Annotated in this window: 42 protein-coding genes (1 of these 42 only partly in view); 22 read left to right on the top strand and 20 right to left on the bottom strand. The window is 45.2% G+C overall.

What is annotated here, in order from left to right; all coding sequences use genetic code 11:
* From QT987_RS04300 to QT987_RS04310, 3 genes are all read left to right on the top strand, one after another.
* Positions 1-614: the end of an AAA-like domain-containing protein gene (locus tag QT987_RS04300; RefSeq protein ID WP_333237579.1), read on the top strand. Its footprint begins 1,252 nt before the window's first position; the window shows 614 of its 1,866 coding nt (coding positions 1,253-1,866); the start codon falls outside the window, past its left edge; it ends in the stop codon at positions 612-614.
* 121 nt (positions 615-735) lie between these two features.
* Positions 736-1,686, top strand: coding sequence for a phytanoyl-CoA dioxygenase family protein (locus tag QT987_RS04305; protein ID WP_333237581.1), 951 nt, complete (start codon positions 736-738; stop codon positions 1,684-1,686).
* Between the two features lie 619 nt (positions 1,687-2,305).
* Entirely contained in the window at positions 2,306-2,905 is a 600-nt protein-coding gene (locus tag QT987_RS04310) for a Uma2 family endonuclease (protein ID WP_333237583.1), read from the top strand.
* A gap of 153 nt (positions 2,906-3,058) precedes the next feature.
* Here the strand turns inward: QT987_RS04310 and QT987_RS04315 are convergent, their stop codons facing one another.
* Positions 3,059-3,577: an O-acetyl-ADP-ribose deacetylase gene (locus QT987_RS04315; RefSeq protein ID WP_333237584.1), complete on the bottom strand. Its 519-nt coding sequence runs from the start codon at positions 3,575-3,577 to the stop codon at positions 3,059-3,061.
* 50 nt (positions 3,578-3,627) lie between these two features.
* The gene (locus tag QT987_RS04320) at positions 3,628-4,374 is read right to left on the bottom strand and encodes a 5-formyltetrahydrofolate cyclo-ligase (protein WP_333237586.1); all 747 of its coding nucleotides are present in this window, start codon (positions 4,372-4,374) and stop codon (positions 3,628-3,630) included.
* Positions 4,375-4,522: 148 nt separating this feature from the next.
* On the opposite strand from QT987_RS04320, the gene QT987_RS04325 reads away from it, so the two are divergent.
* Positions 4,523-7,297: an AAA-like domain-containing protein gene (locus QT987_RS04325; protein WP_333237588.1), complete on the top strand. Its 2,775-nt coding sequence runs from the start codon at positions 4,523-4,525 to the stop codon at positions 7,295-7,297.
* Positions 7,298-7,549: 252 nt separating this feature from the next.
* Here the strand turns inward: QT987_RS04325 and QT987_RS04330 are convergent, their stop codons facing one another.
* Positions 7,550-8,014, bottom strand: a complete 465-nt coding sequence (locus tag QT987_RS04330) for a COP23 domain-containing protein (RefSeq protein WP_333237590.1) — start codon at positions 8,012-8,014, stop codon at positions 7,550-7,552.
* Between the two features lie 345 nt (positions 8,015-8,359).
* Between QT987_RS04330 and QT987_RS04335 the strand changes: the two genes are divergently transcribed.
* From QT987_RS04335 to QT987_RS04355, 5 genes are all read left to right on the top strand, one after another.
* Positions 8,360-8,857, top strand: a complete 498-nt coding sequence (locus QT987_RS04335; protein WP_006633674.1) for an HNH endonuclease — start codon at positions 8,360-8,362, stop codon at positions 8,855-8,857.
* Between the two features lie 238 nt (positions 8,858-9,095).
* Entirely contained in the window at positions 9,096-10,370 is a 1,275-nt protein-coding gene (locus QT987_RS04340; protein WP_333237592.1) for a bifunctional oligoribonuclease/PAP phosphatase NrnA, read from the top strand.
* Positions 10,371-11,546: 1,176 nt separating this feature from the next.
* Positions 11,547-15,188: a diguanylate cyclase domain-containing protein gene (locus tag QT987_RS04345; RefSeq protein ID WP_333237595.1), complete on the top strand. Its 3,642-nt coding sequence runs from the start codon at positions 11,547-11,549 to the stop codon at positions 15,186-15,188.
* Positions 15,189-15,255: 67 nt separating this feature from the next.
* Positions 15,256-15,750, top strand: a complete 495-nt coding sequence (gene sixA, locus QT987_RS04350; protein ID WP_333054609.1) for a phosphohistidine phosphatase SixA — start codon at positions 15,256-15,258, stop codon at positions 15,748-15,750.
* A gap of 233 nt (positions 15,751-15,983) precedes the next feature.
* Complete coding sequence (locus tag QT987_RS04355; protein WP_333237597.1) at positions 15,984-17,156, top strand: citrate synthase; 1,173 nt, start codon at positions 15,984-15,986, stop codon at positions 17,154-17,156.
* A 302-nt stretch (positions 17,157-17,458) separates the two neighbouring features.
* On the opposite strand, the gene QT987_RS04360 is transcribed toward QT987_RS04355, so the two are convergent.
* The 4 genes from QT987_RS04360 to QT987_RS04375 all read right to left on the bottom strand — a co-directional run bounded on the left by QT987_RS04360 (position 17,459) and on the right by QT987_RS04375 (position 25,441).
* Positions 17,459-17,965, bottom strand: a complete 507-nt coding sequence (locus QT987_RS04360; protein ID WP_333237599.1) for a DUF29 family protein — start codon at positions 17,963-17,965, stop codon at positions 17,459-17,461.
* Positions 17,966-18,153: 188 nt separating this feature from the next.
* The gene (gene argZ, locus QT987_RS04365; RefSeq protein ID WP_333237601.1) at positions 18,154-20,268 is read right to left on the bottom strand and encodes a bifunctional arginine dihydrolase/ornithine cyclodeaminase; all 2,115 of its coding nucleotides are present in this window, start codon (positions 20,266-20,268) and stop codon (positions 18,154-18,156) included.
* A 497-nt stretch (positions 20,269-20,765) separates the two neighbouring features.
* Positions 20,766-23,921: a PAS domain-containing protein gene (locus tag QT987_RS04370; protein WP_333237603.1), complete on the bottom strand. Its 3,156-nt coding sequence runs from the start codon at positions 23,919-23,921 to the stop codon at positions 20,766-20,768.
* 581 nt (positions 23,922-24,502) lie between these two features.
* Entirely contained in the window at positions 24,503-25,441 is a 939-nt protein-coding gene (locus tag QT987_RS04375) for a glycosyltransferase (RefSeq protein ID WP_333237604.1), read from the bottom strand.
* A gap of 308 nt (positions 25,442-25,749) precedes the next feature.
* Here QT987_RS04375 and QT987_RS04380 point away from each other — a divergent pair, with 308 nt between their 5' ends.
* On the top strand, positions 25,750-26,958 hold the full coding sequence (locus tag QT987_RS04380; RefSeq protein WP_333237607.1) for an argininosuccinate synthase: 1,209 nt from the start codon (positions 25,750-25,752) through the stop codon (positions 26,956-26,958).
* Positions 26,959-27,608: 650 nt separating this feature from the next.
* On the opposite strand, the gene QT987_RS04385 is transcribed toward QT987_RS04380, so the two are convergent.
* Complete coding sequence (locus QT987_RS04385) at positions 27,609-29,078, bottom strand: GTP-binding protein (protein WP_333237609.1); 1,470 nt, start codon at positions 29,076-29,078, stop codon at positions 27,609-27,611.
* 353 nt (positions 29,079-29,431) lie between these two features.
* Between QT987_RS04385 and QT987_RS04390 the strand changes: the two genes are divergently transcribed.
* Positions 29,432-30,262 (top strand): CPBP family intramembrane glutamic endopeptidase, encoded by an 831-nt coding sequence (locus QT987_RS04390; protein ID WP_333237611.1) that lies wholly within the window; start codon positions 29,432-29,434, stop codon positions 30,260-30,262.
* 118 nt (positions 30,263-30,380) lie between these two features.
* Here QT987_RS04390 and QT987_RS04395 read toward each other — a convergent pair whose 3' ends face one another.
* The 3 genes from QT987_RS04395 to QT987_RS04405 all read right to left on the bottom strand — a co-directional run bounded on the left by QT987_RS04395 (position 30,381) and on the right by QT987_RS04405 (position 33,594).
* Positions 30,381-30,758 carry a HEPN domain-containing protein gene (locus QT987_RS04395; protein ID WP_333237615.1) on the bottom strand — a complete coding sequence of 126 codons (378 nt, stop codon included), beginning with the start codon at positions 30,756-30,758 and terminating at the stop codon, positions 30,381-30,383.
* Entirely contained in the window at positions 30,748-31,212 is a 465-nt protein-coding gene (locus QT987_RS04400; protein ID WP_333237617.1) for a hypothetical protein, read from the bottom strand. The genes QT987_RS04395 and QT987_RS04400 overlap by 11 nt, the downstream gene beginning before the upstream one ends.
* Positions 31,213-31,632: 420 nt before the next feature.
* A complete protein-coding gene (locus QT987_RS04405; protein WP_333237619.1) occupies positions 31,633-33,594 on the bottom strand; it encodes a bifunctional serine/threonine-protein kinase/formylglycine-generating enzyme family protein in 1,962 nt (653 codons plus the stop codon).
* Positions 33,595-33,650: 56 nt separating this feature from the next.
* Here QT987_RS04405 and QT987_RS04410 point away from each other — a divergent pair, with 56 nt between their 5' ends.
* The gene (locus QT987_RS04410; protein ID WP_333237621.1) at positions 33,651-34,007 is read left to right on the top strand and encodes an S-layer protein; all 357 of its coding nucleotides are present in this window, start codon (positions 33,651-33,653) and stop codon (positions 34,005-34,007) included.
* Between the two features lie 246 nt (positions 34,008-34,253).
* On the opposite strand, the gene QT987_RS04415 is transcribed toward QT987_RS04410, so the two are convergent.
* From QT987_RS04415 to psbH, 6 genes are all read right to left on the bottom strand, one after another.
* Entirely contained in the window at positions 34,254-34,583 is a 330-nt protein-coding gene (locus QT987_RS04415) for a helix-turn-helix transcriptional regulator (protein WP_333237623.1), read from the bottom strand.
* Between the two features lie 115 nt (positions 34,584-34,698).
* Complete coding sequence (locus QT987_RS04420) at positions 34,699-35,067, bottom strand: type II toxin-antitoxin system RelE/ParE family toxin (protein ID WP_333237625.1); 369 nt, start codon at positions 35,065-35,067, stop codon at positions 34,699-34,701.
* 122 nt (positions 35,068-35,189) lie between these two features.
* Positions 35,190-35,456 (bottom strand): DUF3146 family protein, encoded by a 267-nt coding sequence (locus tag QT987_RS04425; RefSeq protein WP_332958583.1) that lies wholly within the window; start codon positions 35,454-35,456, stop codon positions 35,190-35,192.
* On the bottom strand, positions 35,453-36,115 hold the full coding sequence (pth, locus tag QT987_RS04430) for an aminoacyl-tRNA hydrolase (RefSeq protein ID WP_333237627.1): 663 nt from the start codon (positions 36,113-36,115) through the stop codon (positions 35,453-35,455). The genes QT987_RS04425 and pth overlap by 4 nt, the downstream gene beginning before the upstream one ends.
* Complete coding sequence (locus tag QT987_RS04435; RefSeq protein WP_333237629.1) at positions 36,116-36,379, bottom strand: TatA/E family twin arginine-targeting protein translocase; 264 nt, start codon at positions 36,377-36,379, stop codon at positions 36,116-36,118.
* A gap of 151 nt (positions 36,380-36,530) precedes the next feature.
* Entirely contained in the window at positions 36,531-36,734 is a 204-nt protein-coding gene (psbH, locus tag QT987_RS04440; protein WP_015176007.1) for a photosystem II reaction center phosphoprotein PsbH, read from the bottom strand.
* Between the two features lie 212 nt (positions 36,735-36,946).
* On the opposite strand from psbH, the gene psbN reads away from it, so the two are divergent.
* The 4 genes from psbN to QT987_RS04460 all read left to right on the top strand — a co-directional run bounded on the left by psbN (position 36,947) and on the right by QT987_RS04460 (position 40,893).
* Positions 36,947-37,078 (top strand): photosystem II reaction center protein PsbN, encoded by a 132-nt coding sequence (psbN, locus tag QT987_RS04445; RefSeq protein WP_190742515.1) that lies wholly within the window; start codon positions 36,947-36,949, stop codon positions 37,076-37,078.
* Positions 37,079-37,322: 244 nt separating this feature from the next.
* Positions 37,323-38,423, top strand: coding sequence for a chorismate synthase (gene aroC, locus QT987_RS04450; RefSeq protein ID WP_333054594.1), 1,101 nt, complete (start codon positions 37,323-37,325; stop codon positions 38,421-38,423).
* A 1-nt stretch (position 38,424) separates the two neighbouring features.
* Positions 38,425-39,336 carry an MBL fold metallo-hydrolase gene (locus QT987_RS04455; protein ID WP_333237631.1) on the top strand — a complete coding sequence of 304 codons (912 nt, stop codon included), beginning with the start codon at positions 38,425-38,427 and terminating at the stop codon, positions 39,334-39,336.
* 633 nt (positions 39,337-39,969) lie between these two features.
* A complete protein-coding gene (locus QT987_RS04460; protein ID WP_333054592.1) occupies positions 39,970-40,893 on the top strand; it encodes a hypothetical protein in 924 nt (307 codons plus the stop codon).
* Here the strand turns inward: QT987_RS04460 and QT987_RS04465 are convergent.
* The gene (locus QT987_RS04465; RefSeq protein WP_333237632.1) at positions 40,890-41,021 is read right to left on the bottom strand and encodes a hypothetical protein; all 132 of its coding nucleotides are present in this window, start codon (positions 41,019-41,021) and stop codon (positions 40,890-40,892) included. The genes QT987_RS04460 and QT987_RS04465 overlap by 4 nt on opposite strands.
* A gap of 868 nt (positions 41,022-41,889) precedes the next feature.
* Between QT987_RS04465 and QT987_RS04470 the strand changes: the two genes are divergently transcribed.
* The 3 genes from QT987_RS04470 to QT987_RS04480 all read left to right on the top strand — a co-directional run bounded on the left by QT987_RS04470 (position 41,890) and on the right by QT987_RS04480 (position 44,094).
* A complete protein-coding gene (locus tag QT987_RS04470) occupies positions 41,890-42,489 on the top strand; it encodes a class II aldolase/adducin family protein (RefSeq protein ID WP_333237634.1) in 600 nt (199 codons plus the stop codon).
* 407 nt (positions 42,490-42,896) lie between these two features.
* Positions 42,897-43,451, top strand: coding sequence for an Npun_F5560 family protein (locus QT987_RS04475; RefSeq protein ID WP_333054589.1), 555 nt, complete (start codon positions 42,897-42,899; stop codon positions 43,449-43,451).
* Positions 43,444-44,094, top strand: a complete 651-nt coding sequence (locus tag QT987_RS04480; RefSeq protein ID WP_333237636.1) for a hypothetical protein — start codon at positions 43,444-43,446, stop codon at positions 44,092-44,094. Before QT987_RS04475 ends, QT987_RS04480 begins: the two co-directional genes overlap by 8 nt.
* Before the next feature lie 44 nt (positions 44,095-44,138).
* On the opposite strand, the gene QT987_RS04485 is transcribed toward QT987_RS04480, so the two are convergent.
* Positions 44,139-44,483 (bottom strand): STAS domain-containing protein, encoded by a 345-nt coding sequence (locus tag QT987_RS04485; RefSeq protein ID WP_333237639.1) that lies wholly within the window; start codon positions 44,481-44,483, stop codon positions 44,139-44,141.
* 349 nt (positions 44,484-44,832) lie between these two features.
* Between QT987_RS04485 and QT987_RS04490 the strand changes: the two genes are divergently transcribed.
* The 3 genes from QT987_RS04490 to QT987_RS04500 all read left to right on the top strand — a co-directional run bounded on the left by QT987_RS04490 (position 44,833) and on the right by QT987_RS04500 (position 47,165).
* Complete coding sequence (locus tag QT987_RS04490) at positions 44,833-45,456, top strand: DedA family protein (protein ID WP_333167522.1); 624 nt, start codon at positions 44,833-44,835, stop codon at positions 45,454-45,456.
* 271 nt (positions 45,457-45,727) lie between these two features.
* Positions 45,728-46,462 carry a hypothetical protein gene (locus QT987_RS04495; RefSeq protein ID WP_333237641.1) on the top strand — a complete coding sequence of 245 codons (735 nt, stop codon included), beginning with the start codon at positions 45,728-45,730 and terminating at the stop codon, positions 46,460-46,462.
* Between the two features lie 64 nt (positions 46,463-46,526).
* The gene (locus QT987_RS04500) at positions 46,527-47,165 is read left to right on the top strand and encodes a Uma2 family endonuclease (RefSeq protein WP_333237642.1); all 639 of its coding nucleotides are present in this window, start codon (positions 46,527-46,529) and stop codon (positions 47,163-47,165) included.
* 146 nt (positions 47,166-47,311) lie between these two features.
* Here QT987_RS04500 and QT987_RS04505 read toward each other — a convergent pair whose 3' ends face one another.
* Positions 47,312-48,241, bottom strand: coding sequence for a hypothetical protein (locus QT987_RS04505; protein WP_333237644.1), 930 nt, complete (start codon positions 48,239-48,241; stop codon positions 47,312-47,314).
* Between the last annotated feature and the right edge of the window lie 139 nt (positions 48,242-48,380).

Raw genomic sequence — 48,380 nt, forward strand, 5'->3', positions numbered from 1 at the left:
TAGACGAGATCGATCGCGTTTTCCAATATCCCGACATTGCCGAAGACTTTTTAGGACTGCTGCGGGCGTGGCACGAAGAATCGAAGCGGCGCGACATCTGGAAAAAACTGCGATTAATTGTAGTTCACTCCACCGAAGTTTACATCCCGATGAACATCAATCAATCGCCTTTCAACGTCGGACTTCCCGTAGATTTGCCCGAATTCAACTCTCAGCAAATACAAGATTTAGCAGCGCGCCACAACTTGAATTGGTCGGAGGCAGAAGTTGAGGAATTGATGGCAATTGTCGGCGGTCATCCGTATTTAGTGCGAGTTGCATTATATCACATTTCGCGATCGGATTTGACACTCGATGAATTAAAAGAAAGTGCGATCGCAGATGCGGGAATTTACAGCGACCATTTGCGCCGGCAATTGTGGAATTTGGAAGAATATCCAGAGTTGGCGCAGGGGATGAGAGAGATTGTGGCGGCGGACTCTCCGGTGCAATTAAAGGCGATGCAGGCGTTTAAGTTGGACAGTTTGGGGTTGGTGAAATTGCAGGGGAACGAGTGCGTGCCGAGGTGCGAACTGTACCGACAATACTTTACAACACATTTAGGAGTTAATTAATTGGATATTTTAGCTCGTTAATGACGTAGAATTAGCAGTATGGGGAAAGAGCAGCACAAATATCGCAAAAGAGCGATCGCCCCGGCTTTCCCCTGTGCAGTATCAACGTAAAATAGGATCGATGACTGAAGAAACTGTCACTCTGAGAAAGTCTCTTGACTTAGATAAATTAATTCCACTTTTGCCACAAGCAGAAGATATTAACTACTGGCGCGATATCAACCCCAATTCAACTATTTCTGATCGACCATTTGAAGGCTTTTCAGAAGTTTCGGGAATCCCAAAAGCAGAAATTGACGAGTACAGGCTGCAACTGCGAGAAGAAGGCTATTTCCAAACACCTAGCGTCATACCTGCTGCGACTATTCACCAGATGCGCGACTGTATAGAAAATGTCCGAAAAGCCGGGTTTCCGACAATGTTTGCCCTCGTCTACGATGTCTTCTATCAAGCATTTGGTTACTTTAACTCAACCTTGACAGGAATTTTGGGGAACGGCTACAAGCTAGTTCCCAATTTTTGGGTTTATTACATAGAAACTTCTGACAGCGGCAAAGGATTTGAGCCACACCGCGACGCCGAGTACGAAAATACTATAGACTCCAACGGTATGCCGACAGTGCTTACTCTCTGGGTGACAATTACTGAGGCGAATCCCCTCAATTCATGTATGTACATGATTCCGGCAAACCGCGATCCAGAGTATGCTGAAGCTATCAAAAATCTCAAGACGAAAGCTACTAAATTTGCCTTGGAAGATATCCGGGCTTTACCTACACAAGCTGGTACTCTATCGTGCTGGGATCAATACGTTTTTCACTGGGGAAGCCGCAGCAGCAGTCGGGCTAAATCGCCTCGAATTAGCTATGCCGTATATTGTCAGCGAGGGGATATTCCACCAGTTGATGATGTGATTGTCGATATCCCATCAGTGCTTGATTTCCCAACGCGGTTATCTCTGATTTGCAGAGGTTTGTATCGCTATTCTTACGCCAGTTTACAGCCATCCCCAGAGGCGGAAGCACTGTTAGATTTCTTGACGAAGCATCGGGAAAATCTGAAAAAGACTTAATATAATTTTCCTAAAAAGCCAGTCAATCGATTTTAGATTTTAGATTTTAGATTTTAGATTGAAGCCTTGACCCCACGGATAAATACGTTCGGCAAGTTTCTCGGATACAGGTTTTTTATTTCTCCCCAGATTCATCCGGGGGCTTGTATCCTGGATGCTTTCGGTCTTCTCAATTCCGGTTGCATAGGAATGATTTAACCGCAGAGGACGCAGAGTACGCAGAGTCTCCACAAGAGAGAGATGGGAATAACTAACCTAGATTTGGTATAATTTCTGTAAGTAATAATCAGGTGAATGATACCCATGAACGATATTTTTTTGATAACATCCGATAATTGGCTAGATTGGATAGCCGTATTTGGTTAAGCTGTCACGCATTTAAATTGCATATTCAGGGCGGGCGAGACGCCCACCCCACAAGAATTAGATTGTTTTTTGACATTCTATTTAAATGCACAACAGCTTATCTAGCCTTTACAGCTTTCATTGCATGGCGCGTGTTCACCACAAAGTAGATATATCATCAGCTTATAGTCTTCTTCTTCTGTCTTGCTTCGCGCCTTCGCGGTTCGTTAAAGAAACAGTAAAATAAAACAATAATCAACTAGCCCAGACAGTTATGCCGCCCGTCGAAAGTGTTGCAGCAATTCCGAACGATCTGATTTTGCGCTTGAGCATCGAGCAGTATCATGCGATAATTAAAGCTGGCATTCTCACGGATGATGACTCTGTAGAATTGCTGGAAGGTTGGCTGGTTTTCAAAATGCCAAAAAATCCACCGCATCGAGTCACAACTCGTCTTGTCAGAACAGCTTTAGAGAATATTTTACCCCCTGGTTGGTATGTCGATTCTCAAGAACCGATCACGCTATCCAACAGCGAACCAGAACCTGATATAGTGGTTGTTCGAGGGGATACAAGACAGTATCTCGATCGCCATCCGGGTGCTGAAGATATTGCCCTGATTATTGAAGTATCTGATACGACACTTCAGCGCGATCGCACTGTCAAAAAACGGATTTATGCCCGCGCTGGAATTGCGATTTATTGGATTGTGAATCTTGTTGAAGGACTGGTTGAGGTGTACTCTCAACCTCTTGTTGAAGTTGAGCAGCCAGATTATAGTCAAAGGTTGGATTTCGGGCGATCTGCTGTTATACCGATTATTATTGAAGGAATAGAAATTGGGGCGATCGCTGTGAATTCTCTTTTGCCTTAAGATAAAATGAGTAATATCGTTTACGGTTTTTTTTGAATGATTGAACCGCAGAGGCCGCAGAGAGCGCAGAGGAAGAGAAGAGAGAGATGAATAATTCCGATAGCAACGGATTTGATATAAATCCTAAACTTGTAGGGTGCGTCAGATGAAGTTTTAGAGAGATTTTTTAGGGTTGTATTTAGATAGAATCCTCTCATAAATTTCATAATTCTCTCGATCGAAGCAGCAAAAAATTACTTTTGGAGAACCACCATTATTTTGTATATATTCCGAGCATACCTTCACTGCAATCTCACCTGCTAGAGCTTTAGGATATTTGTAAATCCCGGTGCTAATGCCAGGAAATGCCAAACTCTCTAACTCTTGATCTGCGGCGATTTGCATACACTTGCGGTAACACTCGGCCAGGAGTTCAGGTTCTCCATGATTACCTCCCCGCCATACTGGCCCTACTGTGTGGATGATGAACCGTGCAGGCAAGTTATATCCTTTAGTTAGCTTAGCATCCCCAATCTTACATCCTCCAAGCAATCGGCACTCGTGAACAAGTTCTGAACCTGCTGCTTTGTGTATTGCTCCATCTACTCCACCACCACCCAGTAAGCTGCTATTTGCAGCATTCACGATCGCATCAACTTCGAGTTTTGTGATGTCGCCCAAAATAACTTTCATATTTTTTGGAATAGTAAACTATAGGCAAGTTTAGCAAAGAAACTCGTTATCTAGTCTTGCTCTCTCAACTTTCGCAAAATTGGAATTTTTTCCAACTGTTCCGGCCGTATACTATCCCAGTTTAACCCAATTGGACGCGGATAACTTGTATTAGTCTCAATTACCCCCTCAGCAGTAACAATCCTATTCAGCGCCCAATCGTGAGCTTGCATCGGTAAACGCGAATCTTCGACTATTTGCAAAGGATGCACTGTTGTCACAATTGGCGTATCGCTTTGTACTAACCCGAATTCGGTCAACATCGCCAATTCCAAATCGGCAAAACCGGCACCTTTCCCGGTTCTTCCACCGTTGCGCGTTACTGCTACACAGCCGACTATTACTAAATCAATGGGCTCCATTTCTTCAAAACTTACCAATCTTCCGCAATCGAGTGCTTTGCGGGCGATCGCACTTTCGGCAATTGATATATTTTGTCTCTGCAAATCCTCAGCAGTCAACTCAACAAAACAGCGATCGTCTGTCAATCGCGGTACTGCCATATACAGGCGTTTTCCATCTTGCAAAGCTCGCATCCGCACCGGATTTTGCGCCGCATCTGGATTGCACTTAATCGTTTTTGCTTGTTGCCAAATTGGTAAATTTGCCAATTTTTCGGCCGCCAAGTGGGCCCCAACAAAGTTGGGAATATGACCAAACGGATCGCCAATAGATGCGGCTTGCTGCTTGAGCAAAGACCAAATTTCAGCTCTTAAGTTGTCTTTGTCGTCGTTATATCCAGTCCAATCAGTTTTCATGTTGTATTATGGTACAATATATGATACAAAAGATTCCTTTAATACGCCTCATTTCTTCAGTCTCGCGAGGGCGGACTTTGTTCGTGTAGTAGCGGTTTTAACCGCAGAATGACCCCAATATATTTTTTTGATTTTACCATTTTATCCTATGGATTATACCACAAAGCCTAGTTACTATCAAGTCGGTGGGAGTTTGACAAATAACGCTCCCAATTATGTGAAGCGGCAAGCAGACGACGATTTATATAACGGATTGAAGGCGGGGGAATTTTGCTATGTTTTGAATTCCCGGCAAATGGGCAAATCTAGCTTGCAGGTGCGGACAATTCAGCGGCTGAGAAATGAAGGAATTGCTTGTGCTGCGATCGACATTTCGGAAATTGGCAATCGCGGCGTAACTCCCGAACAGTGGTATGCTGGTTTGCTACGCATTCTCGAAAATAATTTTAACCTGTCGGATATTGTCAACGTGCGGACTTGGTGGCGCGATCGCAATTTTTTAACTCCGGTTCAAAGATTGAGCGAATTCATCGAAACCGTACTGTTACCGAACATTTCCAGCAATATTGTCATTTTTATTGACGAAATCGACAGCATTCTCGCCCTAGATTTTCCCGCCGATGATTTTTTAGCGTTAATTCGATCGTGCTACAACAAGCGCGCCAACAATTCAGAGTTCGATCGCCTAACTTGGGCCCTTTTAGGTGTAGCATCGCCGACGGATTTGTGCCGCGAGCAAAATGCCACCAGCAATACCCCTTTTAATATTGGCAAGGCGATCGAATTAACTGGTTTTGACGAAACAGAAGCTCAACCGCTAGCAGCGGGGTTGGCAGAGCTGACAGACAGCCCTAACCAAGTTTTGAGAGAGGTTTTGTATTGGACTGGCGGGCAACCTTTTTTGACTCAAAAGCTGTGCAAACTTCTGCTAGAAAATGCCGAATTAATCCCGAATTTACCCCCCCCAGCCCCCCCTTGCCAAGGGGGGGAGGATGATCCAGCCCCTGCTTGGCAAGGGGAGGAGAAAGATAACATTCACCCTTCTAAAGAGTGGGTTGAAAAGGTAGTGCACTTGAAAATAGTGGAGAATTGGGAATCTCAGGATGTCCCAGAACATTTGTCCACAATTCGCGATCGGCTTTTCAAAGAAAACCAGCGCATTGTCAGGAGACTAGGATTATATCAGCAAATTTTAGAACAAGCTGAAATTGTCCCCGATGGCAGTGCCGAACAAATGGAATTACGATTAAGCGGATTAATCGTTAAACGCCGGGAAAAATTAACAATTTCTAATCCTATTTATCAAGCTGTATTTAACCAAGACTTAATTGAACACAAATTAGAAAAACTCTCGCCTTACTCCGAAGCCATCAAACTCTGGCTAAATTCTAGCTGTGAAGATGATTCCCAACTGTTGCGAGGAGATGATTTGCAGTCAGCATTAGTTTGGGCGGCCGGAAAAAGTTTGAGAAACGAAGATTTTCAATTTTTGACTGCCAGCCAGAAAGTTATTTTGAGCGACCAAAATCAACTGCTGCATTCAGCTACACTAGAAACTAAAAAAGCTGTCTGCGATGCCGAAAAAGCTTGGAGTGAAGCTGACTCTGCCAAACAAAAAGCCAAACAGTGGATCGGCATCGGTTCTGCGGTACTGGCAGCATCGTTAGTGACAGCGATCGGCTTTTCAACTCTCGCTTACCAGCGGTTTAAACTAGCACAAGCAAGTATTGAAATCGAACAAAATGGCAGCGATGCTTTACTGTTGGCGGTATCTCAAAAAACCGAAAACACCGAAGCTTTATCAGAAGCTTTACTGAGGGCGATCGCCTCCGGGAAAAAATTAAAAACCTTGGTTAAAAACAAACCTAAGCTAGAACAATATCCGGCAACTAGACCGCTGTTAGCATTACAAATAATCCTCGATAGAATTAGCGAAACACACCAGACAAAAGCCTCATCACTTCCGCAAACAAAGATAAATTGGCAAGCTCATAAAGGTGCAGTTACCAGCGTCAGTTTTAGCCCACACAGGCAGATTTTAGCAACCGCAGGAATAGACGATAGAGTTCGGATTTGGAACTTTTCCGGGCAAAAAATTGCTGAATGGAAAGCTTTGCAGCAGTCAGTTAATATGGTAAACTTTAGCCCGAATGGTAAATTTTTAGCGACCGCCGGAAGGGACAGCACAGTTAAAATATGGAATTTATCAGGGAAAAATATTTCTACTTTGAAAGGAATTAAAGGCTCTGTTACCAGCATCACTTTTAGCCCTGAAGGAAAGTTATTAGCGGCGGCAGGGATAGACAGCTATGCTGCAATTTGGGATTTGTCTAAACTGCCACAATTAGTATCGCCTAGCCAGAAACTCCCAGGTCACAACGGCTTAGTGAGAAGCGTAAATTTTAGCCCAAAGGGTGATTTCATAACGACTTTAGATGGCAAATCTACAGTGCGACTTTGGAATTTGTCGGGCAAGCTAAAAAAAACACTGCCTATTCAGGCAATTGGGATCAGTTTCACTCCGGCTCAACACCAGTATCGCTTTGCTACAGTAACATTAAATGGCAAAGTTGGGCTGTGGAATCTGTCAGAAAAAGAATTAGTTAAGGAATTTCAAACCTTGCATTTTGATGCGAAATCAATTAGTTTTAGTCCCGACGGAGAACGGCTTGCTACAGTGGGAATTGACAAGACTGTACGGCTGTGGAATTTAGCGGGGCGGCAGGTTGCTCAATTTGAGTTCGAGGAGAATGTTGTTAGTGTCAGTTGGAGTGGAGACGGAAAACAAATTGCTGTAGCTGGAAGCAACGGCACTGTATGGTTGAGGCAGGTTGAAGGGTTAGAAGAATTGCTGAAGCAAAGCTGCAATTTTTTCGCCACTCAACCGAAGTATTTTACAAGAGTTTCAACTATCTGCAAGTAGGGACACCGCACCGTGCCCTTCTTCGTGTCAACTTAACGTTAAACCGATAGTCCGACAGGGGTTGAAACCCCTGCCTCAAAGCTAAAGTCCTCTCAAGAGGACTAATGAGTTCTTCAGTCCTCTTTGAGAGGACTTTAGCTATTAGACAGGGAATTCATTCCCTGGCGGACTGCCGGGTGAGCGGGAGGACTGGCAGACGAAAAGCTTAAGTTGACACCTATGGGCACGGTGCCATGTCCCTACTAATGACTATCAATTTACTTTAACAGGCGAAACACTTACATTAGGATTTGTGACTCTTCTTAAGAGTTCTTGTCTGGCTTGTTCGGGATTTTGCCCTTTGGGTACTTGATATAATAATCTACAGGAACCGTCTTGAGGATTAGCTGCACAAATAATTAATTGACCGTTGCTAGATGCACCTGCTGTGACAATATTATCCCAGCTTCCTTGCGGTTGCGAGTTGTTGAGAATTCCTGAGACTCTGGTGCACCGAGTAATCGCATCTTCTCCTGATTCATTGAAATAGTTATCAGCTAGCCACAAAATAACGGGAATATTTTTGCCTTGTTGGACAGCAATTGTAGCGGGGCGGCCACCAGTAGCGCCACAGAAGAATGAAGGCGCTTGGGCGAAGGCTGGACTGTTTGCTAAAATCGGAGCAGCAAGGGCAATAATTGACGCGCTAAAAACTGACTTTAAGAGCCGAAATTTCATGAGCAGTAATAAGCTTTTTCATTTAAGGTTACTAATAGTCTAAAAAGTTAAACTGTTTGTTGCCGGGAAGATTAGGCATTTAGAGAAAAAAATAAAATTTATTTGGCAAATTTTTGCGATCGCACACACTGGCCTCATCTGGGCCAAAACTCCGGGAAAAAAGCTCGCTGACAAACACCAAAGGCAGAAAATAGATGCAGCCCTAGGGGGCGCAGGCGCGAAGGTATAGGGTAAAGGATTGGTTTTTCAGCGTTTTTTGCGATCGCCTCGCTCTTCCCGATCCCGCCCCACCTAAAGTGGAACCTGTGTTACCATCGGGAAAAATATTCTCTTTAATAATCAACAATGGGCAATGTTCTGGTGCTGAACGCCTCCTACGAACCCCTTAACATCACCAATTGGCGAAGGGCGGTAGTTTTGTTGCTGAAAGGAAAAGCAGAACAGGTAGAACACAACGGGAAATTTATTGCGCCAAACTTCCCGCTACCAACTGTGATCCGACTGCGGCATTACGTCCGAGTTCCCTATAAGGATATTCCGCTAACCCGCCGGAACATCTTGCACCGGGACGCACACTCTTGTCAATACTGTAGTTATACGGGGGACGATTTAACCCTCGATCATGTAATTCCCCGATCGCGCGGAGGAGGGGACAGTTGGGAAAACCTCGTCACCGCTTGCGTGCGCTGCAATGTCAATAAAGGCAGCCGCACGCCGAAAGAAGCGGGAATGTCGCTGCGCTATCCGCCTAGGAAACCTCACAGCGGTCTTTATTTTGAAGTGACTAAACACGTTAAGAGCGGTATGCACAAAGAATGGCAAAAATATGTAATAGGCCTTTAAAACCCCTGTCAGCGCAAGCGCGGGGGTTTTTTGCGGGAGTTATTAGTTCTGAGATTGCTTCGTTCCTGGCAACACGCACTCTCTCCATGAATTAAAAAAGTAAACAGAGAATTTACCATCTTAAATCAGGTTTCTCGTAAAAAGTATGGGCTTTGACAAACAGGCATCTACAAAGAAACCGGGTTTAAGATCGAATGTCGTGCAAATCTTGAAATAGTTAAATTGTTAATTTTCAACGATGAAAGACCATCCCCCTAACAATTCCGATGAAACATCCGGCAACCGCGAAGGTGAACTTGAGGCCAGCAGCGAGGTTGTAGCCGGAGTGACTGCGCCTGGGAAACGGCGCAGCAAAGCCGAAGTTGCTTCCGAAGAGAATCGCGGCCGTCTCCGCGAGGAATTGCACGATCGCAAAGTCGAGCAATTGCGCCAAATGTTCGATCGGCACAAAGGCACTCGCCAGTTAATCTTGCTGCAAGATTTTCCCGATCCCGACGCACTTTCCAGCGCTTGGACTTACAAATTAATCGCCGAACAATACGATATCCAATGCGAGATTATCTACGCCGGCGCCCTCAGCCACCAAGAAAATATTGCCTTAGTTAAATTGACAGGGTTGCCGTTGCAGCGCTGGACGGTGGAAACACTAAAAACTAAGGATTTGTCGGTGTTTCAGGGCTGCGCTTTCATCGACAATCAAGGGACGACTTGTAACTTAACCCAGTATATTTTAGCCGCTGGAGTTCCGATCGCCGCCGTCATCGATCATCACAATTTGCAGGGGGAAATGAACGCAGAATTTACCGATTTGCGCCCTCAAATCCGTGCTACAGCCACGATTTTTGCCGAGTATTTACAGTCTGGACTCCTAACTCTCGACGCCAGCGTCAGTCTGCACATCAAGTGTGCTACAGCTTTGATGCACGGTTTGCGATCAGATACGATCGCCCTCAGACAAGCTCAGGAAGAGGACTTTTTAGCTGCGGCTTATTTGAGCCGGTTTTACGACCCGCAGTTGCTGAATGCAGTGTTACAGTCGTCTCGTTCTAAGTGGGTGATGGACGCGATCGAGCGATCGCTCAAACACCGCACCGTCCAGAACAATTTTTCGATCGCCGGCATCGGCTACCTCCGCTATGACGATCGGGATTCTATTCCCCAAGCAGCGGATTTTTTAGTAACAGAGGAGAACGTACATACAGCCGTTGTTTACGCAATTGTTCACGACAAAGACGAAGAAATTGAAGTAGTAATTGGCTCGCTGCGAACTAATAAACTTACTCTCGACCCCGACGAATTCATTAAAGAAGCCTTCGGTCAAGATGCTCAAGGACGCTTTTTTGGTGGTGGCAGAAGTCAAGCTGGAGGTTTTGAAATTCCCGTGGGATTTCTTTCTGGCGGGAATGAGAAGAGCGATTATGCAAGGCTAAAATGGGAAGTATTCGACGATCAGATTAAGCAAAAGTTGCTGCATTTAATTAGTCCTAAAGACAATCCTGTTTACGATCATTAATATCATGTCCGATCGATTAGTCATACAGCATATTCGGTGGTTCATGAAGTATAGGATCAGCTATATTATGTGGTGTTAGTCCGTAGTCCGTAGGGTTCGTCGCTCCTTCATATTTGATAAAGATTGCAGATTGACGGGTGGCGACGCACCTTACTCGCGTCTCTCTTCTTGTGTGTACCACATATACATGGAATATGCTGTAATATCCCGGTCGGGGCGAGTTTTTGAGATTGTCAATTATTGGCAGGTATTCTTGGTGAACTCGCCCCTACAAAAATCGCGGTTCCTCGACCGGACACGATATCAATCGGGAGTTTCTAGCTGCGGTATTGATTCCAGCAACAGCCTGGGAATGCGAGCTTTTCGACCTCCGGTTGCTACCAGGTTTGGCCGTGTTTTTTTCTCATTCCGGGCACAATCTCAACTTGACAATCAGTCAGGCCCGCACTCCAACTCTCATCAACCAGGTTTTTTAACTCTTATTCAGGGTTGGAACTCCCGCCCAGTCTACCTCTGCCAGGAACAGGCTTTCCGGCCTGTCCCATAAAAATTAAATTTTATTGTGGGTAGTACGGGTAGGACAGGAGAATCCGCCCATAGAAAATTTATTTAAAATCGTGCAATATGTTCAGTTTTAACGAAGTAAGGAGGTTGAAAAACCCGGTTGAGTTCTCCAGGACTAACAGTAATAAATTTTCTACCAATTTTCCCAAATCATACACTAAAGAAACCGGGTTTTTTAACAATTGTCAAGGGATATCACGAAGTATTTTGATAAAAAAACCAGGTTGAGGGGCAAATTTAGTGTGTTCTAGTTTACTAAACTCCACAAGAATTATTAGGTTTTAACAATTATACAGGGTTAATTTTGGGAAATTTTATTATTTCTTCGCTAAATCAATCACAATTTGTTATAGTTGGTGCAGTAGCTTTGCGATAATAATTAGCCAAAAAACGATTGAGAAGAAGCAAAATAGATACCAAACAACCTAAACTTTTGGCTAAATGACATCAAAAAAGCAATTGTAGCAGTCAGCATAAAATTGGCTAGCCACATAAATATTGATTTTTTCCTAAGCCCAGCCAGCGATTCCTACGAGTTAAAAGAAATTATTATATTTATTTGTGGCGGGTTAGAATAGTAGAAAATAGCTTAAACAAACAAGGAACACGGAGATGTCTACAAAAAAGACTTTCTCTTGGTCGTTAGAGAAAAGCATAGAAAAAGTTTCAGAAATTGCACTTAAAATCAACGAGTTCGTGGATCTGGAGACAATTTTGCAATGTGCGCTACAAGAAACCAGGGTGCTGCTGCAAACAGATCGCGTGATTATTTATCGATTCCTACCGCATAGAGAGAGGGTAGTATTTGCTGAATCTGTTGGCGATCAGTGGCGGCCAATCCAGGGACAACTGATTCATGACTCTTGCCTTGAAGCTACCTGGGTAGATCGCTACAGCCAGGGGGAAACGAGTGCCATTTCTGATATTCACGCTGGTGATATTCAAGCTTGTGATGTCGAATTGCTCGATCGCATCCAAGTTCAGGCAAATTTAGTTGCGCCAATCTTGCTAGATGGCCAACAGCAGCAATCTCCGAAGCTTTGGGGACTGTTGATTGCTCATCAATGCCGAAGTCCGCGTCAGTGGGAACCTCTCGACATTGAGATCCTGCAACAGGTTGCAATGCACATCGGGTTGAGGATGCGGCACTTGGAATCTCACGGCCCGGCGATCGGGCCAAATCAACCGCCGGAACTCGAAACAGAACCAAATCAAACTGATCCAAATACAGAAAGTGCGCCCAGAGTCAATCATCAAAATTGTCTACAACCAGAGTTTGCCTGTTCCCTGAGCGGCGATATTGTCCACCTCAAAGCCTTTGACTTGTTGCAAAACCCGATCTGGATATTTGATATTGAGCATTGGCAAATCCGGTGGGCCAACCAAGCCTCCTTGTACCTGTGGGATGCTTCGACGCGCCAGCAACTGGCGAGCCACAACTTTAGGGATATGTTGTCAGAGTCTACTCGGATTCGCTTGCAGAGCTATTTGGAGCAGTTTGAGCAAGGCCAAACCTTGTCTGAGCAGTGGACGTTTTACCCGGCCGGTGAGCCTGTTTCTGTCGGCTGTCGGTGCTCTGGCATCAGGATTGATGGCGGGCGTTTGGCAATCCTGGTGGAGGGTACGGTCGAAACCGCTCCTCAAATCGAGCCGGAAACCCTGCGATCGATCGAGGCAATCCGACACACCACGCTGATGGTTTCGCTGTACACCCTCGAAGGTGTGCCGCTGCTGCAAAACCCGGCGGCATTGGGCTGTTACGGGGATGCGCTGCACCCTGGCTCTGCGACAGATAATGCTTTTCTGAGCCGCTTTGTTGACTCTCAAGTAGGAGAGCGAGCAATGGCAGTTATTCAGTCCGGTGAGGTATTTAGCACGGAGGCTCAAGTGATTACTCTGGCGGGAATTCGCTGGCATGGGATGGACGTGCGGTGTACCAACGACCCGGTAACGGGCAACCCGATGTTGCTGGTGAACGAAAAGGACATTACCGACCGCCAGCAGACAGAAACAGACCTGCAAAAGAGTCAAATTAGGTTGTCAGAAGCCCAGCGGGTTGCCCACATCGGTAACTGGGAGTGGGACGTGATTACGGGTAAAATTACCTGGTCTCCCGAACTATTCGAGATTTTGGGACGATCCAGGGCCCTAGGCGAACCTACTTATGAAGAAAACCTGCGGCTTTACCATCCCGAAAGTGCCAAACAGCTACACCTGGTAGTTCAACGAGCGCTCAGTCACGGAGAGCCTTATCTATTGCGCCTTAGAATCGTGGGCCCGAATGGTTCTATCCGCCATACCGAAGCCAGAGGACAGGTTCAACTCAATGCAGAGGGAAAAGTCATTCGGTTGTTTGGTACATCCCAAGACATTACGGATCTTGTCCAGGCAGAAACAGAACTCAGAGAATTGAGTACAGCTCTTGCTAATGCCGTTGAGGGCATCTCGCGGCTGGATATTTTCGGACGGTACATCACCGTTAATCAAGCCTACGCGAATATAGCAGGTTATCAGCCTGAAGAAATGGTTGGTAGGAGTTGGCAGAAAACAGTTCATCCCGAAGACTGCGACAGGATGATGGCCGCTTATCAAAAAATGCTAGCCGAGGGCCGAGTGGAGGTTGAGGCCCGGGGTATCCGGAAAGATGGCTCGATCTTTTACAAGCACGTGGTGATGTTGGCGGCCTACGACTCGCAGGAGCGATTGATCGGGCATCACTGCTTTATGAAAAATATCACCGATCGCAAGCAAGCAGAAGCAGCATTACAACAAGAGTTCGATCGTCTGGCGGTGGTGATTGCCACCCAACAGGAAATCGCCACCCCCAATCCTAACCTGGATGCAGTGATGGCGGTGATTACCGATCGAACTCAAAAATCGCTCGGTGCCGATGGGGCCGTGATTGAAATGCTGGAAGGGGATGAGTTGGTGTATCGGGCAGCCAGCGGTATCGCCAGCGCCTATGTGGGATTACGGATCAAAGTAGGGACAAGTTTATCGGGAAAATGTATTGCGACCGGCCAAATCATGCTTTGCGATGATTCACAAGCCGATGCACGGGTGGATCAGGCTGTCTGTCAGCGCATTGGTATCCGGTCACTGGTGGTTGTTCCCTTGTTCTATCAGGACGATCGGGTTGGCGTCTTAAAAGTTGTTTCCGCTACACCCTGTGCCTTTACAGAGTCAGATATTCATACCTTACAACTGATGGCGGGGTTTTTGGCGGGTAGCCTGCATCTGGCTTCAGAGTTTGATGCTAAAAACATTCTCCTGAGTCAATTACAGGAGAGCGAGGAACGGTATCGTTCTGTGATTACAAGCATGACTGAAGGCGTCGTACTTCAGCTAGCAGACGGACAAATTACGACCTGTAATGCTAGTGCCGGAAGGATTCTCGGACTGACCCCCGAACAACTGATGGGGCGTACATCCATAGATTTAGACTGGCGAACCGTTCACGAAGATGGCTCTCCTTTCCCCTGCCAACAGCATCCGGCAATGATTACCCTACGGACGGGAAAACCCCTATCAAATGTGGTGATGGGCATTCACAAATCGGATAAAACGCTGACTTGGATTTCGATTAATTCGCAACCGCTGTTCCAGATGAATCAGTCTCAACCCTATGCAGTAGTAACGACTTTTGCTGATATTACAGAACGCAAGCGGGCCGAGGAGATGCTCAGACACCGGGCAGAACAAGAAAGATTAATTGCTACGACAGATGGGTTAACACAAGTAGCAAACCGCCGCTGTTTTGATGAGCGATTGCCGTCGGAATGGCACCGACTGATGCAGGGGAAACAACAGCTTTCGTTGATTATGTTGGATGTAGATTATTTCAAGCGATATAACGATTGCTACGGACATCAAGCGGGGGATATTTGTTTAGTAAAAGTGGCTTCATCGGCGGCACAAGCGGTTAAACGCTCATCGGATCTGTTTGCACGTTACGGGGGGGAAGAATTCGCTGCTATCCTACCGAATACGGATGCGGATGGCGCGATCGCGGTTGCTGAGTCGATCCGAGAGGCAATCCGAGATTTGGGAATCCCTCACGAGCAATCTAATGTGAGCACGATCGTGACTGTTAGCATGGGAATTGCAACTGTGATTCCCACTGCGGAAACATCACCGGATGAACTTATTGCCCTCGCCGATCGAGCATTATATGATGCGAAACGACAAGGGCGCGATCGCTACACAAGCGCCAACCAGATGACAGCGCCAGATTTCAATACAGTTGTAGAATAGGCAAAAGGTAGGTATATCCTAGACTGCTCCTAGAAAAACGGGACCCCATGCCTGGAAGTATTGATATATGGTTATTTATCTGATCCGGCACGGTATCGCCGCCGCACCCGAAGAATATGATACAGACTCAGAACGCCCGCTGACTAAAGAGGGCGATCGTAAAACCAGGAAAATTGCCCAGCGGCTGTACGAGCTCGAAATTCAGTTTGACTTGATTCTCACCAGTCCCCTACTGCGCGCCCAGCAAACCGCCCAAATCCTGCAAACAGTCGGTTTGAGTTCCCAAATAGAAGAATCCGCCGCCCTCGCACCTTCAGGAGACATCGGGAACTGGCTGGAGTGGTACAAACAATGGCAGGACATCGGTAGTGGCAGCTTGGCCCTAGTGGGCCACCAACCAGACTTAGGCCACTGGGCAGAAACTTTGCTTTGGGCTCGATCGCAAGATGCCCTGATTCTCAAAAAAGCCGGTATCATCGGCTTAATCCTCCCGGAAACCGGCTCCCCAGTGGGCCGCAGCCAAATGTTTTGGCTAACTGCGCCCAAGTTTTTGCTGCGCTAGAAACAGCGAACCGCCCCGACATTAACAGGACGCGCCAGCCCTCTTAAACCCGCATTCTGGGACGGGGAAACCGGGAAAAAGGGGCGACAATACGCAGCGGTGCGATCGGGCTGTGTGTTGAAAAACCCGGTTTCTGAACCGCAATTAAATGATTATTTGTCAAGACTGCGACACTATCTTGCTTTCTGGTAATGTACTTTTAGTAGATTGAACTCACACAAAACGGTATCGCAATGGTCGTCGGCGAATTCAAACCAGGTTTAGAAGGTGTTCCCGCCACCTTGTCCAGCATTAGCTACGTCGATGGACAAAAAGGGTTGCTGGAATATCGCGGGATTAGCATCGAGGAACTGGCACTCAAAAGTTCCTTTCTCGAAACTTCATATTTATTAATCTGGGGGGTACTTCCGACAAAGGAAGAACTAGAAGCTTTCGAGCATGAAATTCGCTATCACCGCCGGATCAAATATCGCATCCGGGACATGATGAAATGCTTTCCTGAAAGAGGACACCCAATGGACGCCCTGCAAGCTTCAGCGGCCGCCCTGGGCTTGTTCTACTCCCGCAGAGCTCTGGCTAACCCAGCATACATTCGAGAAGCTGTAGTGCGGCTGCTAGCTAAGATTCCCACAATGGTAGCAGCGTTCCAGCAAATGCGACGGGGAAATGATCCGGTGCGGCCGAGGGATGACTTGAACTACTCGGCTAACTTTCTTTATATGCTCAACGAGCAAGAACCCGATCCGCTGTTAGCTAGCATTTTTGACACTTGTCTGACTCTCCATGCTGAACATACCATTAATGCCTCTACATTTTCGGCAATGGTAACAGCTTCGACACTGACAGACCCTTACGGAGTGATTGCTTCAGCAGTTGGCACTTTGGCGGGGCCGCTGCACGGGGGAGCTAATGAAGAAGTGATTGATATGTTGCAGCAAATTGGTTCGGTAGAAAATGTGCGGCCTTTTGTCGAGAAGTGTGTTGCAAATAAGGACAAAATCATGGGTTTCGGTCACCGAGTTTACAAGGTGAAAGATCCGAGAGCAACTATTCTTCAGAGGTTAGCGGAACAGTTGTTTGAGAACTTCGGCCGCGATGATTATTACGACATTGCTGTCAAGTTGGAAGAAGTGGTTGAAGAGAAATTGGGCCAGAAAGGAATTTATGCAAATGTAGATTTCTATTCTGGTTTGGTTTACCGAAAAATGGGAATTCCGCTGGACTTATTTACACCAGTTTTTGCGATCGCCCGTGTTGCTGGCTGGTTGGCCCACTGGAAGGAACAACTAGAGGCAAACCGCATTTACCGCCCGACTCAAATATATACGGGGACTCACGGTGCTCCTTATATTGCGATCGAGGAGAGGTCCCCATCCTACAGCACAATTATCAACCCAGATATTTAAATGGCGAGAGGAATTGTTTTGCTTTGGTGAAGTGTTGAATTAAAAATTGCTTTCGCCTTCCGAGTCAGGAAGCAATCTCTGTCTGCCAAAGACTGCCGTGCTGGGTTGCACCCCTCTTGTATGTTGTGGTGTTTGTTGGCGACAATAGTAAGAAGTGACGATTTTCAGGAACTCCGGTCCTCAGACTTGCGGGTCTGAGGCTTTTTATTGCCCTAAGTAATATAAAATCCGCGCTTCATCGCAATTATTCATCTCTCTGGGATCTCCCTCTGCGTTCTCTGCGCCCTCTGCGGTTAAATCTCTTAATTCCACTCTTCACCACCAGGCAAGTCAGCTAAATGCTCATCGATCGCATCCTCGAATTCACCTCTAGAATAAGTGTAGGTCAGGGACAGTAGCCCAGTTGCGATCGCAAGGATTTGCTCTCTGTCCACTCTTTCATTGAGTTGAGCACGGCTTAACTTTCCTTCCAACACTTCCCTGCTAGCCTCACGAATTGCGGCTTCTAGTTCATCTTCTAGAAAAGGCTCCCATTCAGAAGCATTGATGTAATAAGATGTTTTATTATCTTTGAGATTGAGCTTTTTAATACCTCGGACAGAATTAGCAATAGAAGCAGCCCAATAATTAGTTAAACGCTGTTCTACTTGGTTTTTAATGAGGTGGATTAACAGAATTAGTAAAAAAGACCCGATATTCCGTAAAGTTGCTTGTTTGCTCATGCCCTCTAATTCATCGACAATCGCTAGAGCATCTTCATTTCTGCCTGCCAAAATACAATTTCTGAGGTCTATTAATTCCTGTACCATTGATTATGCCCTCAATATTTATAGGGATTTCATAAGGTATTGCCCACCATTAACTAACTGGTTTCTAGGCTCTGTCTGGGCAGCGATGTCCGGAGGCTTTACTTCGCTTTCCGAACCGTAAAATTGGAGGCAGAGCCTCCGGCTATGCGTTACCAGGAAGAGCCTGGTAACGAGTAGACTAGCTAAATCTACACAGATTGAGCTACATGATGGCGGCTGGTCAATTTATCCAATTGATTCACCAACAAACTGAGGAACAATCCCACATCGGTAACAACTCCAATAGACTCGATCGAACCCCGATCGCTCAATTTCGTCACCACCGCCGGATTAATGTCCACACAGACCATCTTCACACCCGCCGGCGTCATATTTCCCACACCAATTGAGTGCAGCATAGACGACAGCATTAACACCATATCTGCACCTCGTAACAGCTCAGTATATTCTTCTTGAGCTTTAACTAAATCCATTTGCGTGTCAGGAAGCGGGCCGTCATCGCGGATCGAACCGGCCAGAGAAAACGGTATATTGTTCTTCACACACTCGTACATGACACCGTTAGTAACCAAGCCTGCTTCTACAGCTTTTGCAATACTCCCGTAACGTCGCACACTGTTAATTATTTTCAAGTGATGTCGGTGTCCGCCACGCACAGCAACACCGCGTTTCATGTCAACCCCTAAAGAGGTTCCCATATTCGATTGTTCCATGTCGTGAACCGCGATCGCATTTCCACCTAACAGCGCTTGCACGTAACCTTCGCGAATCAAATGCGCTAAATGTTCGCCACCGCCGGTGTGGATAACAACAGGCCCCGCCGTAACTACAACTTTGCCACCGCGATCGCGAATTTGGCGCAATTCCCAGGCTACTTGTTCCACTACCAATTCTACGCGACGCTCGCTAGAAACGCTGCCCGACATAAAGCTGAATTCTTGAGAATTGCGCTGTTCCCGCGATTCTGTTTTGCGGATGGTGCGGATACCCACTACATCTACAACGACTTTTTCTCCTACTTTTAAATCGCGCAATAATTTGCATTTAGCCACTGGGCCATCAGCGGTTTCAGTAATAGCAACTGCTCCATCCATCCGCTGATTTTGCGCTTTCACCCACTGACCATTTACCCGCACTTCCGTGGGATAAATTGTACTCACATAAAAGTCGTCCGGGCCGACACCATCTTGGACTACAGGTTCTAAAATAGCGTCGCAAATCTCTTGTGGTGGCGGCACTGCACCCAAGTCAATCAGCATTCCCATCATTTCTTCCATCACATCGTGGGAAGGAGCCGAAACTTTAACGTCGGCAGATGATGTACTTTGCCGCTGCTCTCCCAGATTGAAATTGAGCACTTGGAAACTGCCACCGAGATCGACAATTAAGTCCAAAGCACGACTGATTAAACCAGCATCCAGCAAGTGACCTTCCATGCGAATTGTGCGGCTTTCTACCATCACATTTGCCGATCGATCTTCTTGCACCGGTTCCGTTACCCGCAGCGTCAAACACTTACAGGCGCCGCCCGCTTTCAGAAATTCGCTCATCGGCGTTTCAATTACTTGAAAACCGGCCTTAGTAATGCGTGATTTCAAGGCTTCGCTAACCTTGTTCATTACCACAACTTTGTCAATATTGACGGCATTGCAGGCAAAATTGGCGGCATCGGCTTCTTCAATGGCAATGCGTTTTTCCGGCGCAACTCGCATTTCAATTAAGCGGTTGGAGTAGGAGTCAAATGCTGCTGGATAGTAGAGCAAATAGCCGCCTGTCAAGGGACAAAAGCAGGTGTCTAGGTGATAGAAACGTTCGTCAACTAAACGCAGGGAAAGCACTTCTATGTTGAGCCATTTTGCTAGTAGCGGGTGCGAGTCGAGTTCGGAACGGAAGCCATATCCGGCCCACAACCACCGTCCTTCGCGATCGAGTAAAGCATCGCCAGCGCCCTCAAACGGCAAGTCTTTCGGGAGTTCGTGCACGGTGAAACCTTTGCTTTCAAACCATGCTTTGAAATAGGGTTCTTCGCCTTGGCGTTCTTTGTGATAGAAACGGCTGAGGACGAAGGTATTTCCTAAAAGTAAGCCTGCGTTGGCGGTGAAAACCATATCAGGCCAGCCTTTTGCGGGCGGTACGAGGTCTACCACAGCGTTGTCTTTGAGGACGTGGTAAAGTTTTTCCCACTGTTCGACGGCGCGATCGCGCGATGATTTGTGGACATTTCCCTCCATCCACGGATTAATCACGTAATCCACATCGTAGTGGTCGGGAGCACACATGAGGAAGCGAATTGAGTCAGTCATAATTCAGTTAAAATGTGGTAGACGCTACAGCAGACGTATGTTGACAGAGTTTGTATAATAGCAACTGTAATATTCACTACTAATTTTAGCAGCGCAACGTCTGGAGCCTCAAAAGGCTAACTTTTTATTATATCATGTTTAAGATGAAATTACACTAAATCAAAGACCGTTCGCAGGAAATACTGGATAAAATGTCAGGTTATGACGCACTCTAAAATAGGTTCTGATAGACGATTAATATGATCTCCGTTGCAATTGCCCCCAATCTGACGGTAGGGGCGGGTTTAAGCTCATCTCTAGCTTATATTATAGATTGTTGGTGAACCCGCCCCTACAAGAATTATCGTTAATTTACCGGACATGATATATAGCAACCGCCAAGACGCTTAGGACATTCTTAATCGCTGAAACAATTGCGCTATTACTGCTTCTTCCTTCTTCCTTCTTCCTTCTTCCTTCTTCCTTCTTCCTTCTTCCTTCTGTCATAACAGCTTATCCTAACTTTTAACTTTCAACTTTTTTTGCGAAATCGGCAGTTCGATCGCAAATTCTGTTCCTCGGCCAACTTCTGAATGACACTCCAACTTACCGCCGTGGGTGTCTTTAACTATTTGGTAACTAATCGATAACCCCAAACCAGTGCCGGTGCCCACAGGTTTGGTAGTAAAAAATGGGTCAAACATCCTTGACTGAACTTCGGGATGGATACCGGGCCCGCTGTCAAAAATCCGCACACACACTTGATTTTCGCTGCTGAGTTCAGTAACAATGCGAATCTGGTTAACTTTGCAAGTACAGTTTGCTGATGACTCTTCCACAGCGTCGATCGCATTTACCAGCAAATTCATAAATACCTGGTTTAATTGAGCCGGATAACACTCGACTTTGGGCAGGTTCCCGTAATTTTTAATAACTTGAATCTCCCGATGTTTTGGCTGTGACTGGAATCGGTGCTGCAAAATCACCAAAGTGCTCTCTATCCCTTCATGAATGTCTATTACTTTGCGATCTGTTTCGTCGAGTCTCGAAAAGTTTCTCAAAGACAGCACTATCTGCTTAATTCGGTTAGCACCTTCTTGCATTGAAGCCATTATTTTCGGGAAATCCCCAGCAATAAAATCTACCTCGACTTCTGCCAATTCTTCCTGTATTTCGGGAACTGGTTCAGGATAGTATTGCTGGTAGAGTTCAATCAATTTTACCAAATCGCGAGCATACTGTGCTGCGGGAATAATATTGCCGTATATGAAGCTGATGGGGTTATTAATTTCATGGGCTACTCCCGCTACCATTTGCCCGATACTTGACATTTTTTCGGCTTGAATGAGCTGAGATTGAGCTTTTTTTAAGTCGACCAGAGTTTGTTCTAACTGTTGCGCTTTTTCTCGTTCTCGCTGTTCGCTAAATTGCAACTCTACTTCGGCTTGTTTGCGATCGCTAATATCAATATGCGTACCCGTCATCCGCAAAGGATTTCCCGAAGCGTCGTGTTCCATCACCTTCGCTTGAGCTAAAATCCACTTCCACTCGCCGGATTTTGTCAGCATCCTAAATTCCACTTCGTAAGTAGGATTTTTGCCTTCCAGGTGAGCATTTAGCGCTGCTTTAGCCGGAGACAAATCCTCTGGATGTACCAGTTGCTCCCAGGATGCAAAACTATTTTCTACCTCCTCTACTTCATATCCCAGCATCATTTTCCACCGTGGATTAAAATAGACTTCTCCCGTGGCAAGATTCCAATCCCACAAGCCCATCGCACTGCCTTCAAATGCCAGATAAAAACGTTCTTCGCTAATTTGCAAAGCTGCTTCGGCTTGTTTGCGATCGCTAATATCCATCACTGTTCCCAACAGTTTTATTACTTCCCCGGTTTCGCTAAAAACAGCTTCTCCCCTTCCTTCCACGTATATAATTTGACGGCTAGGATGCAAAAATCGGAACTCTCTTTTGTAGGCAATGCCTTGTGAGATAGTTAGGCTGACTGTTTTTTGAAATAATTCTCTGTCGTCGGGATGACACATCTTTAAAAGTTTGGCAGATGTCGGTTCAGTTGCACTTGAGTCAAGACCAAAAATGCGGAATACTTCTTCTGACCAAGTAATTTTATTGGTGACTAAATCAAATTCCCAACTGCCGATGTGGGCAATTTTCTGGGCGGCTGCTAGACTAGCTTCGCTTTGTTGAAGTTTAAGTCGCTGTTGTTTATCTTGTTCCAGAAGTGTTGCTTGAGCGATCGCAATTCCCATCTGTGCCGCCACAGCGCTCAATAATGTGATCTCCTCCTGCGTCCAGTGGCGGGGGCGATCGTACTGATGCAAGCATATCATTCCGTTGGCTTTTCCCTGGTAGGAAGTGCGGATGGATATCATCGATTTTAAGCCTATTTGACAGCACAAATCTCGGGCGTTTTCTAGCAGCGGGTCGGAAAAAACATCGTCAGAAACTACAGCTTGATCTTGGGATAATAAAAACTGAACGTGAGGATTGCCCTGTACGGGAATTTCTAAATCTAAAAGCGATTTGGATGCGGATTTTCTGTACTCAGCGACATTATAAATTCTGGGAATAGGGTGTTCTGTGTAGGTATGAACCAAGCAGCAATCAGCATTAAAAATTCTACCTATTTGGGCAGTAGCTGTTTGAAAAACTTGATCTTGATTTAAACTGTATCGAATTTCAAGAGTAATTGTTTCTATTAAAAACCTTTGTTTGATTTGCCGTTCTAAAGCAGATAAAGCTGTTTTTAGTTCTAGTTCAGCTTGTTTGCGATCGCTAATTTCAGTAGCCGTCCCCAAAATTTTCCAAGGTTTGTCGTCTGCGGTTCTGGCAAACACGGTATCCACGCTAACAAACCACCGATATTCACCATTTTTGTGCTGAATTCGGTACTCACACTCAAAGCTTTCACCGTCTTTTGCTGCCTCAATCCTGCTGAGGTGTTCTGAGAATCCTGGCAAATCGTCAGGGTGTATTAAGTTAGGAAGAAATCCTCCTGCCATTTGCTGGATTTCTTCAAAAGAATAGCCAATATCGCTATATATTTCGCGGTTGATATACAAAGTTCGCTGTTCTATCAAATCGGAAACGTACAAAATATTAGGATGTGTTTGAATTACAGCAGACAGCCAGCGTTGGCTGTCTCGGAGTTCTGCTTCGATACGCTTGCGTTCTTCTATTTCTGCTTGCAGCCGTGCATTTTGTGCTAAAATTTGTTTATAAAGACGGCTCAGAAGCAGTTGATTTTCGACACGGCTCACCACTTCTTCTGTTTGAAATGGTTTACTAATGTAGTCTACCCCCCCCACCGAAAAAGCTTTGACTTTATCAAAAACTTCATTTAAAGAGCTAATAAAAATCACAGGAATATCTTTGGTTTGCGGACAAGCTTTTAACTTTTCGCAGACTTGATACCCATCCATACCGGGCATCATGATGTCCAGTAAAATCAAGTCTGGTGGACTCGACATAGCAAAGTTAAGAGCCAATTTGCCATCTCGTGTCGGCCGCACTTTATATCCCCGCTTAGACAAAAGCTGGGATAAAAGCCGCAAGCTTTCTGGATGGTCGTCCACCATTAAAATATTTTCTTGTAAGACAGTGTTTTCAAGTCTAACTGTTTCTAGTCTTGGATTTTTATCGTCAGTTGTATTCACAGCAAACCCTCAAACTATTCAAGTTGTATATGTGGGAATATTTTTAAAGTCATTAACCGCTTGTAGCTAACACTCTCAGATAAACCAGCACAACTATTGGCTCTCTAGCACACTCTTAAATTATCTGTCATTATATCAAAAGTAACGATCTTTTGAAAATCTTGGTAGCTCAAATTATCGGAGTCTGGTGATAAAACAGCCTAGATTCCTCAAATCACAGGCTAACCAAGCAATTTTGATTAAATAAAGGTTAAAATTTGATTCTTAGACTTTATACGACCATGTTTGGCAGCCCTTGATCGGGTGCTTTGTGTTGAGATTTTTCATTAGATATCCTCACTAAAAAGGTTAATTTAAACAAGCCGGAACATTGGTGTCAACTTAAGACTAAAAATTATTTTTTTCTGGTTCGTATCCAAGTTGTGAGTTCCCTAAATTTCCCTTATTAAGCAGCCCTAGGGCAGTGTAGGCATAATTGTCAAACAGTTGTTACCGTTACTAATTATGAGCTTAAGTTGACACCAATGGGCCCTAAAAAACTCCTACAATATCTTATATCTTATTTGCGGGATGGGGCTGATTTATGGTATCTTTGTCTCGGCTTGCAATTCTCCGCAAGCGGCGTACACGGCTTTCACGTTATACCAATTCAGAAAAATCCGAGCAATTTCTAAAGCTAGCTGGGGCTTGCCTTGGTCAATCAACCACTGTAAAAAAGGAGTCATCGTTCGCTCGTTCAGCATCCCACCTAATGATAAAACTCCCCACAGTATTTGGTGCAGAAAAGTCATTTGAATCATCATCCGTACTTCCCAACTTGGGTGTTTTTGATAAAACAAAACTCCCATTCTCCCGCGCTCAATTTCTCGGTTAATCATGCCTGGAATTTGCTCCAAACTAAAAGGTGGATGCCAGTGATAGCCGACAGCAGCCGGACATTTAAGGAGTTTTAAACCTAATTTTTTTAACCTAACTCCCAACTCTAAATCTTCCCATCCGTACAGTTGAAAGCGATTGTCAAAAAGTCCAGCAGCCAGCAGCCAGTGGCGGGCGATCGCCACATTTCCCGTAGCAAAATAAGCCGCCGAAAAATCGGTGATTTTGTAAGGTTCTGAGGTAGGATTGTCGAAATTGCAAGTATTAATCACGCTGCCGTAAGTAAAAACAGCATCAGTATCTTTGTAACCCTGTAGTAAAGCATCAGCGTGTGCTTGCAAAAAATGCTCTGTTACCACCAAATCGCTGTCAATAAAAATAATCGTATCGCCCTTAGCATCTTCAACGCCCAAATTCCGGGCAGCCGCCGGGCCCTGGTGAGATTGACAGATCGATCGCACATGAGGCAACAAGTCAGCATTTGCGGCCAACCACTCCAGCGTCCCGTCCGTCGATCCGTCGTCCACGACAATTACTTCATACTCTCTGACAATCTCACCGAACTGCTGATTTTCCAAAGCCAGTAGACATTTGGCCAAAATCGGTTTACGATTATACGTCGGAATTACAACACTAAAAAACACGATTTTTCCCCATCGCCACAGTTACCGTATCCCACGGTAGCAGATTTTCCGCAGCAACTCCTCCGGTAAATAGCCAAGTTTATCAAAAAAAGAATATATAAATCTGTACTATTTCTGACAAGAATCGATCTCAATTAGGTGCATAATGAAAAGTCGGTTAAATATCACATCTTGCACCATTCTCCAGAACAGGCAAGATGCCTGTTCCACAAAAATGATATTTTTTTGTGGGGTGGGCATCTTGCCCGCCCTGAAAAGCTTAGTGACAAGGGTGCAAGATGTCAGTTAAATTCAGGATGTAAAGAGCAATGAGTCGCGCTAAAAAAGTTGTCCTAGCATATTCCGGCGGAGTCGATACCTCCGTCTGCATTCCTTACCTCAAAAACGAGTGGGGTGTTGAAGAAGTAATTACTCTGGCCGCGGATTTGGGACAGGGAGACGAATTAGAACCGATCCGCAAAAAAGCTTTAGCATCCGGTGCTTCGGAATCTTTAGTTATTGATGCTACGGAAGAATTTGTCAAAGACTATGCGTTTCCAGCGATTCAAGCTAACGCACTTTACGAAAACCGTTATCCCCTTTCGACTGCCCTCGCTCGCCCGCTGATTGCTAAATTGTTAGTAGAAGCGGCGGAAAAATACGGTGCAGATGCGATCGCCCACGGTTGCACAGGTAAAGGAAACGATCAGGTACGGTTCGATGTGTCGATCGGCGCACTCAACCCCAAGATTAAAATCTTAGCACCAGCGCGGGAGTGGAAAATGAGCCGCGAGGAAACGATCGCATACGGCGAAAGATGTGGCATTCCGTCGCCCGTGAAAAAGTCTTCGCCTTACAGTATCGATCGCAACTTATTGGGAATGGCAATCGAAGCCGGAATCCTCGAAGATCCTTGGGCGGAACCGCCGGAAGAGGTGTATTTGATGACAAAGGCGATCGAGCAAACTCCCGACACACCCGAATACATAGAAATCGGTTTCGATTGCGGAAATCCTGTCAGTTTGAACGGCAAAGATTTATCACCAGTCGCCTTAATTTCCCAGCTCAACGAAATAGTTGGAAACCACGGAGTCGGCCGGATTGACATGATTGAAAACCGCCTCGTCGGGATTAAATCGCGGGAAATTTACGAAACACCAGCGATTTTAGTTTTGATGCACGCGCACCGAGACTTAGAAAGTTTGACGCTGACAGCAGATGTGACGCGGTACAAGCGAGGCATCGAAGAAACCTACAGCCAAATGATTTATAACGGTCTTTGGTACAATCCTTTGAAAACCGCTTTAGACGCATTTATTCAGGACACGCAAAAGCGAGTAACTGGAACCGTGCGACTCAAACTATTCAAAGGAAATGCGACAATTGTTGGTCGCAAATCTGATAATTCTCTGTACAGTTTCGACTTAGCAACCTACGGCGCAGAGGACGAATTCGATCACAAAGCTGCCGAAGGATTTGTCTATGTTTGGGGACTACCAACCCGCATTTGGTCGGAAAAAAATAGAGGTTACAAATAGGATAGAATTAGGGTTTAAAACCTGATGTTAAGCCAATACGGCTCAGTTAAGCTCGATCCCCCCTTAGCTTGCCCCCTACTCAACCCCTACTCCCCTTAAAAAGGGGAGTAGGGGGTGGGACAAGAAATTACTCTTGCGTCCCCCTTCTTAAGGGGGATTTAGGGGGATCTCCGAGGAATAAATAGTTTTAACTGAACCTTATTGGATGTTAACCCGCCGATTCGCGGAATTCGAGTAGGGTGTACATGGCGCACCTTATTTGCCGCAGTCGCCCAACCTGTGCCAATTACCTAAGTTATGAGTTAGTAAGATACAGTAATAATGGGTAATTGGTAATTGGTTGTTTTCCTAATAATTTATTAAACGGTCTACAGACCAATTTAGCTTTGAGGCAGGGGTTTAAACCCCTGCCCGATTCCGGCAGGATTGCTGGGTCAATGTCAAACAGCCGATCGCTAAGGAATGAGAATTAAATAACTTCCACAAGATTGTGGGATGGGCGGGACGCCCGTCCAAAAAGGACGGGCGGGACGCCCATCCCACAATAACAATTAAATGGGCGGGACGCCCATCCCACAATAACAATTAAATGGGCGGGACGCCCATCCCACAATAACAATTAAAATTGTAAGTTATTTAATTCGCGATCGCTAAGATTTCTGTTTTTCCACACTTCCCAAATCCAACTTAGCCCGCAACTCCTCCTTAATCCGATTTAAAATAGAATCCTCATCCAAAGAAGACAAAATCTTGCTTACCACAGCCTTTGGCCCATCATCTCCCCAAGAAGCACCATTAGCCAAATAAGCCTTAGTAACTTGACCGATACCATAGGAAGAAACCCCCGCGATCGCAGCTTGCGTCACCGCCACAGACAAATAAGGCCCTAAAGCCAAACCCCCCGTCGCCGGCGTCGCCAAACCCAACAATCCTTTCAACGAGCTCAAACCAAAATTAGCCAACAATTCGCCGGCTGTAATCCCGCCCATACTAATCGCAATCTTTTGCAGCAATTCCACAGCGCCCGCTTCCGTCATCGCAATGCCGTAAACTTTAGATAAAGTTAATATCATCACCACATCAATTACCGCACCGCTAAGAATATCAACTACAGTAATTGGATTAAGTGCGATCGCCACCGCTTTAGTCATTACCCCATTCCAGATAATTCGATTAGCCGCGTCATCGCGAATCTCCATTTTTCGCTGTACCAATTGCTCGTTAATATCCCCCGCACAGAGCATCGTATTCAGGGCGACCAAAGATTTGCCTTCTCGGTCTAAAATCTCCAAAATCTTTAATTTTAAATCTTGCACTTGTGGCAAACTGCGAGTCATTTGCACGCCCATACTTCCGTCGGGACGGCGCACCGCCCTCGCCGTCAAAGGGGAAGCCGCCGCCATCACAATTTCATCGGGAGACAACAATTCTCTGACGCGATCGTCTCGAATTTTATGATAAATTGCCAGCCTGTCTGCATCAGGATACTGGTCAATTTTATTAAACACTAATAACATCGGTTTTCCGGCTTCCCGCAACTGCGAAAGTGCTGCGTATTCCACCTTTGTAATGTCGCCAGCAACTACAAACAAAATCAAATCTGCTTGTTGAGCAACGCGGCGGGCTAAAAGTTCGCGAGTTTCGCCGTCAACTTCATCTATTCCGGGAGTATCGACTAATTCAACTTGCGACAAACGGTAAATAACTGGCGAAAGTCGTAGCGTAGCGGGGCGTAAGCCATCGGGCAAATTCTCATCAATTCCCTCTCCGACATCCCACTGCCCGATAGTCGTGGTGCGAGTCACCCCGTGAGTCGGGCCAGTTTCAAACACATTTTGACCTAGCAGCGCGTTCAAAACCGAAGATTTTCCCCTTCCCACCATCCCAAACACAGCTATTTGCACGCAAGCGCGCTCTAGCTTGTCGAGCATTTTCTCCAACCCGCCAATTTCCGGTTCCAGTCCAGTTCGCTCTTGAACTGTCAAGTCGAGATTTTCTACTATATCTCGCAGAGCATCTTTAGCGTGGCGCAGGTTGAGTTCTGCCTGAATGTCTGCGAAGCTTAAAATTGTGTCATCTAATTCGCGATCGACATTTGAAAAATCCGAGGCTTCAGTCATTGTTACCTTATGTTATAGCTTTGCTTCATTTAAAGTTTCAACCGATACGATGCCATTCTAGCTTTTTCCGTCTGCTTTGTACATTCTCTCGGATTTATCCAACTCTAACTCTCGGATTTACTCAAGCCTGACTCAGCCAAAATTTCTCGCATTCACCCGCAACCCCGCCGGGGATTTAAATCCCCGTCTTATAGCAAAAGTCGGTTAAAACCGACTGCCAACCTAAATTAGATTGTGATAAATTTCAGTTTTCTTTGAGAGGACTTTCGCTATGAGACAGGGGTTAAAAACCCCTGTCGGACATGCCGACCGACCAATAAGCCGATTTACCCAATTTCAACTCATTTACAACAATGATTAACCGCCTCCAAATAATAGCCAGTTATCCCTTTCCTTTACGTGTAATAATTTTCCTATTAATCTTGCTAGCAATTTGGCTGCCGCTAGCAGCACCGATTTATCTCTTAGTTAAAGATAGTAACCTAGCAACTATTCTGACAATGGGATTGTTGTTTACTGAGTTTCTGTTCCTAGTGCCGCGCTGGGGAAAACAGGTTTACGGACAAACCCAATTACTCAAAAGTTACGGTTTAATCAATACGCGAAAAAACGGTTTTGAGCTTTTAATCGGATTGGCGATCGGGCTTTTGCTCACTTTCAGCTTATTTGTGGTGCAATGGCTGTTCGGTTTGGTCGCGTGGCAAAATTCTGATAATTTGCCGAGAATCATCGCAGAAGGGCTGTTAAGCGCCCTTGGAGTCGGTTTTGCGGAGGAGTTGGTATTCCGAGGTTGGTTGCTGGACGAGTTGCAGCGGGATTACAATTATAAAATATCTCTGTGGGTGAATAGCCTGGTGTTTGCCCTATCTCATTTTATCAAACCTGTCGCGGCAATGCTGCAGAGTTGGCCGCAGTTTCCGGGTTTGTTGTTGCTGGGTTTGATTCTGGTTTGGGGAAAAAGATCGCGCCAAAATCGCCTCGGTTTGTCGATCGGGCTTCATGCAGGTTTAATCTGGGGATATTACATCATTAAAATCGGGCAGTTAGTGCGATATTCGGGATCTGTTCCCGACTGGGTGACAGGAGTTAACGGCAATCCGCTAGCTGGGGCAGTGGGGCTGTTGTTTTTGAGTGTCTTGGCCTTGGGAATGCGAAAACTGTCTGAACATTCCAAAGGTTTGTAATATATCCATCAGGTGCGTCGCTATGAGATTGTTGGTATTTAGTTAGGAATTTATCGCAGGCGACACACCCTACAACTGCTGCTGTTTTAGCAAAGGCATTATCAGATTAAATTGATATTTAGAGATTATTTAGGTTATAAATTATTTCTTGAGAACGCTTGAGCGCAATAGTAGCAATCGCAGATAATAAGGGAAAATCATCGTCATAATCTGCTTGATTTCGATATCGGCGCAACACTGCTAAATTATCGGCGATTAATTGATATCTTGAGTCAGGATTAATATCAAATTCTTGCCAAACATAGCGGTGAATATCGCTAGTTTTTGGCAGGGAATGACCTTGTTTATCTCGCAAATAGTTCCGCGCTAAGATAAAAGCAGCATAATAGGAACGACTGATAGCATCCCTCAATCGCGCCTCCTGTTCAGCAGGAATAGTTGCTTGACCAGCAAGTTCTTTTGCTAAATTTAGGTATTGCGACCAATCAAAACTCATCAGTATATTCCAAAATCGTATAAAAATGCTCCCGAATTTCATGGGATAATCCCCTAGACCAATTTTTACGCAATTCGTCTTCTCTATCCATTGCTTCATCGGGAGCGAGGTCTGTCAAGATGATTGAGAGAACCAGATGAACATAGTTAGGAATTTCGGGGTCATTGATGACTTGAAGTAATAGTTTTTGTTCGGGGAAATAATTGCTAATCTGAACGGGTGCTTCTAGCACAACGGGAAGTAAAAACGGATATTGGTTGATAAATTCAATAACTTCTGTTTTGTCTCGGAAAATGTATGATTTTTCTATGGTTTCGATGTCTGATTGGGAAATGAGGAAAGGCGCGACTCTTGGTGCTGATATCTTGTCTAAAATTAAGGATGCTATGGCATTTTGTTCTGCTTCGGGTAGTTGAGAGACGGTGGCAAAAGTTTCTGCTAATAGGTTATTCATTTTGTAAATCTCCTATGCGACTATTCGTGAGAAAAATCAATATTTCTAATTATAATCTGTTCGGCGGTGAATCTGAAAAAAAAATTAGTTTACTACGCTGGAACCCATCCTAAATCAGCACCAACTCCTCCGTAAATAAACCAGACTATTTCCGCAGACTTGTCTCTACAGAAAGCATTGACACAATGACAGTGATTTTCCCAAACAAGACTTACGCACAGGTGACCAGAAACCGGTTTTTTTGCGATATCCTTCGCTGTACTCCACAGATTAAGTAAAAAACCCGGTTTCTTTGTCGGGAGTGCATCCACGAGTGCCAAAAAATAAATCGAGTCGCCAGAGACGACGAAAAAAGTGAAAAAGAGAAAAGAGTAAAGAGTAAAAGGGCAAAAGAGCAAAGAAGAGTCCTCACGGGGAAAACTAGGACGACGAAGAAACCGAAGCAACCGCCACGCGAAAACCCCTGGGCCCCGACGCGAGGCCCGCCGAGCCGAAGTGACAATCGGCACTACGGCAAGCGAACGCATCGTAGTTCCAGGAACCGCCACGCTGCACCCGGTAATTACTATCTCCACCACTTTCCCAAGCACTACCATCAGTCGGCGCACCGTTATAATTATTGTGCCTAACATCTTGACACCATTCCCAGACATTCCCGTGCATATCATAAAGTCCAAAGCTATTAGGCGGAAAACTACCTACAGCAGTTGTTTTCTCACGAGAACTTCCCTTCGGTGCTGAACCGTAGGGATAATTGCCGTCATAATTAACTAAATCCGGGGTAATTGTCTCCCCAAAATAAAAAGGTGTAGTGGTTCCTGCACGACAAGCATATTCCCATTCTGCCTCACTAGGCAGTCTATAATTGCGTCCAGTAAGTCGAGATAATCTTGCACAGAATTCTATAGCATCATCCCAATCTGCTTGCTGAACAGGGAAATTACCTCTAAAATTAAAAGGATCAGGATAAACCTTGAGGTCAATCTTGACTTTCAGTAAAGCTGCCACAGCGCGCCATTGAGCCTGAGTCACCTCATATTTTCCCATCAAAAAAGGGGCCACATTAACATTATGCTGCGGCCCTTCATCGTTATATCGTCCTGCTTCCGTATTGGGGGAACCCATGACAAAACTGCCACCAGGAATTGCCATCATGTCTAAAGTTATGCCCTTGGCGATAGTTTCTGTAAAAACCTGTGCTTGACTTTGGCTGCGCTTGGTGATTTCCCCCGTTGAATTCACTGTCACCGTTTCAAATTGAACTGTTTTTAGGGAATTTGACGATACTTTTGGCGATGGAGTTTTTGGTGCTGGTGGTTCTGGTTGTGGGGTTTCTGGAGGTGGTGGCAACTGAGATGGTATATCGTCGTTGGGTAATATCGGTGACGATGGCTCATTCGTTGAAGTTTGAGGCGATTTGTTCCCCAAACTTTGATACACAACTAAACCGATAAGTCCTAATCCAGCCAAACCGACGAATTGTAAAAAACCTCGCCTTGTCGGTGGCGGCGGTGGTGTTGGTGTCGGTGGCGGTGGCGGTGGTGGCGGTGGGAGAGGCGACGACAAAGATAAAATTGCTTGCAATGCTTCCCCTGCATCTTGATAGCGCTGACTGAAATTATCGCGCACCATTTTATCTAAAATATTCGCTAAATTATTGCTAACTTGTGCCTGATTTTGCCAAATAACTTCTCCCGTCTGCGGATCTTCTGGTAAGGTATCAGGAGGTTGACCAGTCAATGCTTGAATCCCAATCATCCCCACTGCATAAATATCGCTACACAGTTTAGGTTTGCCCTTCGCTTGTTCGCTGGGCATATAACCCGAAGTACCAATACCAACGGTGAAGCTAGTTTGTCCTTGAGCATTAACAACCATTGTGCTAATTTCCTTGACCGCCCCGAAATCAATCAAGATAATTTTACCATCTTGGCGACGCATTATATTAGCAGGTTTTAAGTCGCGATGAATCACATTTTGCTGATGAACAATGGCTAAAACTTCTAATATCTCGTGCAATAATTTAATAGTATGGGATTCGCTTGATTTTTTACCGAGAATCAGTTCTTTGGTAAGGTCATGTCCTTCGATAAAATCTTGCACCAAATAAAATTCGCCATTTTCCTCAAAGTGGGCGGAAAGGCTGGGGATTTGGTCGTGTAGCTTACCCAATTTATACAGCGTTTGGGCTTCTTTGTCGAATAAGCCTTTGGCAATTAGTAAAATGGCGGGATTGGGGTCTTTCGGTTTAAGATGTTTGACAACGCACTGGGGCTGTCCGGGTAGGTCTAAATCTTTAGCGAGGTAGGTGTCGCCAAAACCGCCTTGTCCCAAGTCTTTGATAATTTGATAACGATTGCGGAGAATACGACTCGTCGGCATAGTTTTCAGGGAATGCAGTGCAAGTTAGGATATATTGTCGCACAAAAAGTAATGAGATGGTTAAAATCAGAATCGTTTCCACAATTATACTGTTAGTTAGTGCCAGTTGTTCATCTCCCGCACAGGCGCAAAATGCCGCACAAGCCAAGCCAAATAATTCTTTAGTTCAAGTGCAGCCAACGCGAGAACAAATTCTCAATGCTTGCGTGCAGAATCAGGCTGAAACCCTGCCAAATCCTTTTACCGATGTACCTTCCAATCACTGGGCTTACAAAGCTGTTTTGACAATGTATTATTGCGGAGCTTACCGAGAAGGGACGCCACCTGCTTTAATTAAAGAATCACTGGAATCGGGACCTCCTATTAGAGAAAGTTTGCCTTCCCGATTCCCTTTTCCCTTCCCATTACTATGATTTTAAAACTCAGCTGCAGGCAACGCCACAACAAATTCTCCCTGCTTGCGTGCAGAATCAGGTTGAAACCCTGCCCACTCCTTTTACCGATGTACCTTCTGATTGCTGGGCTTACAAAGCTGTTTTGACAATGTATTATTGCGGGGCTTACCGAGAAGCGACGCAACCTGATTTGCTGACAAACCGCCGATTTATAAAAGTGAATGCAAAGAAGGTGAATTATACAAAAAAGTGACTATTCAGATATCAAATGCTAACAACACTAATTCCTGCGGTCGCGGGCGATTCCAGCTTTTGCTTCACCACAATTTGCACATCGCACCCTAACGCATTTAAAAATCGAAACAACCTTTCTGTTGAAAAACCTGTCAGCTTTCCTCTCATCAAGGCTGACACCTTTGGCTGGTCAATTCCTAATACTTCTGCTGCTTGAACTTGATTCAGTTTCCTTTGACTAAGGATCTCGGTTATCTGGCGTACCAGTTCCGCCTTCATCAGCATTTCATCAGAATTAGGCAGACCCAAATCAGCAAATATATTGCCACTACTAACTTGAATATCGATCTCCTTACTCATGATTTCGCCCTTTTTTACCTGGTCTTAGTTATTCCTGAAAAAGTAGTGATAAGAAGCCGTCTATTTCCAGCTTCTTTAGAAATATAAGCACATCTTATCACTACTAATTCCATTCTTACTTACTCTTGAACTCTTCGTAATGTTCTTGAGCTAGTTTTAGCCTTTCTTGGATTAACTTAATATCTTGTTGCGGTGTAGCAATTCCTTTTTTAGACTTTTTCTGGAAAGCGTGCAAAACATACACTGTATCTGCAAACTTTACCGTGTAAACAGCTCGATAGGTATCCCCATCATAGTCATCGGTAATTTCTAAAACTTTTGCACCTCCAAACCCTTTGAGAGGTTTAGCAGATTGGTGTTTTCCTCCTGTTTGTGCTAGATACAGAGCATAGCCCATTATGCCACGTACATCTTCAGGAAATTCTTTAAGATCGTTCAGAGAACTTCCGATCCATAGAATATCTTTGGGTGATATTTGTCTCATGTTTAGAATATTTTCTCAAGATTTTTTTTCTCATGGCATTGATTGTGTTGTTTACGACTACACTTCCATTATGCTAGATTTAGCATAATGTGTCAAGAGTTATTCTCAAATAAATATCAATATTAAAACTCAGCCCGAACCGTAAACGAATAATCGCCACCTGGTTCAAGCTGATAATCCCATTTCTCCAGAAAACGGTGCAGCGGTTCCTGAATCAATGCCCTACCCTGAGAAGGTTCAAGTATCAGTGTTTTTTCTGACGTGAAACGCCACTGAAACTGCCACTCAAAATTGCCGGCAGTCACTTCACCCTCAATCGTGCCTTTTTGCCAAGATTGGCCAGTAACCCGGACATATGCAGTTGTTTCAGGCAAACGTCTCGAACTCACCTTTTTGTTTCCGCGTTTGTTTCTGCAATTGTGCGACTATTGTAAAGGCTCATGGCTTTTTCTACTCCTTGGTGCAGGCTTAGTTCCACAGCTTCTACAACCAGTTTAAGCACTTTCTCTACTAACTGACTTTCCTCTGAGGAAAATTTTCCTAAAACGAAGGAAATCGTATCTTTCTCATTTTTAGCAGCATCGTTTTGAGGTTTGCCGATGCCAATCCGCAAGCGGGGAAATTTGTCTGTGCCCAAATGAGAAATTGTCGATTTCATGCCGTTGTGCCCGCCGGCCGAACCGGCAAGCCGCATTCTCAATTTCCCGATCGGCAAATCCATATCATCGTATACTACTAATACCGACTCCGCAGGTATTTTGTACCAATCCGCCGCCGCCCGAATCGCTTGACCGGAAAGATTCATGTAAGTAAGCGGTTTCAGCAAGCGGATTTTCTGTCCCCTCGGCCGGTTTCCCTCGCCACATATGCCTTGAAATTTGCGATTTTCCGACAGGGAAATCTGCCAAGATTTAGCCAAGGCATCGACAGCATTAAAGCCTATGTTGTGTCGGGTGCGATCGTATTTAGGTTCGGGATTTCCCAACCCAACTATTAGCTGGGGAATCACTAACTCCGCTGGTGTTTCCGACTTCTGAGGGTTATTCATCTAACTGTCTGTGCTATCTTCCTTCTTGGGAGTAGCCGCCGCGAGTTTTTCAGTTTCCGGTTTGCTGCTAGTTGCTACTGCTTCTTCTAACTGCTTAGCTTCCCGCGTGAATTCCGACTCAAAATCCCGCGAAGCGTCTTGAAAGCCCCGAATTGCTTTCCCCATACTCCGACCGATTTCAGGTAATTTTTTCGGGCCAAATACCAATAGGGCGATCGTAAAAATAACTGCCATTTCGGGCAAACCAATGCCAAAAATATTCATGGTTTTTCTCCAGCAATTTGTTTAGTTACTTCTTGTTTATTTATGGCAAAAGTAATCGGAAAGGGTAAGGAAAAACGGGAAAACTTAGCTTTTGCCCTTTCTCCTCAACCCTAAGCTTTTACTTTTAGCCTTACTGTTTTGTGATCAATTTTTAGCGGCCTAGGCTCGACCAATCCATATCCACACTCTCCAGAATCAGAGAAGAGTTGTAGATTTGCAAAATAATCAACAAGAACACGAAAAACAGTCCAATGAACACGCTCATCAATAGCGTGGTTCCCCAGCCGGGGGCTACCTTGCCGTATTCCGAGTTAAGGGGTTTGAGTATATCTCCTAACCAAGTCCGTTGTGCCATAAGTCACCTGCAATGAATCTCTACAGAAAAGTTTGACATATTTCTACCGCTAATTGCGATCGCAATTTCTCAGAAATGCTGCAGGGGGACTCGGAAAACGGGGAGTGGGGGTTGGCTGCCATACCGTACAGCGCCTAAAATCACGAGACTTTCAGACGGATTGTTATTTTTTGTAATATTATAGAGTGGAGCACTCATAATCGATCAAAAATATGGAACCCGCAGCAGTTCTAGGCATTTCACTGGGCGTGTGTCTGGTGGCAATCACCGGATTCTCGATCTACACGGCTTTCGGCCCTCCCGCTAAGGAATTGAGAGATCCTTTTGAAGAACACGAAGACTAAAGAAGAAGGAAAGCACAACACGGATTCGGACACGGATACACGGATGAATTTAAGTGTGTTTCCAGATATCTCCTCTTCTCTGTCTCTCCCTCTCTCCCTGGTAGATATTCTTCTAGGGGTGGGAAGGGAGTGATGCTGTTGGGCGATCGCCTGTCGCCTACTGGTCAATGGTATATTTTTCATAAATACAGTAAATCTCTATTCCACTTAAGCTAAAAATTATCAAGTTTCAGGGCAAAGCATAATGGGCAATACCTTTGGGCATTTATTTCGGATCTCGACATTTGGGGAATCTCACGGCGGCGGTGTGGGAGTAGTAATTGATGGTTGCCCGCCCCTGGTGTCGATCGACGCATCGTTCATTCAAGCCGAACTCGATCGCCGTCGCCCCGGCCAAAGCAAAATTACCACACCTCGCAAAGAAGCAGATACCTGCGAAATTCTGTCGGGGGTGTTTGAAGGCAAAACTTTGGGAACGCCGATCGCAATTTTAGTCCGCAATCAAGACACTCGCCCCCAAGATTACGGCGAAATGGCGACAACTTACCGCCCTTCTCACGCTGATGCTACCTACGATGCTAAGTACGGAATTCGTAACTGGCAAGGCGGAGGTCGCAGTTCGGCGAGAGAGACAATTGGTAGAGTAGCAGCAGGGGCGATCGCCAAAAAAATTCTCCAACAAGCAGCCGGAGTCGAAATAGTCGGCTACGTCAAACGCATCAAAGACTTAGAATGTGTCGCCGACCCGGACACTGTTACCTTAGAACAAGTAGAAAGCAACATCGTCCGCTGTCCAGATGCCGAATGTGCCGAAAGAATGATTGAACTGATCGAAAAAGTTCGCGACAGTGGAGATTCGATCGGCGGTGTAGTCGAATGCGTCGCCCGCAATGTACCCAAAGGTCTGGGAATGCCCGTATTCGACAAACTTGAAGCCGACTTGGCCAAAGCCATCATGTCCTTGCCCGCCAGCAAAGGCTTTGAAATAGGTTCCGGGTTTGCCGGGACTCTGCTCAAGGGCAGCGAACATAATGATGAATACTATACTGATGATAAGGGTGTAATTCGTACAGTGACGAATCGCTCTGGCGGAATTCAGGGTGGCATTGCTAACGGCGAAAATATAATTTTGCGGGCGGCATTCAAGCCGACTGCGACAATTCGCCAGCAGCAGCGCACAGTTACCCGAGAAGGCGAAGAAACGCTGCTGGCTGCCAAGGGACGGCATGACCCTTGTGTTTTGCCAAGAGCTGTGCCAATGGTGGAAGCAATGGTAGCTTTAGTGTTGTGCGACCATCTGCTGCGCCATCACGGACAATGTGGAACCTTAAAGCCTGAATTTTAAAATGGAAATCAGCTTGTCCTCAGTAGCGGCAAATCCCGTTGATTGCCCTCAACCCTCCGAATCAATAAAAGGTATAGATGATTTTGTAGTACAGTTTTGGGGCGTGCGGGGCAGTGTTCCGACACCCGGACAGGAAACTGTTCGCTACGGCGGCAATACTTCTTGTTTGGAAATGCGAGTCGCTGGCAAACGCTTGATTTTTGACGGCGGAACAGGCTTGCGGATGCTGGGAGACCAGTTGGTGCAAGAAATGCCGGTGCAAGCTTATATGTTTTTTACTCACTATCACTGGGATCACATTCAAGGTTTCCCGCTGTTCGCCCCAGCTTTCATCCGCGGCAATAGCTTTGATATTTACGGGGCGACTCCGCCGGATGGAGATTGCATGAAAAGGCACTTCGTTGAACGGGTGCTCCACTCGAATTCGCCGGTGCCGCTGATGGGTTTGCAGGCAGATTTGAATTTCTACGAACTCAATCACAACCAGACGATGATGCTGGATGATATTGAGATTAGGACGGGTTCTCTGAATCACCCGAATACTGCTATGGGATATCGGGTGACTTGGCAGGGACGATCTGTGGTTTATTGTTCGGATACTGAGCATTTTCCCGATCGGCTAGATGAGAATGTCTACAATTTAGCCCTCGACGCTGATGTGCTGATTTACGATGCGATGTACACAGACGAGGAATATCACAACCCCAAGTCTCCGAAGGTTGGTTGGGGACACTCGACTTGGCAGGAAGCGGTGAGAATGGCTAAGGAGGCGCGGGTGAAACGAGTGGTGATTTTTCACCACGATCCGGCTCACACGGACGATTTTCTCGATCGCATCGCCGAAGATGTGCAAATCGCTTTTCCGAAGGCTGTCATGGCCCGCGAGGGTCTGATTTTGCCGATCGGCTTCTGAAAAGTCGCCCTTGCCAGAGCGATCGAACCATCAACCGATCGAACCATAATTGTTATGTGAATATGTGGATCTGGGGCGAAACCAGCTCCACAATTTTTTTGAATACGCAGCAAACTCTTAACTGCATGGTATAATTCTTGCTTGTTAAGTTTTTAGGCAGATTATTTAAGGTTTTTTTTATTCTTCAACCGCGTCCGCAAGACGCCAAGACGTAAGATAATTGGAGGATTGCCAAGGGTGAAAAGGAGACAGTTTTGAATGTCAACAAACACGGGGAGGCGAGGCTCTCGCACGCCTGAGTGCTAGTCTGAGGCCAGTAGACTTCCAGAAGCCTTGTTACAGATTAATTATTAAGGACAAAAACTGAAGTTATAGCTCGGATCAAATAAAAGCGCGATCGGTTTTTTGGGCTCATGAATATTGACAACTCTCAAAAGCTAATAGCTTTTAGGTACAAACTGAGAAAATTTTCAGCAGTCAATTTGACTAACCAGAAAGAAACGATCGCTCTGGCGTTTGGCAGTAGCTGCGGCAAGCGAATGTTATGACTTGACTATCAAAATGGGAAATTTACGTTTTAGATCTTCAGCACATCAATACAGATGGATTGCCCTAGGCAGTTTTGCTGTAATTATGGGTATTTCAGGCGCCCTGGCCTACCGCCTCGCCCCGCCCCCCGGATTCATGGCTCAAGGCACTCTCAGTTCTAATAATCCGCCAGTCAAATTTTCGACCACGGGCACGACAATTCTCAAGCAGGGAGAGCAACTCACCCCGGAGGTTCTCCTAGCAGATAATGTTGTCAAAGCAGTGGCAGATGCAGTTAAGCTGTCGCCCCAGCAAGTTCGACAAAATGCTATTGTCAAAATTTCTAAGCCGGAACAACCCCTAGAAATTGTGGTTGGGTATCGCTCGCTAGATCAGGAGCAAGCAATCAAAACGGCGGATATGTTGATGAAGGGCATGGTTGAAAAAAGCCGCCTGATTAACAGATATCGGTGGCAATCAGTCAATCAGTCGCTCAACCAACGCTTGGCACAAGTCACTCAAGACCTGAAACAAGCTCAGCAAAAACTCGACCAATACGAAAGAGAGCGCGCTCGCCTGTTGCAGCAAATGAAGCTTCAGCAAGACTTTTACAATAAAACTCAGCTTGCAATGGCGGATACGCAAGCGTCGGAAAAAGAAATGGTTAGCAGTTTGGCCGCCGCTACAGTGCCGCAAATTGTGGCGACGCCCACGAGCGATCCGACAGTGCCTCTGATTTTGGGAATTGGCTTGCTGTTAGCGATTTTGGTCAGCCGCGGTTTGATTCCTTCGGTGGCGGATTGGAGGTACAAAGCAGCTTTTCAGCGAGAAGAGAGCGAAAGGCTCCAAAGTGCTTTGTACCGATTGATCAAAGAAGGCCGGGGCGAAATCACTCTGGTGCGGTTTGCGATGGAAACGCGGCTGTCGCCGGATGTCGCTCAGCGTTTTTTGAACCAACAAGCTGAAGTTTTTAATGCCAATTGCGAAATTAAAGACGACGGCAGCATCTTGTATCACTTCCACATTTAAAGGGCTGGGGGCGATCGCGCTTCCCAGAAAAATTTAGCCGATCGGGCCCTCACTGCTCGATCGGCTTGTTTTTTTCTTAATCTGATATCTTGCACCATTGTCAGCAACAGGCAAGATGCCTGTTCCACAAGAAAATTTATATGTTGTGGAACAGGCCGAAAAGCCTGTTCATAAAAGACTAATGGAGAATGGTGCAACATCTGAGTTAATAGGATTATATCAGGTTCGGTCGATCGACTATCCTCCTCTAGGTAGGCGCGGGTTTACCGGATCTATAACTTATACTACTACTACAGATTTTGGTGAACCCGCCGACGCGAGCTGGCGTTGCGGTGATTTTACGTGACATAATATTAGGCTCAACCCGGTTTCTTAGCTTGTAGGATGCCCCGGAGCTAAAAATTGCTCGATCGACAGAGGTGTTGAATAACGTAGAGCACCCGAAGATTGTGCCAGTGCGTCCCAGACTGGCTAAAAAATATTTTTTTTGTGTTCCGCTTGCTTTTTTCTTAAATATATGTACACTTATAAAAAATAAGTAAATCTACGGTTGCTTTTTACCGGACTTACCGGATTAAGGGTAATTTATCCTTAAATATTTCTTAAGGTAGAGCTCAACTCAGTAGAAATGCTGTAGTATAGAACAATAAGCGATTCAGGGATGTTATGTAGTTTCACATCAGAAACTCGATCGGGCAAAAGCCTAGAATCAAACTCCCCGACTGAAAGGGTACATTTTCATATTGAACTTTTGTAATCACCTAGAGGCTAAATCATGATTTTTGGAATAATTGGTTCAACTTTCGTAGCTTACTTTTTGCTAATGTCGGTAGCTAATTACGGCGACACTGGAATGTAGATTAGTTAAGGCACTTATGCACGGAGACATAAGGCAGCAGGCAAAAAAAGCTGTTTGACAACTTCTTGACAAGTTCGATTAAGTCTCAGCTTCAGCCAACTCTGTCGTGTCACAGTAGTGTCTGATCAAACAAAAAAATGGATGAAGGAGTCGTTAAGTACCGTTGTGATTGGGAAGAGGCAGGCCCTGTAGCTGCCACCAACATAGCAGATTTGATGGACTGGCGCGATCGGCTCCACTCTTGGGGATTAATTGGCGTCTACGAAAATGGCATAGGGTTTGGCAACGTCAGTGTCAGACTCGGTAATTCTTGCCAATTCGTGATTTCGGGAACCCAGACTGCACACTTGAGGAATCTGGGACCAGAATCATACTGTACTGTTACCGAATTTAACTTAGAAAAAAATTTCCTCGGCTGCCGGGGCCCCGTACAAGCTTCGTCGGAGTCCCTGACTCACGGGGCCCTGTACCTTCAGAGAGAGGATGTGTGCGGGATAATTCACGTCCACAATCCTAAGCTATGGCAGCAACTGCTGTTTAAGATTCCTACTACTAGAAAAGAAATACCTTACGGCACTCCCCAGATGGCCTTAGAAATGTTTAGACTTTTTGAGGAGGAGAATTTGGCAGATCGCAAAATGCTGGCCATGGCCGGTCACGAGGACGGCATTATCTGTTTTGGCAGCACCTTGGACGAAGCTGGCCAAGTGCTTTCTGCTGTGACTGGTTACACATGAGAGCTTGCACTATTCTCATAAAAAGCTAAGAAACCGAGTTTATTGACAAAAAACCTAGGATTTTCCCTGTGTCTATGGCAACTGAGATGTTGCACCAATATCAATAGTCCTTAATCCTTTTTTGGGCGGGTTCTCCTGCCCAACCCCTAATCCCCACAAAAAATTAATTCTTTGTGGAACAGGCATCTTGCCTGTTCTTGATAATGGTGCAACATCTCAGTGCCAAGAAACTAAGGTGATGACGTGGATGCCTGATTTGAGTTAAACTGAGCTTTACCCTTGACATCGGGCGGCTGGCTCGATTTAGCCTCATAGGTTCAAAACTTTTGAAGTGCCTCTTGCCTCTGCGGTAAGGGGGAGATATTTTTAAAGAGAAACAGATTATATAACAAAAGCTGAGAGTCATCGTGAATCAAACTAAACTTGTAAGCTCAAAAGAATTGCAATCAGAGGTATCTCGTCTCACCGAAGAGCTGCAAATGCGCGACCAATTGGTGCAGCAGTTGTCTCAAGAACTTTTCCGGCTGGTGAAGGGCAATTCTAATTTTGTGCCCGCGCCGGAAGTTTCCGATCGCCACCAAGCTCAAATGCAGGCAATGCGGGAACAACTCCAAGCTGTTGAAGAACAGGTGGGTTTTTATCAGGAACAAATCGCCGAACGGGATGCTGAGGTTTACCAACTGCGGCAGTCGGTGCAAGAATTGACGGATCGTTCTCGGATGCTAGAACAGGTAGTGCAGGAATTGCCGGGGGTTTACCGCCAGAAGTTTGCCGAGCGGCTCGATCCGATTAAGGAAAAGTTGGATCAATTGCAAAAGGAAAACCGTCAGTTGCACACTGAGTTGCAAAGCGTAACTTACCGTCTCGCGGTGCGGAGCCGCAAGGCTAAGGGCCTGGATCTGCCGAGCGTCGATGAAACGGACGATCGGGGAATTCAAATGCCGAGCTTTGGCAATGTCTAAGGTTTTGATTGTCGCGGGTGGTGAGAAAGATTCGGCCGCAAGTCTCTCCGCGGCGATCGCTCAATCTCATCCTTTAACTGAAGTCAATATCTGTGGGGTTTCTGAACTCCATTCTGGCGAGATCGCTCCGGGTGGGGCGATCGTTTGTCCTTTGACGCTGGATGTGCCAGAAAATCTGGTTTTTCCGGCTCAAGATGTGTTTCGATTTTGTAGCAATGTTTCTGCAGCGCGCGATCGAGTGTCCCAGGAGTTGCTTTTTCCCGTCGGTGGTGGCAATTTTTGGCTGCCTGTGGTGTTGACGGCAAAGGGCCCACTGTATGCTGAGGTGATCGGTGGGGAACCTTCTAAGCAGTCTGGCGAGTTGAGTTACTCTCAACCGGTGCATTTGTCGGATGTTTGGCGACAGCAGTTGTATGAGTTGGCTTACCGCTTGCTGAATCTTTTAAATGCGCCTCCGGCGACTTATTTGATGCAGTTCGGGTTTGTAGGGGAAAGGATTTGTTTCGATCGACTTTGGCCTTTTCCGGCTGCACCTGCGATCGCTTCTGTCGGCGTTCAAGTGCCGGATTTATTTCTTTGTCATTGGTATTGCTTGACAAATAAGCCTATTTATGATATACAAATTAGCTCTGCGGTTGCTTGAAGTCTATGGGAAACTTGAGATTTGAGCTCGGCAGATCATTTTAATCAAGCAACTAAAGCCGGAGTTTCAGTGGAGATAACTTGCTCGAAACTGTCGAAGATTTCAAAGAGTTGGTCGAGTTGAGTAATTTCAAATATTAGCCTGACTGTTGCTGAGAGGTTGCAGATGACGAGGCGGCATCCCCGGTGGCGGGCGGCGTTGAGTCCCCCGACTAAGGCGCAGATCCCCGAACTGTCGATGAAATCTACGGCGGCCATGTCTATTACCCAGAGTTTGTGGCGATCGGGCACAATCTCGGCTAGCTGTTGCTGGAGGAGGCTGCCGGCTTGGGAGTCGAGGCAGTTGTGAGGTTGAAGGACGATGGGTTGGTTGAAGTTGGGAAATTCCATAGCAGTTATCCTACGTTCGTAAAGTATGAATAAGTTAGTTTAGTTGCTGACTCTCTTGAGAGACTCAGGGGATTTCAGCGTATGTTTTAGGATTGGCGATCGCCCTTGTGGGAATCGGTGGGGAGAGCCGTTGTGATAAATTTAGGAGGAAAACTGGCTGGCGATCGCGCGGAACGCAACTGCAACAATTCTCTACTTATCTAGTATGCCTGAAAGGCTAATGTTTAGTTGGATCAGCGATCGCGACAACAGTGTGTTTTTCATCACAGCGAAAGATTGCACTATTGGCTGAATCGAGCCAATATATAAATGTATTGAGCTTTGCAAAAGTTTACGAAGGCAGTATCGAATGTCTTTTGAGTTTTTATCGTTAGAGACTATTCAGCAGTTTGCGCGTGATTACGGCTACTGGGCAGTATTTCTGGGAATTTTGCTGGAAAATCTGGGAGTTCCTCTTCCAGGCGAGACAATTACGATTGCTGGCGGGTTTTTAGCTGGCAGTGGGGAACTGAATTACTGGTTTGTGCTCGGCAGTGCGATCGCTGGTGCTACATTGGGGGGAAATTTTGGTTATGCGATCGGCAGGTACGGCGGCTGGCCACTGCTGCTGAAGCTGGGACAATTTTTCCGCTTTCGAGAAGAACAACTGTTTGACTTAAAAGAACAGTTTAGCAAAAATGCAGCTAAAGCCGTATTTTTGGGCCGTTTCATCGCACTGCTGCGAATTTTTGCTAGCCCCCTAGCGGGTATTGCAGAAATGCCTTTTTGGAAATTTTCCCTGTTCAATGTTCTAGGTGCTGCAAGCTGGGCATCTGTAATGGTGAGTTTATCCTACTTCTTGGGACAAGTTGTGTCTTTAGAGAAATTGGTAGCTTGGGCTGCTCAATTTGCGGTATTTGCTTTGCTGTTAGCAGTTGCTTGGATTGCAATTCCTATTTGGTTGGAGGCGCGGACTTTGGACAAGACTAAGTAAGATTGGTGGTTAGACTTTTTGCAAGAGTTCGGGATTTTCTGTTTTTAACCGCAGATAAAAGCAGATGCAATGTATTTTTGCAATAAGTCTATCTAATCATTCGTAGGTTGGGTTAAGCGAAGCGAAACCCAACTATCTAGCGAAACCCAACTTTCTGGGAACCTCAAGTTGGGTTTCGTTCCTCAACCCAACCTACAACTTTTTTCCTTTTAGTCAGTTCGCTAACATAGATTTATAATAGTAAAAATCAATTATATAATAGATAAGAACTATGGGATACACTACAATTTTTGACGGAACATTTCATTTAAATAAACGGTTATTAGACAGCGAAGCTATTTACTTATTAGAGTTTTCTCGAACTCGACGGATGAAGAGAAATTCGGCGATTTTGCAAAGTATTCCCGATCCGGCGAGAACAGCGGTGGGTTTGCCTGTGGGCGAAGAAGGCTGCTATTTTGTCAATGAAAAATGGGATGAAGACTCCGAAATTTCTGTTGTTAATTACAACCGCCCGCCGAAGACTCAGCCCGGATTGTGGTGTAAGTGGATTCCTACTGCTGACGGCGGAGGGATTAAATGGAGCGGCGTAGAAAAGTTTTATGATTATGTCGAATGGTTGCAGTATCTGATCGACAATTTTCTCAAACCTTGGGGTTATGTTTTGAATGGCGAAGTGAATTGGCAGGGGGAAAGAGAAGAAGATATAGGTATAATTGTAGTTGCCAGCAATCTGATTATTTTGCCAGAAGGTGCTGAGGAATTGTTGAGGTATGCGGTGTCGCCGGTATCGGTGCCAAAGTTTGTTTGGGATTGTTTGAAGGCGGTGCAAGCGGCGGGATTTTCTTTGAGGGATTGGAAGGAGGTAATTGATAAAGCTGTGGAGTTGGGACACGGGGAAGCTGCACTGTGGATCAAGCCTAATTTTGACAAGTATTTTGATGGTATGGAGCGGGGTTTTGAGTTTGAAGGAGAGGTGATTGAAACAAAAGATGAGGATTTGTGAGCGGTAGTTTCGATTTGTGGATGATGCGGCTATAATTGTGAGTAGGAGAAAATGAGGATTTACTATGACGGCATTAACAGAAATCCGCGAAGAATTAGCTGAGGACAAAGTTGATGAAAAAGTACAGATTTATTACTCTCCCGAAGAGTATTTAATGCTGGAAGAGGGGGCAAAATTTAGAAGCGAATATCAGGATGGCAAGATAATTCCTATGACAGGCGGAACACCGAATCACAATCAAATAGCTCTTAATTTTAGCGGGACTTTGAATTTTGCTACGAAAGGGCAACCGTACCGAGTATTTATAAACGATTTGCGTTTGTGGATACCTTCCAAGCGGGTTTATACTTATCCCGATGTGATGTTGGTGGCGGGAAAATTGGAGTTTGCTGAGGGTAGGAAAGATACGATTACTAATGCGGTGATGGTAGCGGAGGTTTTATCGGAATCGACGGCGGATTATGACAGAGGTGGCAAGTTTAAACTTTTTCGCACGATTCCTACTTTTCGAGAGTATGTTTTGATCGATCAATACGAGATGCACGTTGAACAGTTTGTTAAGACGGATGATAATAAGTGGGTTTTGTCTGAGTATGATGGTGCTGATGCGGTGTTGAGATTGAGTTGTGTGGAGTTTGAGATGCGGTTAGGTGATATTTACGATCGCGTGGATTTTGAGTCTGAGTCTGAAGAGCGAGGGTGATATTGAAACCACTAATTTCGGGGCGATTGGAAATCGCGTCTACACAAACAAGCAAATTTCGGGGCGATTGGAAATCGCGTCTACACAAACAAAGTCCGCCTTCGCGGACTGGGAGAAAAAGTATAATTCTGGAAGTAGTAGAATTCTCAATCATCTGCATCATACGACTTAACTATTTGCATATCAATCCTTCTTTCTCTTAAAATTCCACGAATGATATGTGCTGCGTCCTTAACTTCGGGAATTTCATTCTCTGAAGTTGATTCATAACTCATTCTTATCTCTGATAGGGCGGGGAACTCAATTTCTTTTCCGTCTGCAGTGCTAATCCGCAGATTTTTTTTAAGTATTAACTTTTTTCCCTCCTCATTTCCTAAATTTGCTGATGACAACTCCTGAGTGTTTACAGAAACAATTGTGTCATATAGATATTCACCTGTGTCCACTAAAGTTGCTACACCCCTGATAAAATTCCAATGACACTTATAGTAGGAAAGAAAATTTTTACATAAAAAAATCACCATAAATATATGAATACTGTACCTGGTCTTTCCATCTAGCCCTTTTTCAACATAATAATCCTGAGAACCTATTAAAGCTCGTAAAAGAGTATCATTATCTTCTAATATAAATCCACTACTAAGCTCTATGGGATGATCTTGATTCATCACTACATTAAGAGTTTTTGGTTGATTCTCATCTTTGTTTACTACAATTACATCTAATTCTGTAGGAGATTTTTTAAATAATGCTTTCTTATCGTCTAATAACCATCGATCAATTTGTTCATCACTAACTCGCGGAGTTATGTTAGGTGACATTCTTATTTTGGCAATCAAGAAAGTTGCTATCACTAAGGCAATAGTAAATGAAATATTGATTGCAAGTGAAAATAATAACCCTCCAACTACGATATATACAAAAACCCCTTCTTTTGGCGCTCTCTTCTCTTTCCAATGGGCTAAAAAATCTGAAATTACTTGTTTGGCAAATGATTCAGTTGTTGTATTTCGCTTTTTCAAGCATTCAAAATATTGTTTAATTAACTTCCTGTCTGTTGATAAATTGGTATACATTATTCTTTCTCCCTTTGTTTGAAAATACTAGCCATTGGTGTGTCTTTTATGAGCGAACTTATTGGGAGCATCCCGGTTTTGTAAATGGTTAAAAGTATGATAAGAGCCAAAATTTTTCGCCCTCCGCTATATGATAGAA

The organism is Microcoleus sp. SVA1B4 (assembly GCF_036700545.1).
Classification (GTDB): Bacteria; Cyanobacteriota; Cyanobacteriia; order Cyanobacteriales; family Microcoleaceae; genus Microcoleus.

Coding starts and splice junctions, on each gene's coding strand:
- QT987_RS04305 (WP_333237581.1), top strand. CDS start 736: ATGACTGAAGAAACTGTCACTCTGAGAAAGTCTCTTGACTTAGATAAA.
- QT987_RS04310 (WP_333237583.1), top strand. CDS start 2,306: ATGCCGCCCGTCGAAAGTGTTGCAGCAATTCCGAACGATCTGATTTTG.
- QT987_RS04315 (WP_333237584.1), bottom strand. CDS start 3,577: ATGAAAGTTATTTTGGGCGACATCACAAAACTCGAAGTTGATGCGATC.
- QT987_RS04320 (WP_333237586.1), bottom strand. CDS start 4,374: ATGAAAACTGATTGGACTGGATATAACGACGACAAAGACAACTTAAGA.
- QT987_RS04325 (WP_333237588.1), top strand. CDS start 4,523: ATGGATTATACCACAAAGCCTAGTTACTATCAAGTCGGTGGGAGTTTG.
- QT987_RS04330 (WP_333237590.1), bottom strand. CDS start 8,014: ATGAAATTTCGGCTCTTAAAGTCAGTTTTTAGCGCGTCAATTATTGCC.
- QT987_RS04335 (WP_006633674.1), top strand. CDS start 8,360: ATGGGCAATGTTCTGGTGCTGAACGCCTCCTACGAACCCCTTAACATC.
- QT987_RS04340 (WP_333237592.1), top strand. CDS start 9,096: ATGAAAGACCATCCCCCTAACAATTCCGATGAAACATCCGGCAACCGC.
- QT987_RS04345 (WP_333237595.1), top strand. CDS start 11,547: ATGTCTACAAAAAAGACTTTCTCTTGGTCGTTAGAGAAAAGCATAGAA.
- sixA (WP_333054609.1), top strand. CDS start 15,256: ATGGTTATTTATCTGATCCGGCACGGTATCGCCGCCGCACCCGAAGAA.
- QT987_RS04355 (WP_333237597.1), top strand. CDS start 15,984: ATGGTCGTCGGCGAATTCAAACCAGGTTTAGAAGGTGTTCCCGCCACC.
- QT987_RS04360 (WP_333237599.1), bottom strand. CDS start 17,965: ATGGTACAGGAATTAATAGACCTCAGAAATTGTATTTTGGCAGGCAGA.
- argZ (WP_333237601.1), bottom strand. CDS start 20,268: ATGACTGACTCAATTCGCTTCCTCATGTGTGCTCCCGACCACTACGAT.
- QT987_RS04380 (WP_333237607.1), top strand. CDS start 25,750: ATGAGTCGCGCTAAAAAAGTTGTCCTAGCATATTCCGGCGGAGTCGAT.
- QT987_RS04385 (WP_333237609.1), bottom strand. CDS start 29,078: ATGACTGAAGCCTCGGATTTTTCAAATGTCGATCGCGAATTAGATGAC.
- QT987_RS04390 (WP_333237611.1), top strand. CDS start 29,432: ATGATTAACCGCCTCCAAATAATAGCCAGTTATCCCTTTCCTTTACGT.
- QT987_RS04395 (WP_333237615.1), bottom strand. CDS start 30,758: ATGAGTTTTGATTGGTCGCAATACCTAAATTTAGCAAAAGAACTTGCT.
- QT987_RS04400 (WP_333237617.1), bottom strand. CDS start 31,212: ATGAATAACCTATTAGCAGAAACTTTTGCCACCGTCTCTCAACTACCC.
- QT987_RS04405 (WP_333237619.1), bottom strand. CDS start 33,594: ATGCCGACGAGTCGTATTCTCCGCAATCGTTATCAAATTATCAAAGAC.
- QT987_RS04410 (WP_333237621.1), top strand. CDS start 33,651: ATGGTTAAAATCAGAATCGTTTCCACAATTATACTGTTAGTTAGTGCC.
- QT987_RS04415 (WP_333237623.1), bottom strand. CDS start 34,583: ATGAGTAAGGAGATCGATATTCAAGTTAGTAGTGGCAATATATTTGCT.
- QT987_RS04420 (WP_333237625.1), bottom strand. CDS start 35,067: ATGAGACAAATATCACCCAAAGATATTCTATGGATCGGAAGTTCTCTG.
- pth (WP_333237627.1), bottom strand. CDS start 36,115: ATGAATAACCCTCAGAAGTCGGAAACACCAGCGGAGTTAGTGATTCCC.
- QT987_RS04435 (WP_333237629.1), bottom strand. CDS start 36,379: ATGAATATTTTTGGCATTGGTTTGCCCGAAATGGCAGTTATTTTTACG.
- psbH (WP_015176007.1), bottom strand. CDS start 36,734: ATGGCACAACGGACTTGGTTAGGAGATATACTCAAACCCCTTAACTCG.
- psbN (WP_190742515.1), top strand. CDS start 36,947: ATGGAACCCGCAGCAGTTCTAGGCATTTCACTGGGCGTGTGTCTGGTG.
- aroC (WP_333054594.1), top strand. CDS start 37,323: ATGGGCAATACCTTTGGGCATTTATTTCGGATCTCGACATTTGGGGAA.
- QT987_RS04455 (WP_333237631.1), top strand. CDS start 38,425: ATGGAAATCAGCTTGTCCTCAGTAGCGGCAAATCCCGTTGATTGCCCT.
- QT987_RS04460 (WP_333054592.1), top strand. CDS start 39,970: ATGGGTATTTCAGGCGCCCTGGCCTACCGCCTCGCCCCGCCCCCCGGA.
- QT987_RS04470 (WP_333237634.1), top strand. CDS start 41,890: ATGGATGAAGGAGTCGTTAAGTACCGTTGTGATTGGGAAGAGGCAGGC.
- QT987_RS04480 (WP_333237636.1), top strand. CDS start 43,444: ATGTCTAAGGTTTTGATTGTCGCGGGTGGTGAGAAAGATTCGGCCGCA.
- QT987_RS04485 (WP_333237639.1), bottom strand. CDS start 44,483: ATGGAATTTCCCAACTTCAACCAACCCATCGTCCTTCAACCTCACAAC.
- QT987_RS04490 (WP_333167522.1), top strand. CDS start 44,833: ATGTCTTTTGAGTTTTTATCGTTAGAGACTATTCAGCAGTTTGCGCGT.
- QT987_RS04495 (WP_333237641.1), top strand. CDS start 45,728: ATGGGATACACTACAATTTTTGACGGAACATTTCATTTAAATAAACGG.
- QT987_RS04500 (WP_333237642.1), top strand. CDS start 46,527: ATGACGGCATTAACAGAAATCCGCGAAGAATTAGCTGAGGACAAAGTT.
- QT987_RS04505 (WP_333237644.1), bottom strand. CDS start 48,241: ATGTATACCAATTTATCAACAGACAGGAAGTTAATTAAACAATATTTT.